The sequence below is a fragment of the Pedobacter sp. NJ-S-72 genome (assembly GCF_053890575.1).
On sequence record NZ_CM132681.1, the window covers coordinates 5746340 to 5800173 of the forward strand.

Annotated in this window: 75 protein-coding genes and 4 pseudogenes (1 of these 79 cut by a window edge); 49 read left to right on the plus strand and 30 right to left on the minus strand. The window is 37.4% G+C overall.

Features of this window, described 5'->3' with window-relative positions; translation table 11 throughout:
* Positions 1-64: 64 nt before the first annotated feature.
* From ACWYN3_RS37775 to ACWYN3_RS37785, 3 genes are all read left to right on the plus strand, one after another.
* Positions 65-385 carry an SRPBCC domain-containing protein gene (locus ACWYN3_RS37775; RefSeq protein WP_456218785.1) on the plus strand — a complete coding sequence of 107 codons (321 nt, stop codon included), beginning with the start codon at positions 65-67 and terminating at the stop codon, positions 383-385.
* Positions 386-512: 127 nt separating this feature from the next.
* Positions 513-884 carry a DoxX family protein gene (locus ACWYN3_RS37780; protein WP_456218753.1) on the plus strand — a complete coding sequence of 124 codons (372 nt, stop codon included), beginning with the start codon at positions 513-515 and terminating at the stop codon, positions 882-884.
* 11 nt (positions 885-895) lie between these two features.
* The gene (locus tag ACWYN3_RS37785; RefSeq protein WP_456218786.1) at positions 896-1300 is read left to right on the plus strand and encodes a glyoxalase; all 405 of its coding nucleotides are present in this window, start codon (positions 896-898) and stop codon (positions 1298-1300) included.
* Between the two features lie 219 nt (positions 1301-1519).
* On the opposite strand, the gene ACWYN3_RS37790 is transcribed toward ACWYN3_RS37785, so the two are convergent.
* The gene (locus ACWYN3_RS37790) at positions 1520-2407 is read right to left on the minus strand and encodes a heparin lyase I family protein (RefSeq protein ID WP_456218787.1); all 888 of its coding nucleotides are present in this window, start codon (positions 2405-2407) and stop codon (positions 1520-1522) included.
* Between the two features lie 709 nt (positions 2408-3116).
* On the minus strand, positions 3117-3353 hold the full coding sequence (locus ACWYN3_RS37795; protein WP_456218788.1) for a hypothetical protein: 237 nt from the start codon (positions 3351-3353) through the stop codon (positions 3117-3119).
* Between the two features lie 902 nt (positions 3354-4255).
* Here ACWYN3_RS37795 and ACWYN3_RS37800 point away from each other — a divergent pair.
* Together ACWYN3_RS37800 and ACWYN3_RS37805 are read left to right on the plus strand one after the other, a co-directional pair.
* Entirely contained in the window at positions 4256-4399 is a 144-nt protein-coding gene (locus tag ACWYN3_RS37800) for a hypothetical protein (RefSeq protein ID WP_456218789.1), read from the plus strand.
* Between the two features lie 19 nt (positions 4400-4418).
* The gene (locus tag ACWYN3_RS37805; protein ID WP_456218790.1) at positions 4419-4715 is read left to right on the plus strand and encodes a hypothetical protein; all 297 of its coding nucleotides are present in this window, start codon (positions 4419-4421) and stop codon (positions 4713-4715) included.
* A gap of 153 nt (positions 4716-4868) precedes the next feature.
* Here the strand turns inward: ACWYN3_RS37805 and ACWYN3_RS37810 are convergent, their stop codons facing one another.
* A complete protein-coding gene (locus tag ACWYN3_RS37810; RefSeq protein WP_456218791.1) occupies positions 4869-5333 on the minus strand; it encodes a hypothetical protein in 465 nt (154 codons plus the stop codon).
* Positions 5334-5404: 71 nt separating this feature from the next.
* Positions 5405-6436, minus strand: coding sequence for a lyase family protein (locus tag ACWYN3_RS37815; RefSeq protein WP_456218792.1), 1032 nt, complete (start codon positions 6434-6436; stop codon positions 5405-5407).
* Between the two features lie 138 nt (positions 6437-6574).
* Here ACWYN3_RS37815 and ACWYN3_RS37820 point away from each other — a divergent pair.
* A pseudogene (locus tag ACWYN3_RS37820) lies at positions 6575-8210 on the plus strand (ABC-F family ATP-binding cassette domain-containing protein).
* 240 nt (positions 8211-8450) lie between these two features.
* On the opposite strand, the gene ACWYN3_RS37825 reads toward ACWYN3_RS37820, so the two are convergent.
* Positions 8451-8801 (minus strand): hypothetical protein, encoded by a 351-nt coding sequence (locus tag ACWYN3_RS37825; RefSeq protein WP_456218793.1) that lies wholly within the window; start codon positions 8799-8801, stop codon positions 8451-8453.
* A 223-nt stretch (positions 8802-9024) separates the two neighbouring features.
* Positions 9025-9159, minus strand: a complete 135-nt coding sequence (locus tag ACWYN3_RS37830; protein ID WP_456218794.1) for a hypothetical protein — start codon at positions 9157-9159, stop codon at positions 9025-9027.
* Between the two features lie 161 nt (positions 9160-9320).
* On the opposite strand from ACWYN3_RS37830, the gene ACWYN3_RS37835 reads away from it, so the two are divergent.
* Positions 9321-10250, plus strand: coding sequence for an erythromycin esterase family protein (locus ACWYN3_RS37835; RefSeq protein ID WP_456218795.1), 930 nt, complete (start codon positions 9321-9323; stop codon positions 10248-10250).
* A 15-nt stretch (positions 10251-10265) separates the two neighbouring features.
* Here ACWYN3_RS37835 and ACWYN3_RS37840 read toward each other — a convergent pair whose 3' ends face one another.
* Positions 10266-11180, minus strand: coding sequence for a helix-turn-helix domain-containing protein (locus ACWYN3_RS37840; RefSeq protein WP_456218796.1), 915 nt, complete (start codon positions 11178-11180; stop codon positions 10266-10268).
* Between the two features lie 285 nt (positions 11181-11465).
* On the opposite strand from ACWYN3_RS37840, the gene ACWYN3_RS37845 reads away from it, so the two are divergent.
* A complete protein-coding gene (locus ACWYN3_RS37845; RefSeq protein ID WP_456218797.1) occupies positions 11466-11984 on the plus strand; it encodes an SRPBCC family protein in 519 nt (172 codons plus the stop codon).
* A 119-nt stretch (positions 11985-12103) separates the two neighbouring features.
* On the opposite strand, the gene ACWYN3_RS37850 is transcribed toward ACWYN3_RS37845, so the two are convergent.
* Positions 12104-12343, minus strand: a complete 240-nt coding sequence (locus ACWYN3_RS37850; RefSeq protein WP_456218798.1) for a hypothetical protein — start codon at positions 12341-12343, stop codon at positions 12104-12106.
* Between the two features lie 103 nt (positions 12344-12446).
* On the opposite strand from ACWYN3_RS37850, the gene ACWYN3_RS37855 reads away from it, so the two are divergent.
* The 5 genes from ACWYN3_RS37855 to ACWYN3_RS37875 all read left to right on the plus strand — a co-directional run bounded on the left by ACWYN3_RS37855 (position 12447) and on the right by ACWYN3_RS37875 (position 14082).
* Entirely contained in the window at positions 12447-12569 is a 123-nt protein-coding gene (locus tag ACWYN3_RS37855) for a winged helix-turn-helix transcriptional regulator (protein WP_456218799.1), read from the plus strand.
* A 160-nt stretch (positions 12570-12729) separates the two neighbouring features.
* Complete coding sequence (locus ACWYN3_RS37860; RefSeq protein WP_456218800.1) at positions 12730-12906, plus strand: DUF808 family protein; 177 nt, start codon at positions 12730-12732, stop codon at positions 12904-12906.
* Between the two features lie 37 nt (positions 12907-12943).
* Positions 12944-13573, plus strand: a complete 630-nt coding sequence (locus ACWYN3_RS37865) for a DUF808 family protein (RefSeq protein WP_456218801.1) — start codon at positions 12944-12946, stop codon at positions 13571-13573.
* A 70-nt stretch (positions 13574-13643) separates the two neighbouring features.
* The gene (locus ACWYN3_RS37870; RefSeq protein WP_456223348.1) at positions 13644-13940 is read left to right on the plus strand and encodes a hypothetical protein; all 297 of its coding nucleotides are present in this window, start codon (positions 13644-13646) and stop codon (positions 13938-13940) included.
* The gene (locus ACWYN3_RS37875) at positions 13870-14082 is read left to right on the plus strand and encodes a DinB family protein (protein WP_456218802.1); all 213 of its coding nucleotides are present in this window, start codon (positions 13870-13872) and stop codon (positions 14080-14082) included. The genes ACWYN3_RS37870 and ACWYN3_RS37875 overlap by 71 nt, the downstream gene beginning before the upstream one ends.
* A gap of 19 nt (positions 14083-14101) precedes the next feature.
* Here the strand turns inward: ACWYN3_RS37875 and ACWYN3_RS37880 are convergent.
* A pseudogene (locus ACWYN3_RS37880) lies at positions 14102-14296 on the minus strand (helix-turn-helix domain-containing protein); the annotation flags it as partial.
* 142 nt (positions 14297-14438) lie between these two features.
* Here ACWYN3_RS37880 and ACWYN3_RS37885 point away from each other — a divergent pair.
* Both ACWYN3_RS37885 and ACWYN3_RS37890 read left to right on the plus strand, forming a co-directional pair.
* On the plus strand, positions 14439-14681 hold the full coding sequence (locus tag ACWYN3_RS37885) for a hypothetical protein (RefSeq protein WP_456218803.1): 243 nt from the start codon (positions 14439-14441) through the stop codon (positions 14679-14681).
* Between the two features lie 65 nt (positions 14682-14746).
* A complete protein-coding gene (locus ACWYN3_RS37890) occupies positions 14747-15328 on the plus strand; it encodes a YdeI/OmpD-associated family protein (RefSeq protein WP_456218804.1) in 582 nt (193 codons plus the stop codon).
* On the opposite strand, the gene ACWYN3_RS37895 is transcribed toward ACWYN3_RS37890, so the two are convergent.
* From ACWYN3_RS37895 to ACWYN3_RS37905, 3 genes are read right to left on the minus strand one after another with little or no spacing between them, the layout of a single operon-like run.
* Positions 15298-15951, minus strand: coding sequence for a hypothetical protein (locus tag ACWYN3_RS37895; RefSeq protein WP_456218805.1), 654 nt, complete (start codon positions 15949-15951; stop codon positions 15298-15300). The genes ACWYN3_RS37890 and ACWYN3_RS37895 overlap by 31 nt on opposite strands.
* Positions 15952-16008: 57 nt before the next feature.
* Entirely contained in the window at positions 16009-16416 is a 408-nt protein-coding gene (locus ACWYN3_RS37900; RefSeq protein WP_456218806.1) for an NAD(P)H-dependent oxidoreductase, read from the minus strand.
* A complete protein-coding gene (locus tag ACWYN3_RS37905) occupies positions 16397-16543 on the minus strand; it encodes an NAD(P)H-dependent oxidoreductase (RefSeq protein WP_456218807.1) in 147 nt (48 codons plus the stop codon). The genes ACWYN3_RS37900 and ACWYN3_RS37905 overlap by 20 nt, the downstream gene beginning before the upstream one ends.
* Positions 16544-16764: 221 nt before the next feature.
* On the opposite strand from ACWYN3_RS37905, the pseudogene ACWYN3_RS37910 reads away from it, so the two are divergent.
* A pseudogene (locus ACWYN3_RS37910) lies at positions 16765-17069 on the plus strand (winged helix-turn-helix transcriptional regulator).
* Positions 17070-17102: 33 nt separating this feature from the next.
* Complete coding sequence (locus tag ACWYN3_RS37915) at positions 17103-17480, plus strand: (R)-mandelonitrile lyase (RefSeq protein WP_456218808.1); 378 nt, start codon at positions 17103-17105, stop codon at positions 17478-17480.
* A 65-nt stretch (positions 17481-17545) separates the two neighbouring features.
* On the opposite strand, the gene ACWYN3_RS37920 is transcribed toward ACWYN3_RS37915, so the two are convergent.
* From ACWYN3_RS37920 to ACWYN3_RS37935, 4 genes are all read right to left on the minus strand, one after another.
* Positions 17546-17824: a M12 family metallopeptidase gene (locus ACWYN3_RS37920; RefSeq protein ID WP_456218809.1), complete on the minus strand. Its 279-nt coding sequence runs from the start codon at positions 17822-17824 to the stop codon at positions 17546-17548.
* The gene (locus ACWYN3_RS37925; protein WP_456218810.1) at positions 17754-18041 is read right to left on the minus strand and encodes a M12 family metallopeptidase; all 288 of its coding nucleotides are present in this window, start codon (positions 18039-18041) and stop codon (positions 17754-17756) included. The genes ACWYN3_RS37920 and ACWYN3_RS37925 overlap by 71 nt, the downstream gene beginning before the upstream one ends.
* Positions 18042-18514: 473 nt before the next feature.
* Positions 18515-18691 (minus strand): DUF4974 domain-containing protein, encoded by a 177-nt coding sequence (locus tag ACWYN3_RS37930; RefSeq protein ID WP_456223291.1) that lies wholly within the window; start codon positions 18689-18691, stop codon positions 18515-18517.
* 19 nt (positions 18692-18710) lie between these two features.
* Complete coding sequence (locus ACWYN3_RS37935) at positions 18711-18941, minus strand: hypothetical protein (protein ID WP_456218811.1); 231 nt, start codon at positions 18939-18941, stop codon at positions 18711-18713.
* A 345-nt stretch (positions 18942-19286) separates the two neighbouring features.
* Here ACWYN3_RS37935 and ACWYN3_RS37940 point away from each other — a divergent pair, with 345 nt between their 5' ends.
* Complete coding sequence (locus ACWYN3_RS37940) at positions 19287-19439, plus strand: hypothetical protein (RefSeq protein ID WP_456218812.1); 153 nt, start codon at positions 19287-19289, stop codon at positions 19437-19439.
* A gap of 95 nt (positions 19440-19534) precedes the next feature.
* Here the strand turns inward: ACWYN3_RS37940 and ACWYN3_RS37945 are convergent, their stop codons facing one another.
* On the minus strand, positions 19535-19897 hold the full coding sequence (locus ACWYN3_RS37945) for a nuclear transport factor 2 family protein (RefSeq protein WP_456218813.1): 363 nt from the start codon (positions 19895-19897) through the stop codon (positions 19535-19537).
* A 400-nt stretch (positions 19898-20297) separates the two neighbouring features.
* On the opposite strand from ACWYN3_RS37945, the gene ACWYN3_RS37950 reads away from it, so the two are divergent.
* The 13 genes from ACWYN3_RS37950 (at position 20298) to ACWYN3_RS38010 (ending at position 30309) form a co-directional block, all read left to right on the plus strand.
* Positions 20298-20465 (plus strand): class I lanthipeptide, encoded by a 168-nt coding sequence (locus ACWYN3_RS37950; protein WP_456218814.1) that lies wholly within the window; start codon positions 20298-20300, stop codon positions 20463-20465.
* 172 nt (positions 20466-20637) lie between these two features.
* Positions 20638-21822, plus strand: coding sequence for a lanthionine synthetase LanC family protein (locus tag ACWYN3_RS37955; protein ID WP_456218815.1), 1185 nt, complete (start codon positions 20638-20640; stop codon positions 21820-21822).
* A gap of 67 nt (positions 21823-21889) precedes the next feature.
* Positions 21890-22240 (plus strand): lantibiotic dehydratase, encoded by a 351-nt coding sequence (locus ACWYN3_RS37960; RefSeq protein WP_456218816.1) that lies wholly within the window; start codon positions 21890-21892, stop codon positions 22238-22240.
* Between the two features lie 16 nt (positions 22241-22256).
* The gene (locus tag ACWYN3_RS37965) at positions 22257-24929 is read left to right on the plus strand and encodes a lantibiotic dehydratase (protein ID WP_456218817.1); all 2673 of its coding nucleotides are present in this window, start codon (positions 22257-22259) and stop codon (positions 24927-24929) included.
* A gap of 22 nt (positions 24930-24951) precedes the next feature.
* The gene (locus ACWYN3_RS37970; protein WP_456218818.1) at positions 24952-25434 is read left to right on the plus strand and encodes a cysteine peptidase family C39 domain-containing protein; all 483 of its coding nucleotides are present in this window, start codon (positions 24952-24954) and stop codon (positions 25432-25434) included.
* Positions 25435-25457: 23 nt separating this feature from the next.
* Positions 25458-25739 (plus strand): ABC transporter transmembrane domain-containing protein, encoded by a 282-nt coding sequence (locus ACWYN3_RS37975; RefSeq protein WP_456218819.1) that lies wholly within the window; start codon positions 25458-25460, stop codon positions 25737-25739.
* 4 nt (positions 25740-25743) lie between these two features.
* Positions 25744-25956, plus strand: coding sequence for a hypothetical protein (locus tag ACWYN3_RS37980; protein WP_456218820.1), 213 nt, complete (start codon positions 25744-25746; stop codon positions 25954-25956).
* Positions 25957-26011: 55 nt separating this feature from the next.
* Positions 26012-26947 (plus strand): peptidase domain-containing ABC transporter, encoded by a 936-nt coding sequence (locus ACWYN3_RS37985; protein WP_456218821.1) that lies wholly within the window; start codon positions 26012-26014, stop codon positions 26945-26947.
* Between the two features lie 207 nt (positions 26948-27154).
* Positions 27155-27667: a hypothetical protein gene (locus ACWYN3_RS37990; RefSeq protein WP_456218822.1), complete on the plus strand. Its 513-nt coding sequence runs from the start codon at positions 27155-27157 to the stop codon at positions 27665-27667.
* Positions 27668-27955: 288 nt separating this feature from the next.
* Complete coding sequence (locus ACWYN3_RS37995) at positions 27956-29023, plus strand: PAS domain-containing protein (protein WP_456218823.1); 1068 nt, start codon at positions 27956-27958, stop codon at positions 29021-29023.
* 74 nt (positions 29024-29097) lie between these two features.
* Positions 29098-29634 carry a sensor histidine kinase gene (locus ACWYN3_RS38000; RefSeq protein WP_456218824.1) on the plus strand — a complete coding sequence of 179 codons (537 nt, stop codon included), beginning with the start codon at positions 29098-29100 and terminating at the stop codon, positions 29632-29634.
* Positions 29635-29644: 10 nt separating this feature from the next.
* Complete coding sequence (locus tag ACWYN3_RS38005; protein ID WP_456223292.1) at positions 29645-29983, plus strand: ATP-binding protein; 339 nt, start codon at positions 29645-29647, stop codon at positions 29981-29983.
* Positions 29947-30309 (plus strand): response regulator, encoded by a 363-nt coding sequence (locus ACWYN3_RS38010; RefSeq protein ID WP_456218825.1) that lies wholly within the window; start codon positions 29947-29949, stop codon positions 30307-30309. Before ACWYN3_RS38005 ends, ACWYN3_RS38010 begins: the two co-directional genes overlap by 37 nt.
* A gap of 15 nt (positions 30310-30324) precedes the next feature.
* Here the strand turns inward: ACWYN3_RS38010 and ACWYN3_RS38015 are convergent, their stop codons facing one another.
* The 8 genes and pseudogenes from ACWYN3_RS38015 to ACWYN3_RS38050 form a co-directional block, all read right to left on the minus strand.
* Positions 30325-31140, minus strand: coding sequence for a tyrosine-protein phosphatase (locus ACWYN3_RS38015; protein ID WP_456218826.1), 816 nt, complete (start codon positions 31138-31140; stop codon positions 30325-30327).
* 61 nt (positions 31141-31201) lie between these two features.
* Positions 31202-32821, minus strand: a complete 1620-nt coding sequence (locus tag ACWYN3_RS38020) for a SusD/RagB family nutrient-binding outer membrane lipoprotein (protein ID WP_456218827.1) — start codon at positions 32819-32821, stop codon at positions 31202-31204.
* Positions 32822-32839: 18 nt separating this feature from the next.
* Entirely contained in the window at positions 32840-34504 is a 1665-nt protein-coding gene (locus ACWYN3_RS38025) for a hypothetical protein (protein ID WP_456218828.1), read from the minus strand.
* Between the two features lie 11 nt (positions 34505-34515).
* Entirely contained in the window at positions 34516-35880 is a 1365-nt protein-coding gene (locus ACWYN3_RS38030) for a TonB-dependent receptor plug domain-containing protein (RefSeq protein ID WP_456218829.1), read from the minus strand.
* 38 nt (positions 35881-35918) lie between these two features.
* Positions 35919-36164 (minus strand): carboxypeptidase-like regulatory domain-containing protein, encoded by a 246-nt coding sequence (locus ACWYN3_RS38035; protein ID WP_456218830.1) that lies wholly within the window; start codon positions 36162-36164, stop codon positions 35919-35921.
* Between the two features lie 310 nt (positions 36165-36474).
* Positions 36475-36732: a hypothetical protein gene (locus ACWYN3_RS38040; RefSeq protein ID WP_456218831.1), complete on the minus strand. Its 258-nt coding sequence runs from the start codon at positions 36730-36732 to the stop codon at positions 36475-36477.
* A 4-nt stretch (positions 36733-36736) separates the two neighbouring features.
* On the minus strand, positions 36737-36850 hold the full coding sequence (locus ACWYN3_RS38045) for a ParA family protein (protein WP_456218832.1): 114 nt from the start codon (positions 36848-36850) through the stop codon (positions 36737-36739).
* A 130-nt stretch (positions 36851-36980) separates the two neighbouring features.
* Positions 36981-37436, minus strand: a pseudogene (locus ACWYN3_RS38050) (ParA family protein); the annotation flags it as partial.
* A 246-nt stretch (positions 37437-37682) separates the two neighbouring features.
* Between ACWYN3_RS38050 and ACWYN3_RS38055 the strand changes: the two are divergent.
* Both ACWYN3_RS38055 and ACWYN3_RS38060 read left to right on the plus strand, forming a co-directional pair.
* Positions 37683-37952: a hypothetical protein gene (locus ACWYN3_RS38055; protein WP_456218833.1), complete on the plus strand. Its 270-nt coding sequence runs from the start codon at positions 37683-37685 to the stop codon at positions 37950-37952.
* A gap of 52 nt (positions 37953-38004) precedes the next feature.
* On the plus strand, positions 38005-38334 hold the full coding sequence (locus tag ACWYN3_RS38060) for a hypothetical protein (RefSeq protein WP_456218834.1): 330 nt from the start codon (positions 38005-38007) through the stop codon (positions 38332-38334).
* A 35-nt stretch (positions 38335-38369) separates the two neighbouring features.
* On the opposite strand, the gene ACWYN3_RS38065 is transcribed toward ACWYN3_RS38060, so the two are convergent.
* Positions 38370-39272 (minus strand): DMT family transporter, encoded by a 903-nt coding sequence (locus tag ACWYN3_RS38065; protein WP_456218835.1) that lies wholly within the window; start codon positions 39270-39272, stop codon positions 38370-38372.
* Positions 39273-39462: 190 nt separating this feature from the next.
* On the opposite strand from ACWYN3_RS38065, the gene ACWYN3_RS38070 reads away from it, so the two are divergent.
* The 5 genes from ACWYN3_RS38070 (at position 39463) to ACWYN3_RS38090 (ending at position 42463) form a co-directional block, all read left to right on the plus strand.
* Positions 39463-39999, plus strand: a complete 537-nt coding sequence (locus ACWYN3_RS38070) for a TetR/AcrR family transcriptional regulator (RefSeq protein WP_456218836.1) — start codon at positions 39463-39465, stop codon at positions 39997-39999.
* 116 nt (positions 40000-40115) lie between these two features.
* Positions 40116-40478: a hypothetical protein gene (locus ACWYN3_RS38075; protein ID WP_456218837.1), complete on the plus strand. Its 363-nt coding sequence runs from the start codon at positions 40116-40118 to the stop codon at positions 40476-40478.
* Positions 40479-40575: 97 nt separating this feature from the next.
* Positions 40576-41616: an LLM class flavin-dependent oxidoreductase gene (locus ACWYN3_RS38080; protein ID WP_456218838.1), complete on the plus strand. Its 1041-nt coding sequence runs from the start codon at positions 40576-40578 to the stop codon at positions 41614-41616.
* 18 nt (positions 41617-41634) lie between these two features.
* The gene (locus tag ACWYN3_RS38085) at positions 41635-42222 is read left to right on the plus strand and encodes an alpha/beta hydrolase (protein ID WP_456218839.1); all 588 of its coding nucleotides are present in this window, start codon (positions 41635-41637) and stop codon (positions 42220-42222) included.
* Positions 42209-42463 carry an alpha/beta hydrolase gene (locus tag ACWYN3_RS38090; RefSeq protein ID WP_456218840.1) on the plus strand — a complete coding sequence of 85 codons (255 nt, stop codon included), beginning with the start codon at positions 42209-42211 and terminating at the stop codon, positions 42461-42463. Before ACWYN3_RS38085 ends, ACWYN3_RS38090 begins: the two co-directional genes overlap by 14 nt.
* A 39-nt stretch (positions 42464-42502) precedes the next feature.
* Here the strand turns inward: ACWYN3_RS38090 and ACWYN3_RS38095 are convergent, their stop codons facing one another.
* Entirely contained in the window at positions 42503-42967 is a 465-nt protein-coding gene (locus ACWYN3_RS38095) for a hypothetical protein (RefSeq protein WP_456218841.1), read from the minus strand.
* Entirely contained in the window at positions 42945-43175 is a 231-nt protein-coding gene (locus tag ACWYN3_RS38100; RefSeq protein ID WP_456218842.1) for a hypothetical protein, read from the minus strand. The genes ACWYN3_RS38095 and ACWYN3_RS38100 overlap by 23 nt, the downstream gene beginning before the upstream one ends.
* 220 nt (positions 43176-43395) lie before the next feature.
* Here ACWYN3_RS38100 and ACWYN3_RS38105 point away from each other — a divergent pair, with 220 nt between their 5' ends.
* From ACWYN3_RS38105 to ACWYN3_RS38125, 5 genes are all read left to right on the plus strand, one after another.
* Positions 43396-44832, plus strand: a complete 1437-nt coding sequence (locus tag ACWYN3_RS38105) for an amino acid permease (protein WP_456218843.1) — start codon at positions 43396-43398, stop codon at positions 44830-44832.
* Positions 44833-44974: 142 nt separating this feature from the next.
* Entirely contained in the window at positions 44975-45577 is a 603-nt protein-coding gene (locus ACWYN3_RS38110) for a TetR/AcrR family transcriptional regulator (RefSeq protein ID WP_456218844.1), read from the plus strand.
* A gap of 34 nt (positions 45578-45611) precedes the next feature.
* Complete coding sequence (locus ACWYN3_RS38115) at positions 45612-47162, plus strand: DHA2 family efflux MFS transporter permease subunit (protein WP_456218845.1); 1551 nt, start codon at positions 45612-45614, stop codon at positions 47160-47162.
* A 25-nt stretch (positions 47163-47187) separates the two neighbouring features.
* The gene (locus ACWYN3_RS38120; protein WP_456218846.1) at positions 47188-47508 is read left to right on the plus strand and encodes an SDR family NAD(P)-dependent oxidoreductase; all 321 of its coding nucleotides are present in this window, start codon (positions 47188-47190) and stop codon (positions 47506-47508) included.
* A 1-nt stretch (position 47509) separates the two neighbouring features.
* Complete coding sequence (locus ACWYN3_RS38125; protein ID WP_456218847.1) at positions 47510-47935, plus strand: SDR family NAD(P)-dependent oxidoreductase; 426 nt, start codon at positions 47510-47512, stop codon at positions 47933-47935.
* Between the two features lie 80 nt (positions 47936-48015).
* Here the strand turns inward: ACWYN3_RS38125 and ACWYN3_RS38130 are convergent, their stop codons facing one another.
* Both ACWYN3_RS38130 and ACWYN3_RS38135 read right to left on the minus strand, forming a co-directional pair.
* Complete coding sequence (locus tag ACWYN3_RS38130) at positions 48016-48435, minus strand: DUF6268 family outer membrane beta-barrel protein (RefSeq protein ID WP_456218848.1); 420 nt, start codon at positions 48433-48435, stop codon at positions 48016-48018.
* Complete coding sequence (locus ACWYN3_RS38135; protein WP_456223293.1) at positions 48371-48952, minus strand: DUF6268 family outer membrane beta-barrel protein; 582 nt, start codon at positions 48950-48952, stop codon at positions 48371-48373. The genes ACWYN3_RS38130 and ACWYN3_RS38135 overlap by 65 nt, the downstream gene beginning before the upstream one ends.
* 315 nt (positions 48953-49267) lie before the next feature.
* On the opposite strand from ACWYN3_RS38135, the gene ACWYN3_RS38140 reads away from it, so the two are divergent.
* The 6 genes from ACWYN3_RS38140 to ACWYN3_RS38165 all read left to right on the plus strand — a co-directional run.
* Positions 49268-50071 (plus strand): carboxypeptidase-like regulatory domain-containing protein, encoded by an 804-nt coding sequence (locus tag ACWYN3_RS38140; RefSeq protein ID WP_456218849.1) that lies wholly within the window; start codon positions 49268-49270, stop codon positions 50069-50071.
* A 26-nt stretch (positions 50072-50097) separates the two neighbouring features.
* The gene (locus ACWYN3_RS38145; protein WP_456223294.1) at positions 50098-51501 is read left to right on the plus strand and encodes a TonB-dependent receptor plug domain-containing protein; all 1404 of its coding nucleotides are present in this window, start codon (positions 50098-50100) and stop codon (positions 51499-51501) included.
* Between the two features lie 38 nt (positions 51502-51539).
* Positions 51540-52514: a TonB-dependent receptor domain-containing protein gene (locus ACWYN3_RS38150; RefSeq protein ID WP_456223295.1), complete on the plus strand. Its 975-nt coding sequence runs from the start codon at positions 51540-51542 to the stop codon at positions 52512-52514.
* Between the two features lie 125 nt (positions 52515-52639).
* Positions 52640-53095, plus strand: a complete 456-nt coding sequence (locus ACWYN3_RS38155; RefSeq protein WP_456218850.1) for a hypothetical protein — start codon at positions 52640-52642, stop codon at positions 53093-53095.
* The gene (locus ACWYN3_RS38160) at positions 53013-53495 is read left to right on the plus strand and encodes a RagB/SusD family nutrient uptake outer membrane protein (protein WP_456218851.1); all 483 of its coding nucleotides are present in this window, start codon (positions 53013-53015) and stop codon (positions 53493-53495) included. Before ACWYN3_RS38155 ends, ACWYN3_RS38160 begins: the two co-directional genes overlap by 83 nt.
* A 17-nt stretch (positions 53496-53512) precedes the next feature.
* Positions 53513-53834 carry the 5' portion of a RagB/SusD family nutrient uptake outer membrane protein gene (locus ACWYN3_RS38165; RefSeq protein ID WP_456218852.1) on the plus strand. The gene runs 146 nt beyond the window's last position, so the window shows 322 of its 468 coding nt (coding positions 1-322); it begins with the start codon at positions 53513-53515; the stop codon falls past the right edge of the window.

The following is a 53834-nucleotide window of genomic DNA, read 5'->3' on the forward strand; positions in this document are numbered from 1 at the left end:
ATAGGTCTGATCTTATGCGCCAATGTATCTTTGAATAGTAAAATTTAACAAACAAAAAATAATTATGGCACAGGCAATAAGAATTACGGTTGGAGCAACAGCAAATGTTCTCGTAGCAAAAGTTTGGAAAGCGTGGAATACTCCAGATGACATTATCCAATGGAATACTCCAGACTCAGGCTGGCATACTCCGAGCAGTGAAAACAATCTAACTGTAGGAGGTAAATTTAAGTATAGAATGGAAGCCAAAGACGGTAGCTTCGGTTTTGACTTTGAGGGTATTTATGACGAAGTTGAATTACATAAGGAAATTGCGTATACTCTGGGTGACGAAAGAAAGGTCATTACTCTGTTTGCGGAACAAGATGGAAAAACCACTATATAACAACCACATTTGATGCTGAAACAGAAAATGACCCTGAATTTCAGAAGCAAGGATGGCAAGCTATCCTGAACAACTTTGTGAAATATGTTGAATCAATGAATTAATCCAGCACTAATTATTTAATATTATGAAAAGGAATAAAATAATTTTTTGGCTGGCAACTGGTATCATAGTACTTTGGGAGGGCATAATGCCACTGGCTACTATGCTATTTGCCCCAGAGTATGTGAATGCAGGCACGAAGCCTCTGGGCTATCCAGATTACTTTGCCCATACACTTATCATCTGTAAAGTACTCGGCATTTTTGCTATTTCTTATTCTAAAACACCAGCTAAAATAAGAGAATGGGCCTATGCAGGTCTTACATTTAATTTAATCTTTGCTTTCATCAGTCATGCCTGTGTAGATAAAAATATTTGGTTTATGCTACTGCCACTCATAGTACTTGGTATACTTGCTGTTTCTTATGTGTATAGAGATAAAATTTCTGCCGCTTAATTTATGAAACCATGATTGAGTATAACCACGATAAATTTAGAAGTGTGGTCTTCATAACATTTTCAGGGAATTGTAAAAAAGCACTCAGTTTCTATCAAAGCTGTTTTGGAGGACTATTGCAAATTGAAACTTTTGAAAAAGAACTATCTGGTTACATTGAAAAGCCTGTTGTTAGCGGATCATTGGTTTCTGATAGGATAATTATTCATGGTTCGGACCTGGTACATAACGAAGGACGAAAATTAGGGAATTATATTTCTATTTTTTTTTTTTACTGTAAAAACACCAATGAAAGGAAAGAGCTAATCAAAAAAATGGAATCGGATAAAAGAAGTTTTTCAGTAAATAATGATGATGACCAAAAACTAATTGAATTAACTGATGATTTCGATGTGAGGTGGATACTAAGCGTTTAGCAGGTGATAATATTAAATCAGGTAAAAAATGGTTCGAGAAGCGCCCGGTTGGGCCTACCGCTAAAAAGCCACTTTTCTGAAAGAGAAGCGGCTTTTTTCGTTTTTAAATTGGACTTCCAGTTTTACTGAGTAACTGTTTGCTGAAAATTTTATCTGATTAAAGATGATCTTTATTGTTGAGGCAATAAGATAGGTGCTTTGGTATTCCTATAGGCAAAGCTATTGGCAAGTAGCACTTCCTTCAGCAATGCAAAAATTAGCAAAGCGAACGTCTTCATCTCTCAATTGGGAAGGGTTATTCAGACTGCGGTAAATTCCCCATTTTGGCCGGCAAAAAGTTGTACCTGATCTCCACAAATCTATATTGGAGTTGCTATAGGACATTAAACTTGTACCATCACTTACTTTATTGATTGCGATGTTATAAGTTCCGGAAGAACCAAATTTAATGGTTTCTACAACTTCTACCCAATTGCCTTTGAAAAGTGACAGGTTAACAATCTTAACTTTAGTACTTGTACCTGAAGAGTTGACGTGAATAAGCTCCATTTTGTCCGTATTATTAGCTCCAGCGTGGGTAATGGTAATTAGAGGAGCGCCAGCATCATCACCATCACCGGCTTTGATCTGGTGAAGATGGGTAAAGCTGGAAGAAGCCTTAAAACCGGCGTCTATCTTAAATTTCCAGCGATACGTAACGGTTTCACCATTAGAGGCTTTAAGGTTCGCCGGAGACGAGCCATAAGTTTTAATTTCCGTACGCTGACGATCGGTGGCTTGACATCTGTCATCGTCTAATGCAACATGTGCGGAAAATACAAATACATTGGTGTTGAGTACGGAATCAAAAACCTCACTAATATGGTTCTGGGCATGTCCGCAATCAGGTACTTCATAGGCTGTTCCGCCCAGTACACTATTGATTAAACTGTAGGTATTTCCCGGGCCATCGGCGTTTAAAGTCACACCAGCTGCTGCGATGGAAATATCAGATTTGGTTTTAGTGGTTAACTGCGGGGATGCCGGATTTTCGGAATTTTGAATACCTTTTTCACAAGAACTAAAAATAAGTCCTGTCAGCAATAAACTTAAACATTTAACTTTCATAGGGGATGAATTTAAAATTATGGTTTACAAATGGTTAATTTGTGAATCGGCCAATCACACAATGTAAATTTTATGATTTAATTTTAAATTATCAATAATTTTATGAAATTTATTTAATCAATTATATAAGTATTTTATTAAGCTTAAATGGCATTTATTCATATTTAAGTGCATCGACAAGATTCGCCTTTGCCGTTTCAAAGCTTTGCAAACTTACTTGAGTATTACGATAATTAATGAAAGGAAAGCAGCAGGATTTTTCAAACTCATTAACGCAGATTACAAAGTTTCCAACAATAAATTTTCCTTTCTCGATGGAGGTTCTTCCAATATTTCCTGACACCTTCACGGAGCCTGTTAGTGTAATGCAAGCGCTTATTCTAATTTTTTCTGGCTTTGTAGTTTCAAAACTATCGTGATAAATAGTGACCAATTTTGTGTTGGGATACTTTAACAATCCCAATGGAGTTGCCCATTTAACTAATGTTTTGTTTCAACATCCCATTTCATTCTATTTTGTGAAAGGATAGCTTAAATAAACTTCTTTGATGTCACTTCAATTAGGAATTATCTATGAGGCAAAGATGCTGATGTAGATTTTATTAAGTTAAGTTATTGTATATTAAGTAGTTAGTGTAAGGTATCACCCGTTGGGATTCCAAATGGGTGATACCTTATACCATAATAAACCTCTATTTACTTCCCATAATCAAAAGAAACGGTAAGATTGCTGTTTAGTGGCTTTCCATTCTGGCTTGTTGTACTGCTGGTTAGAAATCTGCTTCAATGGTAGTTTCATATTATTATATTGATAACTGCTTTTAGTAACCGTAACAATTGAGTCAGTCTTCGAACCGGTGTTAATATAAGTTACCTGTCTTTTGCTGACCACATTATGTTCACTAAATTCCTCTTCCTGAATATCATCTACTAGGTAAGGAAGCAATTTATGGGTATAGAAAGAAGGATACCCCTCATAACCCGAAACCTCTGTTTTCCATTGAATCTTGCCAGCGAAACTAGATGTTACTTGCTTTATATTTTTATCATCACCATAACTGAGTACAACACTGGATTGCTCTGGCTTGTTTCAGGGTTCTTTAATGGTACTGGAAATAAGAATTAATCTGTTACGGTCATCGTAAGTATAGCTGGTTGAGCCTAACTGGGCTCCATTTGAAGAGGAAGTATTAATCCTCCGGCTGATTTTCCTTTACCATCCCGTTCAAATGTGCCAATGCTAGCCAATGCAGGTTTTTCGGTCATTTAATCTTGTTCATAAGAGTGTACCTGTGTTTAGCTTTCCTTCAGGATTGTAGACACAGGAGTCTCTTGACAACAAATCTCCCTCGTCAATGAATGCACTGATCACTAATGGATTTTTACGAGCGTCATAGGTGATTTTAGTGAGTTCCCCGGTTACCCCAGTAATTTTCGTCAGTTGACTTCAGATGGCATCTACAGAAGGACTCTGATCCTCTGATCACCTGTGGTACCACAAGGACCGCCAGGGATTAACTGTCTTTTTAAAATTGTGAATATATAAAAATCCGAACACTTATGTGGATGGATCTGGTCGTGGATGAATTTGTTTGTACTTCTCTTAATACAGTTTTGGGCAATATGTGCATGGTTTATCTGACAACGTAAAAATGCAATTTTCAATAAATTCAAAGATAGGTATGGTAAACATTATGGGGGAAATGGGTTTGATTCACCAGTTTGTATTCAGCTTGGTGCCATTGGACGGAACCTTCAAATTCAAGTTCGTCAGGAAAACTTTATTCATAGTGAATTGTATTATTAATATTGGTTTGTAAATTATACTGAATATTTAGATTCACAAAAATGGAACTCTTAATTGAAGAACTTAAAAAACTATTGAGTGGCGGCGGCGCCCATGTGGGATTAAAAGATGCCACTGCAGATATTCCTTTTGCGCTGCTTGGTGAAAAACCCCATGCTTTACCTTATTATTTGGCAGCTTGTTGAACACATTAGAATTGCTCAATTGGATATGCTGGAATTTAGCAAAGACGGCAACTATAAATCGCCCAATTGGCCCGATGAATATTGGCCAAAAGAAGTTGCTCCAACAGACAAAAATAGTTGGGAGAAGACTTTGAGGCAGATCGATGATGATTTAAAGGCATTTGTTGAACTGATTCAGACACGGGATTTATATGAACCCATTGCACACGGAAGTGGACAAAACATTTTGCGGGAAGCACTTCAAATTGCAGACCATACAGCCTATCATATTGCTGAAATTATAGTCATCCGGCGTTTACTTGGTATATGGAATTAGATTCTTTGGCCCAGGCCTGAAAAGCCGGTTCTAGCCTGAAGAGTTTTGGAATCTTTAACTTTTTGATACATAGTTAATAAAGATGCAGATCCTTTTTCCTTACTGGCAATACTTCTTTACTAATTCCATCAGTTCTTGATTTTTTTTTTCTTCTTAAATGTATCTTTGCTTTTTTTCCAGCCAGTAGGTTTTAGTAGCGACGTCTTTTTGACCTGTGGAGATCATCCCGATCACTGATGACCTCGCTGGCATGCCTGGTCCGGTTTTGTGCGCTACGCTTTGAACAGGATCAAGTGCTGCCTGTAACTGCTCCTGAGAAATGGTTAGCTCATAACCTAATCGTTCTTTCGCTGCGGTCTGGACCATTTTAATTGTAATCTGATCGGCAGTTTTCTTTTCCGTTATTGCAGTATTCACAACTGATGCAATAACTTCATGTGCATCTCTAAAGTCAAGGTCAGTACTCTTAACCAATAAATCTGCCAGATCAGTCATTGTGGAGAAGTTTTCCCTGGCGTATCTGAGCATGGTTTCTTTATTGACATGTAAGGTACTAACTACACCTGTCATTGTATGTGTAGCAGCTAAAAGAGCATCCAGTGCCTTTGGTTCCAGCATAACCCTCACACCACTATGTTGATATTCGATGCTATTTAGTGACGTCAACACAGACACGAGTTGTCCTATAGTTATTGAAGATGCCTTACGTGTTCTTTCAAGGGCATCAGGATTTTTTTTTTTTTCTGAGGCATCATACTGCTTATGCCGGCATAGGAGTTATCTAATTCTGCCGAACTGTATTCGTCTGTACTCCAGAGTTGTATCTCTGATGCCAGACGGCTAAGCTCACTCATGAAGATGGCATTGTCAGAAGCGAATTCAGTGATATGATCCCAGCCAGCAGCTCCTTCTATAGTGTTGACGACTAGCTGGTTAAAACCCAGTAAGTCAGCAACTCTATATCTGTTCAAATTCCAGCTGGTGCCTCCGCTAGCTCCGGCCCCTAATGGAGATTGATCAATGCGTTCATAAAGCTGAAGATACCGGTCTAAACTTTTTGCCAGACTTTCATCAATAGCTGTTAAATAATGAGCAAGAGTACCCGGTTGTGCCTCTTTTCTATGGGTGTAAATCACCATAACAGTTTCCACATGATCAAGTGCTTTAGTCTGGATTGCTGCGCGCAGGCGTATAACAGCCCCGATCACCTCGAGTAGCTGATCCCGTAGAAACATGCGATTAATGGTGTTGTCCAGATCATTGCGACTGCGGCCGATATGCATTTTTCCACCAACACTGCCAACTTCTTTGATTAGCTGTGCTTCATATGGAAGATATACTTGCAGGGACGGATTTTCAATGGCCAGTTTATCTACTTTGAGCAAACCATTAAATATAGCTTTAGCTTCTTTATTGTTGATGATGTTTTGTTCGGTCAGCATGATTACATATGCTTTATGCAATAAGGTCTGATAAGGGAATGTCACACTGATGAGATTTTTTGCACTGACTTCGTAATCATAAAGCTCCTGGAATTCGGGTGCTTTTGAACCTGAAGTACGGCCAGTCCGGCTGGCATCCTGCGGCGCTTTATCTGAGGTATTGTTTGAGTTTTCCTTCGCTAAGTCTTTTCCAGTAAATAATTGCGCTTTCAATTTTGAAGGTAAAAACACAGTTATTATTGCTGCTATGGTGAACAGATAGTGAATTTTAAATTTCATAATGATCGCAAAGTAAGAAAAAACATTATGTTAATGAAATTAAGTTGCATTTGAAAGATTGTAAATCTGTAACATCAAATACCGATGTATTTTTACCAAAATCCACTATCTTTACCACTCAATTTAACACCCCATTTCGTGATTAATGTAAATAATATCTCCGTTTCATTTGGCGGAACTATCCTGTTTAGTGATGTAACCTTTTCGATTAACGAAAAATGATAAAATAGCCCTGATGGGTAAAAATGGTGCCGGCAAGTCTACCATCTTAAAAATAATTGCAGATGCTACAAAACCCACTTCGGGTAATGTAACCGGGCCAAAGGACGCTGTAATTGCTTATTTACCACAGCATTTGCTTACGCAAGACAATGTTACCGTTTTTGAAGAGACCTTAAAAGCTTTTCAAGAGGTACATCAAATGCAAAAGGAACTGGACGAGCTGAATGAGCAACTCACTATTAGAACCGATTACGAAAGTGACGATTACATGAAGTTAATTGAGCGTGTATCGGAGTTGAGTGAGAAGTTTTATTCGGTAGAAGAAGTCAATTACGATGCCGAGGTAGAAAAAGTGTTAAAAGGCTTAGGTTTTGAACGTAAGGACTTTACTCGTCAAACTTCTGAATTTTCGGGCGGATGGCGCATGCGGATTGAGCTAGCCAAGATTTTATTAAAGAAGCCCGATCTGATTTTACTGGATGAGCCAACCAACCACATGGATATTGAAAGTATCCAATGGTTGGAAGATTTTTTAATCAACTCAGCAAAGGCCGTGATGGTAATCTCGCACGACCGTACTTTTATTGATAACGTCACCAATCGTACAATAGAGGTTACCATGGGTCGGATATATGATTACAAGGCCAAATACAGTCATTACCTGCAGTTGCGTGCTGACCGCCGTGTCCACCAATTAAAAGCTTACGAAGAACAACAGCGCTTTATTGCCGATAACCAGGGGAATTTATAGATCGCTTTAGAGGTACTTACTCAAAAACTCTGCAAGTGCAATCACGGGTAAAAATGCTCGAAAAACTCGAAGTTATTGAAATCGATGAAGTGGATACTTCTGCATTGCGCCTGAAGTTTCCGCCATCTCCACGTTCGGGTCAATACCCGGTAATTGTAGAAGAGCTGACCAAAAAGTATGGCGATCATGTGGTATTCGAAAAAGCATCGATGGTGATTGAGCGGGGAGAAAAAGTAGCTTTCGTGGGTAAAAATGGTGAAGGTAAATCGACCATGATTAAATCTATTATGAACGAAATTGATTTTGAGGGCAGTTTAAAAGTTGGCCACAATGCGAAGATTGGCTACTTTGCTCAAAATCAGGCGGCATTGCTGGATGAGAATTTAACGGTATTTGAAACCATTGATCAGATTCCATTAAGCAATGGGGCCGTAAAAATCAAAGACCTTTTAGGTGCCTTTATGTTTAGTGGCGACGATACCACTAAAGGTTAAGGTACTTTCCGGCGGAGAGAAAACGCGTTTAGCGATGATTAAACTGTTGCTGGAACCGGTAAATGTATTGATTCTTGATGAGCCGAGCAATCACTTAGATATGAAGACCAAAGACATCATTAAAGGGGCCTTGCAAGAGTTTGATGGCACCTTGATTTTGGTATCACACGATCGGGATTTCTTAGACGGACTGGCTCATAAAGTATTTGAATTTGGTAATAAACGTGTCAGAGAGCATTTTGAAGATATTAAGGGATTCCTGGCCTACAAGAAAATGAGCAATTTGAAAGAGATTGAGAACATGTAAAACTTATTTCTATGCATTTGGTTGTGGGAGTATTAAATCCAGAATCAAATTGGGGCAAAATTTATTCAGCTTTTTGTTAGAAGGACAAAAAAGTATTCAATACGCTGAAACACAGTTAAAGATAAGTCCCAATCAGTTTTGTGATCAATTTAATTGATTCTCTTAACCTTATGCTTGAATCGGGCAGCCTTTCTATCCTGAAAGAATCCAATGGGTTTGCAACTCAAGCTCAAAATTGACTTAAGAGAGCAATTCTTTGAAAATATAATTTCCGTTTCGAAGCTGTGAATACGCTTCTTCGAAACGGAAATTATGTTCGTTCATATCCTTATCGTAAGGAAATACCTCAGCTATCAAAGGAGACTGTGGTAATTCTTCTGCCTTTGAGAAATTAGACTGTATTTTGGTAGGTTTATAACCGTTTCCGCAAGTCATAGTATCAAAAGTATAACACTTACCATTCACAGTTCCTTCTATCTCAAATAAATACATGAGGCCATTGAGTAAATTCGTTGCTTTCAAATCTCCCTTAACCAGCAATCTACCTCCTGGCTCTCCATAGTAACCGAGCACAGTATCTTTTACAATCACATTTCCTTCCACAATGATGTCAAGCCAACCAGATAATATTAAATTATTGGCGATAAGATTACCAGTAATATATACAAATTGCGGTAACGACTCAATATCTTTACCTGCATCAAAATTTCCGTTTACGGTCAGGTTAACGTTTGCAACTATATTTCTTGTTTCTGTTTGTTCATCTGGAGCCAGTTCTGAAAAATTAATTATCAGGTCACCATCAATAACCTTATCACTCTTCCCAGGTTTCTATAGAGCCGGATTGTAAGCGAAAGCCTTTCAGTTGTGGATTTATTTTCCCTTCACCTATATCTGAGATTTTTATAAGTTGTATTTCAGTAGATGTTTGACGAACAAGGTGTTTCATTGTTTTTTATGTTAAAGATCAAAAATATTTTCGGGTCACTGAACAAGGCCGGAATAAAAAATCCGCTTTCAATTATGGATTATTCCAAACTATTGCATCATGCTGGCTGATAACCTAAAAAACCAAATAGATTATGAGAAAAAAAAATACTACTAATCAGTATGATAACGATTTTCAATGTATTTAAAGGATATACGCAAGATAAAACCATATCCTGGATCAATGAAAATGCTCATCCATTAGCTGTTGATACCGTAGTATCAGTTAAGGATTTATCATTTTTATCATCGGAGCTTCAGGGAAATACAGTCGTTGGCCTCGGAGAAGCATCCCATGGCACAAGAGAATTTTACAATCAGAAAAAACGAATCATTGAATACCTAATTACGAATCTAAAATACAAGCACCTCAGTTTCGAATTACCTGGTACTTTCGTTGAACCGATCAATCATTATGTATTAGATGGGAAGGGCGATTTAAAGGAACTAGTGAGAAAACTGTATCTATATGGAACTGAAGAGGTCTGCCAGGTTTTTCAACTGATAAGGTCTTATAATGAACAACAGTCCTTTGAAAATAAAGTTTCATTATCTGGACTCGATAGAGAAGAATACGCTGGTAATCCGCTTACCAGGGATAAATTCATGGCCGAAAATATAATTGCAGAGTACAAAAAATCGAAAAATAAAACTATCATCTGGTCACATAATGTACATCTTGCAAAAGATTCAGCCGCGAGACATTATGAGGGGCTGGGCTTCTACATCGGAAAAGAATTTGGTGAAAGTTTTTATGTATTGGGCTTTGATACCTTCAAAGGAGCAGTCAATGTCATTGATGGTCAGGAGTTCATCAGACATGGTTTTGTTGGAGAACAGGGGTCTTTTTCAGATATTTTCGCTCATGTAAAATTTACAGACTTTTTCATCTCTTTTCGTAAAACCCCGAATCCATTTTCAGGAATCAAAAATAACATAACAAATATTTATTCAAACTGGACAGAAAAAAGAGTACTTCCGGTAAGCCTCGGGAATGATTTTGATGCCATTATATTTATTCGAGAATCAAATCCATCTGTTAAACTGAAATAAGGATATCATATTTTTTTATTTGCTTGTAGAATACTTTTTTGGCTTTATACCAATATGTGCTTCAAATAATCTTGAAAAATGGCTAAGATTTGAGAAACCTAAACGATAACCTGCTTCCGACACTGACAAGTTTTCTTCTCTGATCAGATAGGCTGCCTTTTTCATTCTGAAACTTTGGTAATAGTTGTAAATACTGTTTCCAAATACCTGTTTAAAAAGGCGCTTTAATTTAGATTCACTCATACCTGAAAGTTCAGGAAGTTTAGGAGGAGTGTCAATGTCTGAAAGGAGCTGATCCTTGATCTCATAGATCCTTTTAACATCAGCAACATTCAACCTTTGCAAGGTAGTGTCCTGTCTTTTCAGTAACTCCAGGAACAATAAGTAAATAAGTTCTTCGGCTTTTATTTTGTAATATAAATCCTGTAGTTCTTTTGGAGGATTTGCAGTGACAATACCAGTCCCGATTTCTTGTATTTGTGGCGAAATTGTTTCTTCAAATAAAAATGGCTGATTGCCGGAAGTTATCATTTGCAAAAGTGTATCTCCCATTTTTGGTTTCAGCAATTCCTTTAAATAATCTGTACTTACAGTAATCACTATTGAATTGATTTTTTTGTTGGCAGGAAGATATTCAATATTAAATCCAGTAGTGGCTACCTGTACGGACGGTAACCATTTTCTGTTTGATGATGATTGCAACAACAAGTTTTTTATATCTTCTTTTGATTGATAAATATTGTGAAAAGCAATCATTACAAATTTACTTTCTTCTGTACCCATTCCTCTGTTCAGTACCCAGTCATTTTTCAACTCATATTGCCGCACGATTAGTCGTAATCCAGAATTGATAAAAAAGCCTTTAATATAACCAGTGCCCATGTCTGAAGGCACGTAGGTCATACCATTTTCCAGATTATCTCCAATCAACTTTGCTGGGTCTTTTTAAATCTCATTTTTCTCTTCAGAATCTGGTCTCATAGTTTTGGCCGGATAGAACTATTATTTGATCAAATCAAGCTATTTTGTTTTTTATCGGTCGCGTAAATTTGTGTTATTAATTATTTATAGCTGGATTTTTAAGATATTTTCAGAGTCATATTTTTTGCAAATCTAATTTTCAACCATATATTGATTTCCTGTTTTCGGAATCTTACAATTTTATGCTGATATGCGGGGGTACTTTTACATCATTAAATTAATCTAAAAAAAATAATGATGAAACGTTTTATCAAAATAACCGCCCTGACGATTGTCGGACTGACTTTAATAATAACCATACTGGAAATGAGCAGTTCTTATAAAGTTACCAGAACTATCCATGAAGATGCCCCGGTAATTACGAGGTTACAAGTAGTCGTTGATGCTCCGGTAGAAACGGTCTGGAAAGTTTTTGCTGATGTCAATAACTGGTCTCAATGGCAAAAAGAAATTTCAGAGAGTAAAATTGAGGGCCCTTTCCAGGTAGGAACCTCTTTTAATTGGAAGACACACGGACTCACCATTCGTTCAACTTTCCATACTGTGGATGTCAATAATGAAGTGGGGTGGTCTGGTCCGGCATTAGGAGCTTTTGCAATCCATAACTGGCACTTTATCAGACAAGGAAACCATACCGTTGTAAAAGTTGAGGAAAGTATAAGGCTGGTTGGTCTGGTTGCTGAAAAACCGCTTTCAGACAGTAAACAGGGGCTCTCTCAATTATTGGTTAATGGCTTTAAAAACAGCTTCTGAAAAGAAAAATATCCTTCCTGATCCTGATTCATTTTAATGATTCCAGCATTTGAGCGAGTTCGGCAGGCATAGTTATCATAGCATCATGCCCTGTTTTTAACTCCAGGTACTTCCAATCCTTACTGACCTTTGTTTCGTCTGCAAATGGCTTGATGGCCCGGAGTTCTGGATTTATACAGGCAATGTAAGTGAGCGGTAGTTGGTTGCCATATGGATGTTTTTAGTACTAAAGATTGCGTAAAAGTTCTATAAGGTTGATTTGTTAAACGTTCATTTACCCATTTAATATCATGTGCGTTGGTTACACCAAAGAACTCAGCCGAAAGAAACGGAAGGCTTAATCCTTTGTCAAATTGCATGGCGGACTTTTTATCTGCCCGGTTTAGCCTTCTTAAAAATTCTTTTCCTTCCTTGTCAGATCAAATGTTGGGCAAGATACTTTCATAATTTATTGCAAGCCAGTTGATTGATAAAACTATTTTAGAAGAAAAGGCCCCCATGAAGATTATATATACCCCAACCTTAAAGGGGATGGAGTTATTGCAGATAATTGATGACCTGCATAAGTGGGGGTTAAAGTGGTAATGATTCAAGGGAGATAAAAAACGATATGTTTTAACAATGTATTACAATAAAAAGATGGAATATTGAAAAAATATACCTTTTTTTTATTGTAACCCAAAATCGTATTCATATTTTACGCGAGTATTAAAGGTTTAACATGGCGTCAGGTTTTTTTGCAATTTTGGATGATATAGCGGCCTTAATGGATGATGTTGCAGTGACAGCTAAAGTCGCTACAAGTAAAACTGCTGGTATTTTGGGTGACGATTTAGCTGTCAATGCAGAAAAGGCTACTGGTTTTCTGTCTTCACGTGAATTACCTGTGCTTTGGTCAATTACTAAAAGGCTCATTAATTAATAAGCTTATTATCGTTCCCATCGCGCTACTATTAAATTTGTTTTTTCCTATTGCTATTAAATTTATCCTGGTTTTAGGAGGATTTTACTTAGCTTATGAAGGAGTTGAAAAAATAATCGAATACTTTTTTCATCGCTCAAAGGCAGGTCATGAAGTGGTGGCAGAGATTAAAAAGGATGATAGTGATGCAGAGAAAGTGAAAATTAAATCTGCTGTAATGACCGATTTTATTTTATCTGTAGAGATTGTGATTATCGCACTGGGAACTGTTTTGGAACAAAGTTTACCTATACAGATTCTAACTGTTTCAATTGTTGCTATTCTGGCTACAATTGGTGTTTATGGCATAGTTGCAATTATTGTAAGAATGGATGATACGGGGTACAAATTGATTAATCGTTTTGATGATAAAAGTTTCTTTGCAAGTATAGGACACTTACTTGTTAAATCTTTGCCCCTTATTATCAGAGTTCTAAGTGTGGTTGGAACAATTGCTTTGATCCTGGTTTCAGGTGGTATTTTTGTTCATAACATTGAATATTTGCACCATTTATTTCCAAATATATCATCAATAATTAAAGAGTTTACGATTGGATTGATTGCTGGATTAATTGTGGTCGCAATTACCATGGGTGGTAAAAAGGTAGTTTCATTATTTAAGAGATAACCAGCGGGGAAAATAAGAAGCACTAATAAGGCTGTTACGAAAATCTTAGATTTAAAAATAAAAAAGAGTTATGTTTAAACAATTCTGCAAATACAACAATTGGGCAAATTCACTTTTGCTAGGTGCGTTAAAGGCAAATTCCAGCACGCTTCCCGAATCAAGTATTACTTTGTTCAGTCATATCGTGAATGCCCAAAAGATCTGGACATGCAGAATCAATAACATTGTACCTGAAGTAGCAGTATGGCAAGTACATGATCTTGAAACCTGCACTGTACTTCTTGAGGAAAGTGCAGATGCACTCTCAAAAATGGTATCCAGAAACAACAGACTCCCGTGTTATAAAATATGTAATCTCAAATGGTGACCATTATGAAACGTCCGTTTATGATATTTTGCTGCACGTTTTTAATCATGGCACCTACCATCGGGCACAGATAGCTAAAGAAATGAAGCTGCACAATATTACGCCAGTTAATACAGATTACATCCAGTTTGTCAGGCTGTAATATTCTTTGAGACTGGTTATTAAATGATGGAATTTCTGAACTCTAAAGGTGAAAGCCTGGTTTTTGTCTTGAATAATTTACTGAATGACTGCGGACGTTCAAAGCCCAGTGTATAAGCAATTTCACTGACTGATAAATCTCTTGTAGACAACTTTTCCTTTGCTTTTTCAATCAGCTTTTCGTGTAGGTGCTGCTGGTTACTTTGACCAGTTAGGTAATCTTCTTTATTTTCTTTGCTAAGGACGTATTCCATAGAAAATCAGGATAGATATATAGTAAACCAATAGTAGTTAGCCGTGAAGCCGTGAGGAGATGTGTGTGTCACCCACTGCCTGAATTGTAAAATTGTCAATGTCTTGAATAAGGGTGCTTTAATTAGCTTTTCATTTGAGCAGTTTGATGCCTTTTTAAATGCGACGAAAGATCTTGAATTCGAGAACTACATTGAGCAAAATCCTGATGGGATGGACGTGGTGATTTTAGCTTCACCTTTTCCTGAGATCAGCCTCGTTTTTACACGCGTAGAATGGGATGAGTTCTTTGGTGCACTTAATCATGCTGCTTACATGAGGCAAATATATCAAATGGTGCACGATTAGTCATTTTGACTCCTGACATAGGGTTGTCATCCTATAGATTTAGATTTGTTTGCAAATTTAAGATAATGATTAAAAAAGATATAGAAACTTTTTGTCCGTCAAGTCAGCAGGTCTGGAGACAATGGTTAATGGAACACCATGATTTAAAACAAGATGTTTGGCTTGTTTATTATAAAAAGAAAGCTAATGTTCAGACAGTAACTTACAGCGATGCTGTTGATGAAGCACTTTGTTTTGGCTGGATAGATAGTACAAGAAAATCTATTGATGACGACACCTTTATGCAGTTTTTCTGCAGACGCAAAGTAAATAGTGTTTGGTCAAAGGTTAACAAGGGAAAGGTGCAGCAATTAATTGATAGCGGGCTGATGACTAAGAAAGGTTTCGAAAGTATTAAAACTGCAAAACAAAATGGTTCATGGATAATCTTGGATGAGGTAGAGGAATTAAAAATACCAGAAGACTTAGTTAACGAATTCAAAAACAAACCTGGTTCAGAAAAGTACTTTTTAAGTATGAGCAGGTCAGTTAGAAAAAGTATTTTACAATGGCTTGTTCTTGCTAAACGATCAGAAACCAGGCAAAAAAGAATTACAGAAATTGCAGAACTTGCTTCTCAGGAACTGAGACCTAAACAGTTTAGGTGAAAGAAAGACAGCTTAAGAAGCCCTTCTGAGGCTCCTTGAAAAAGTAAAAGAGAATAAAATAAACATTTCAGATAGGAATTTTTCTCTTTCAACTCCTTTGCTACTCCTTTAATAAAAAGGTAATTGACAGTTCCTCCAATTACACCACCTATTACTGGTACCAGACGCTGACTAGTTTTGGAACCTAAACCCATAAGGATTTTCTCTGCAACTTCCTCCATGAGGTTCTTACTCAGGGCAAGTTTGGTGTCCGCTTTGACTGATGAAGCCACAATTTTAAAGAAATCATCAAAACTAATTTTATATCTGCCGGTATTGTAGTAAGAAATGGCCAGTGTTACCCGGAATTGCTGAGCGATGATGTTAATCACATCAAGAGGAGTGCCAATCAGCATGGTTCCAATACCTCCTACGCCAGTGATTAAGCCAGAGCCTGCTGCCAGTAATGCACATTGATTGATAAATCTTTCGATTCCCATAGTATCCACACCCTTTTTGATGTTTAATTGATCAATCTGGTTAAAAACCTGTTTAAAACCACCTTCAGCAAGATGCTTAAAACCACCCGGGACATCTTTTTTTACTTTCCTAAAATTAACCTGCTTTAACGATGGTAATTTCATTTTTCTTGATTTGATACCCGTGTATACACTACTTTCATGCCAGAGTATCCTGATTTTTCATAAACCGTCTATAAAGGAGATATAATTCAGTGCACTTTTTTCTATTCTTTCAGGAGTAGCCTGATGCTCCGCCCCATAAAAAGCAAAGCACGATTTATAATCAGCTTTAACATAATCAAACGTTATTTCAAACGGAGATGTTAATTGCTGAAGTGTATATTTATATCTTCCTGATACGCGATAATCTTCTTCATTTATACCTACGGTAATACTTAAGGCAATCTTTTTGCCCTTCAATTTATAAGAACCGCCTGATCCATATGCCCATCCATGAGTTAATACCACATCGAGCCATTTCTTGAAAAGCGGCGGACAATTAAACCAATAAAAAGGAAATTGAAATATAATCTTATCGTGAGATTCTACCCATAATAACTGCTCTTGCTCAAATATCGATCTTTTCATCTGGATATAAACTGTGCAGATCACGCACGCTATACTTTTTGGGATATTTTTTTAATTCTTCAATCCATCGTTTATTGATTACTGAGTTTTCCGGATCCGGATGAATAATAATTACCAGGGTTTTCATGTTATAATTTTTAGAGGATATGATATCTTAATTTGTTGGAACAAATATAAATTTTATTAAAAGGCTGGTCAATAAGTGGCTAATTAATCATTTGGTGACCAATTAATCACCATGCATTAAACTATCTGTTTGTGTATTTTTACGGTTCTGAAAATAGAATTAAGCTTAATATGTATCAACGAAAAATTCCAATTGACTATGAGTGTGGTCTTAGTATAGCAATGGAAGTGATAGGTTCTAAATGGAAGTTTTGTATACTTGATGAAATTTCGAAAGGAATAAAACGTCCCAGAGATCTGGTCAACTCGATCAATGGGATCACCAAACGGGTTTTGCAAAAACAACTCAGTGAATTGAATTACATGGGGTTTTAGGGAAAACAATCTATGCAGAAGTTCCACTGAGGGTGGAATACTTCCTTACCGAATCTGGACAATCACTTTTACCATTAATTTCAGCTGTCGATAAATGGGGATTGAGTTTTTCATCACAATTGAAAACTATATTGGAAAGAGAAGACTACTAAACTTTTTGAATATAATTGTTAAAGAAGAAACTTATGGAAATTAAACGAAGTGGCTCACAGCCTTCAGGTAAAGGACCTGCAGAATATTTCACGGGATCAGTAAGAATTGATCCGCTTATTAATCCACCAGAACCTTCCCGTGTGGCGATGGCACTTGTTACTTTTGAACCAGGTGCCCGCACTGCATGGCATACGCATCCCTTTGGTCAGACACTGATTGTGACCGCAGGCTCTGGCTGGGTACAACGTGAAGGTGATAAAAGAGAAGAAATTTATCAGGGTGATGTGATATACTTTCTTCCGGGAGAAAAGCACTGGCACGGAGCTAGGTACTACTACAGCTATGAGCCATATTGCTATCCAGGAGAAGTTAGACGGTTCACCGGTCGATTGGATGGAACAGGTGACTGATGAGCAGTACAATGGATTTAATAAAGAAAGAATCCTGTAATCATGTGATCACAGGATTCGATAAATTATGGATAGAGGATATTTACCCCTGCAATATCTTTTGCCGAAAGCCCATTTCTTTGCTTGGTGAAAGTTGTGCCATCCAGCTTTGTAATTGTAAGGTCTCCGTTTTTTGAAAATTCATAGGAATCGTACATCATAATTGACCCGAAGTCAAAACTTCCTTCTTTAATTTCAAAATTATACTCATTTCCATTTGTTATATTATCTTCATTAATAATAACGTATTGATTGATCCCGGTCTGTTCTGGTTTGCTCATGACAAGGTCCAATTGCGTGGCCAATTTCGTGAATCGTTTTGCCTAAGGAGCAATTACCTAATGTAACATACTGGCGTCCGCCTGACATACTAACATTGGAAGAACAGCCATCTCCGGATCTGAAACGGACATAGTTTTTTTCTTTTTTCCGTTTAACAAAATAAAGATTTGTATTGTCTTCCCAATGCTTTATAGCACCGCTTACCCAATCTTGCTTGGTGGCTGACAGATTATCATCCAAATCATAATAAACGGTGTCTTCAGGCCATGATTTATTAAAATCACCGGTTCTGATTCCGGTTGATTCATACTCCTGTTTCAGATAGTCTACTTACTGATCAGTTAAGATCATGTCACCACCCATAATATGGGAGCCATCTTTTTTTTACCAGATGAATTGTTTTGTTACCTTTTCCAATGGTAATAAGCTCGCCCTTTGTATTGGGTAAAGCTTCTTCAATGTTACAGTGGCAATCCTGTGGTTCGGAAGCTTTTGTCTCTGAATTGTTTTGTTTCTTACATGCACTCAGGCTTAGCAGAAGTGCAGTCGTCATAAGAATCGATGTTTTGTTCTTAGTGTTTGTTTTAGGTAATAGGATTTCATGAATTTATCATGGATAATAAAATGATTAATCATCCAATATAAACAAGACAGTTAACTGCTGCTAAACAGGTAAATGCATGAGAAATATTTTACTGGAAACAAAAAAGGAGCTATGATGTGACTAATATTTTTTTTCCTTCTACACGGAAATGTACATGATTGAAGTTCAGGATTTCGAGTAATTTTTTAAGGTTCATATTACGATAAATTTCTCCTGAAAATGATCTTTCCGGTGGCATTCCCTGGTACACAATTTCTACATTGTACCATCTTCCAACCGCCCGCATCACAGTCTGGATATCGGCATCATTTAAAAATTAAAAGTCCATTTTTCCAGGCGGCTGCTTCATTTTTATCTACTATACCGACTGTCAGCTTTCCTTGCTCAAGCTTACTCTGCTGACCAGGTTTTAGTCTTACAGAATCATTGGTCATAGTTTTTTGATTAAACACATTCACGATTACAGATCCTTCAAGAAGTGTTGTCTGGACGTTTGGTTTATCTGTATAGGAATTTATATTAAAATGAGTGCCCATAACCCTGACTTCCTATCTTTTACTTCTTAGAAATTGCCTGGCTTTTTATAGGCGTGGCTTTGCAAAATATTTTTGTATCTATTGTAAATTTCATTGTAAGCGTTCGTCTCCAGTGTTTAACCGAATAACAAGTTTCTGATCCGTAAGTTTAGTATCGCTTTTGATGCCAACCTTCAGCAAAATAGACTTAGATTTATAACTCATTATGGTACATAGATCTATATTGTAATAAACTTAATATTCTAAGTTAGAATTTCTGATTTGATTTTGTACTCTTAAAAAGAAAAAGGATTTTATAAAAAAAATTAGGTACATGGAGTATCTATTGTAAATGATAAATTTTATATGAAAATTAAATTAAAGTTAAAAAAAGAAGTAATTGCAAAATTATCTGATGGTCAGGAAAAGAAAGATTATTTTGGTGCAAGGCCTGAAGTTGGACGTCCTACACAACCTACTATTCAGACTATAATTGATTGTATGTCCCACAGATGCTAATTGATGTTCAGTAAGTATTTGTGATTATGCTGTCTTCGGTATTTATTGGAGACAGCTTGATTTGACCTTGAAATTATAGAGGGATATCGGCGTAACTAACCGTGGTAAACTCTTGAGGCATTTATCTTTCCGTTACTAATTTCAAGTACTTCGGCTATCAGCATATCCGGTTCTCCTTCTACTGTTCTTATATACTCCATAAAAATACGCTGTTCATTGGCGGTGAATGAAGTGGGTTGATAACGCAGGGTAGGTAAACGGTCAAATGAATCTTTCCACCATTGGCGGAGAGCTGCTTTACCCCGTATTAGTCCTTCTGTATCGGGTTGTCTTATTTTTAATTTCGGACTGAAATGTATAGCCTGATCATCGTACAATGCCAAAAGTCCTTCAAGGTTTTGTGTATTGAAGGCATCAAACCATTGTTGTGCGATGTACTCGAAAGCAGGACTTTTCATAGTATCAGTATCAGATTTAGGTGGCAAATTAAGTAAAATATGTTTAGACATAGTGTAACCCCTCCTAAAAATCGAACTGTAAAAGATGCGAAAATTCGTAACTTTGATTGAACCAAAGAAGAAAAGCGCGCAAGCGTTTACCAGAGAGGGTAAAAACTCCTTTGGCACAGCCAGCCGCTCCCGGAGAAATGTGGTCTGTAGATTTCATGAGTGATATATTTTGTCCCATTTGGGCTAAATATGATCTATTCTCTCTGAAAGGGCAATTATCAATCTTCTTTAAGAATAAATAATACAGATATTTTTGTAACAAAAAAATGACATCTTTTGATATTCGAAAAAAAAAAACAATATTTTAGATAAACAGAATTATTTTTTTTTAACCTAAAATCATTTTAAAATGAAAAAAATTAAATTAGATTCAGAAAAACTGCGCTTGAAAAAAGAAAAAGTTGCTTCATTGACCACGGAGCAAATGGGTAAAGCTTATGGTGGAATACCAGTTACTACACTGAGCAGAAGAACCTGTTGCGATTTTACAGAAGTGATTTGCCCGGAAGAAAAATAGCCGGTATCATTTTGTAAATTGACGTCTAAAAGTACGTTAATGAAGAATAGTCAGCTTATAAACTGGCTATTCTTCTTCAGATGCAATTTTTTTGTTTATAGCTGTTCGAATAAGAAACTAGTTTGGCTTTTTTATAATATAGGTGCAGTGTCCGGCTTCAATTAGTTTAAGAATGAAAGAAAGAATTCAAATTACAATAGATAAAATATATTCGTCCCTGAAAATTCGTGATTACTCTCAACTAGCTCTCTTTGATGGAGAATCAGGATGCTGTATCTTCGATCAGTTTTATATCGAATATTCTGGAAACAAACCTGACAATGTTATCCGTTTCGAAAACAGCTTTCAGCGGCTTTCTGAAAATTCAATTGGCAGTAATACTCCCTTTTTTTGTTCAGGTAAGGCAGGGATTAATTGGTTTTTCTCTTATTTAAATACAAAAGATATCCTGGATGACGATGACCTTGAGCTGTTATGTGAAGACAACTCTGAATTATTTGATCAGGCCGTCCACAATTTGAAAGAGGGGAATTATGATTTCCTTCATGGAGCTATTGGAATAGCTTATTATTTTTTATATGATAAAACGAACAAGTTCACCGCATTTCAGGAAAACTTCTTTCAATTGCTTTATAAGTTCGCTTATTCCTCAGAAAATGAGCTATTTATTGCACACTATGACCTGGTCAACAAAATACCTGTATTGAACAGAGTTAATTTTGGGATGGCACATGGTTTACCTGGTATATTGAAATTTTGTTTACAATGTTACAAGAGGAATATCTGTGCTGCGGAGGCAAAAAAGCTTGCGCTTGATATTGCTGCTTTTTTAAAGTCAAATGTCAAGAAAAACACCAAAATATCTATGTTCCCAAACATTCTGACGCTTGATGAGCAGTCGACCGGGTATAGTCGTGTAGGTTGGTGTTATGGAGATTTAAGTATAGGTTTTATACTTTATCAGGCTGGAATGGCTTTTAATGATCTGGAACTGAAAGAATTCGCGACTGAGATACTGATACATACTTCTAAAAGAAGGACCGAGGAAGAAACACTGGTTAGAGATGCAGGTATCTGCCATGGAAGTGCTGGTATTGCTCATATTTATAATAAAATGTGGCACTACACACAAAATAGTATTTTCAAAGAAACCTGTGATTTCTGGATACAGAAAACATTAGATTTTTCCATACATCAGGATGCGTTTGCAGGCTATAAAGCGTATGCCCCAACTGAAAGCGGGAAGCATATGAATTCTTTTGGCTTGTTAAATGGTGTAAGTGGTATTGGATTGGTGCTGATCAGTTACCTGACTGGAGATTTTAGCTGGGACTACTGTTTGATGCTTAATGATTAAATATATATGATTAAGAGCTATTCCTATGTTTTATTACGTGCTCCATTACAGAGCCTGAATTTAGCAAATGACTTTTCAGCAGACACAAACGTTATTTCAGGAAGGCATATATTTGTCCTCCCCGGAATTCTGGAAGGAGCTTCAGAAAAAGCTTGATCTTTCAGAAAAAGAACGGGAGAAACTGGACCTTGCGTTTGCAAAATACTGGTTGCGCAGCTGTAGCCGTTGTACTCCATACGGGACTTTGGCAGGCGTTAAATTAACAGCAATCAAAGAAAAAAAAAAAACTAATATTTTATTAGCTCCTGCTGATCAGTATATCCGCAGAATCAGGCTTGATATGAACTACCTGACAGGGATTATCGCTTATTTAACAAAAGTTCCCGAAATTGTAAAACAGCTTCTTTTTTTTTACTAATAACAGTTTATATGAATTGCCGGGTAGTTTTAGATATGCAGCATATTCTTTAAAAAATAATCAGCGTGATTATGAGCTGACATCCATAGAGAAAACCAGCTATATCGCAGAAATTTTGAATATTGCAAGTCAAGGGGCTACGTTTGAAAGTCTGGTGCAGATTCTTGTGGAAGCCGAAAATATAAGCATTGAAGATGCAGCAGAATTTATTACGGAAATGTATGATTCACAATTGATCTTATCGGATTTAGAACCTTGTGTTACAGGGGAGGAGCCGTTGGATCAATTAATTGATAAGCTGGAACTGCTCGAACATACTGATCAGTTACTTTTAAAGTTCAGAGAGATTCAGCAGCTGATCAAAAATCCAGCGGCAGGAGTTGATTATTATCAGGAAATAGAGGCCAGATTAAAAGCACTTGATTTTCCGATACAAATCCCCAATAATATATTGCAGACGGATCTTTTTTTTGCGACAAAAGAGGATGTGATCGACAAACAAATTATTGATTGTATCGCTAAGCAGGCAGATGACTTATATGCATTAAGCAATTTAAGTAGTAACAGGGACCTGAATAGTTTCAGAGATAAATTTTTAGCAAAATATGAACTGGAAGAAATTCCTTTATCGATAGCACTGGATGCTGAATTGGGCGTTGGTTATGCTGGAAGTGATCAGTCCTCTACAGGTAATAACAGCCTGGTAGATGATCTCATTCTTAACGAACCTGCTGCCGGACAGCAAGTGAAATTCGGCTATATACAACAGTTTGCTCTGACTAAACACAACGATTATCTTCAGAATAAGAAGGAATATATTGAAATTACTGAAAAAGAGCTGAAATCATTTAAATCTTTAACAGATAGCTATCGTTTTTCCAACAGCTTACATTTGATGGGTAGCCTACTAAAATCAGGAGGTATGTTAGATGCTGAAAATTTTATGTTTGAAGTTTCTAGTTTTGGGGGCACTTCCTCTGGTAATCTCTTGTCAAGGTTTACACATGGCGATGTTCAACTCAGAGATTTTACTCAGGAATTATTGAAAGAAGAAGAAAAGGAGTTCTCCGATCACATTTACGCAGAAATTATACATTTACCACAAGCAAGAATTGGAAATGTTTTACTTCGCCCATTATTGCGTAATTACGAAATACCTTATATCGGACGGTCTGGCATAGAACCAGAAAATCAAATCCCTGCAGAGGATATTATGGTGAGTGTTCAAAACAACAAAGTAGTCTTAAGAAGTCAAAAACATAATAAATACATTATACCTAAACTGACTTCTGCCCATAATTTCTCCTTTGGGAGTCTGCCTGTTTATAAATTTTTATGTGATTTGCAGACACAGGGATTGGCACAGCCTGATGCATGGGACTGGGGAGTATTGGCTTCCTTAAACTATCTGCCAAGAGTAGTTTATAAAAACTTAGTCATCAGAAAAGCAAGATGGGTGCTTAAAAAAGATGAATTAAAGGCTGTTCCTACAGAAAAAAAGGAATATTTATCGTACTGCCATAAATTAAGAGAACAATTAAATATCCCCCAAAAAGTCACTTATATAGAAAGCGACAACAAGCTTTTAATAGATTTGGAACACCCTTTTGGTGCTGAATTACTGATTCATTATTTAAAACGGTATGCCAGTATCCAGCTTGAAGAGTTCTTATTTACCAATGAAAACTGCATTGTACATGATCCAGATGGTAATCCTCATACTAACGAATTAATTATTCCATTAAAACGGGTATCAGCCGGATCGAACTATAGTCTGGAAAAGACGAAAATCGAAGCCCCTGTTAAAAGGAAATTTTCACCATTCAGCGAATGGTTATACTTCAAAATTTATTGCGGACCTACTGTTGGTGAAAAACTGCTTAAAAATGAAATTTTAGAATTTGTTGAAGAAGGAATCAGACAAAAACTATTTGAGAAATTTCATTTCATCAGGTATTTTGATGAATCCTCCCATATCAGGATAAGATTTTATAATCCGGATATAGAGAAGCAGCTGATTGTTCAACAGAAATTCATGGAGATTCTGGAACCTCTTTTAACTAATAATCAGGTCAGTAAAGTCATGCTTGATACTTATTCAAGAGAGTTAGAACGGTACGGGGACAATTTGATAGCAGAAGCTGAGTCCGTGTTCTTTAATGATAGTTTAGCAGTAATGAGGTTTGTTAAGCTACTGGACAATCCTGAACTCGAAGAATATAGATTCTTATTTGCGCTTAGGGGTATTGATCTGTTGTTAACAGACTTTGATTACACAATTGAAGCTAAGAGAGCGCTGTTAAAGACTATTCAATCTGGTTATTTTATAGAGTTTGGTGGCAACCCGGAATTACAGAAGCAATTGAATGAGAAGTATCGTCAAAAACAGAAAAGTATCTTTTTGCATATGAATCCTGAATTTGACGAATTAAATGAGATTGAAGAAGCCGTTGCTATTTTTAAAGAACGTTCTGAGATGAACATTGTCATTAAAGATATTATCTTGTTTAAATCAGGAGATGTTAAAACAGCTGATGACTTCATACAAAGTATTATTCATATGTATCTGAATCGTTTATTTGTAAATAATCAGCGGAAACATGAATTAGTTATTTATCATTTCCTGGAAAAATATTATGGTTCACAAATGGCCATTTCAAATCATCAGTTTAAAGCAGCTATAACCTAATTATAAAATTACAACGCAATTAATGAGTTTTCCATTTTATAAACAATTCGATCTGATGGACTGTGGTCCTACTTGTCTGCGTATGGTCGCCAGGTATTATGGGCGTAGCTTTAAAGTGCAGACGTTAAGACAGTATTGCGAAATTAATAGAGAAGGCGTGTCATTATTGGGCATTTACAATGCTGCAAAAAAGATCGGTTTTGAGTCTGATGCTATTAAAACCAGTGTCAAAGGATTAGAAGAATCTGAATTGCCCATAATCCTGCACTGGAGACAAAATCACTTTGTTGTTCTTTATAAAATAAAGAACAACAAATTCTATATCTCAGATCCCGGAACAGGGCACATCAAACTTAATTTAGAAGATTTTTCCCGCAACTGGGTTGAAAATGAAGAATCTGGTGAAGGTTTGGCCTTGCTTTTATCCCCGACATCACAATTTTACGAGCATGATAATGAGATTGGAAGTGAAGTCCGGTGTCATTTTTGTTCAAGTATTTCATAGCTTATCGTAAACTAGTAATCCAGTTGTTATTTGGTTTGGCTGCGGGGAGTTTATTACAATTAATTGCACCATTTTTAACGCAATCCATTGTTGATATTGGAATTAATACCCGTAATCTTAACTTTATCTATATCATACTTATCGCACAGGGAGCATTGATTATTGGACGCATAAGTGTAGACTTTATCCGGTCATGGATATTATTACATATCAGTATCCGTATTAATATTTCTATTCTAACAGATTTCATTATCAAACTCATGAAGTTGCCGATGAGTTTTTTCGATAAAAAAATGGTGATATGATATCATGCAGCGCATGAATGATCAGAAAAAGATTGAAACTTTTTTAACCGGAACTGCACTAGCCACTTTATTCTCTATTTTCAACCTGTTAATCTTCTCCATAGTTATAGCTTATTATAACCTTACTATTTTCTTTGTCTTTCTGATCAGCAGTACTTTATATATGGGTTGGATCGATCGTATTGTTTCTCAAACGACGCAAAGTCCTGAATTATAAAAGTTTTGAGATTTCAGCAAAGAACCAGAGCAACGTAGTGCAATTGATTGCAGGTATGCAGGAAATAAAACTGAATAATTGTGAGCAGCAGAAACGTTGGGAATGGGAAGATATTCAAGCCAGTTTGTTTAACGTCAACGTGAAAAACCTGGCGCTGAGTCAGTATCAGCAGGGTGGATCAACCTTAATTAATGAAGGGAAAAACTTGCTGATTGCATTTTTAAGTGCTAAAGCAGTTATTGATGGAGACATGACTTTAGGGGCTATGGTAGCTGTACAGTATATTATTGGACAATTAAACAGCCCTATAGAGCAAATGCTGGGTTTCATACAAGGCTTTCAGGATGCCACGATTAGTCTGGAACGTTTAAATGAAATCTATCAGATGGATGATGAAGAACAGCCTGATCAGGAATGGAATCATATCCTTCCTGTCCGTAAAGATATTCGTATTAATCAATTATCATCATTTCGTTATCCTGGTACAGGAAACCTGCCTGTACTCAGGGATATTAATCTGCATATTTCACAAGGTAAAACGACCGCTATTGTAGGAATGAGCGGCAGTGGGAAAACAACTATCCTTAAACTATTATTAAGGTTTTACAACCCTGATGAAGGTGATATCAAAATTGGTACAGAATCCTTGAGCAGCATTAGTTATAAAACCTGGCGTGACGAATGTGGCGTGGTCATGCAGGATGGCTTTATATTTTCTGATTCTATTGAACATAATATTGCCGTAGGAGAAAGCCCTTCCAATCCTGAAAAATTACAGCATGCTATTAAAATAGCAAATATACAGGACTTCATTGACGGGTTGCCTCTGGGTTTAAATACAAAGATTGGCGCAGAAGGAAATGGGATCAGTCAGGGGCAGCTCCAAAGAATGTTAATAGCCCGCGCTGTCTACAAAAACCCCGAATATATCTTTTTTGATGAGGCGACCAATTCCCTTGATGCCAATAAACGAATGGGTGATTATGAATAATCTCAAAGAATTTTTCACAGGTCGTACAGTAGTTATTGTTGCACACACAGATTAAGTACAGTCAGGGATGCTGATAACATCATTGTTCTGGATAAAGGGAGAATCATTGAGCAGGGGACACATCAAGAGCTGACACAATTAAAAGGTGCGTATTATTTGTTAGTTAAAAATCAATTGGAATTAGGAACATAATCATTATTTTAATATATGTCATCCATAAAAAAAGTAACTCAGCAGGAGGTTGTTCACAGCCCTGCAATACAGCAGATTATAACCAGTGTCCCATCCTGGTTACTTCGCTGGGGTATATTTATATTTTTTGTGCTGTTATTTTTGATTATCGGACTGTCAGCATTTATAAGATATCCGGATATCGTTAAGACTACACTTAAGATTGATTCCACGCCGGGTAAAGTATTCTATGGAGAGCTGCTTATCCCGCAAAATAAGCTTGCTAAAGTTAAAGAGGGGCAGGATGTCTTAATTAAATTAAAAAGATATCCATTTGAAACGTATGGTATGATCGCAGGAAGAATTAAGTTTATAGACCCAATTCCTCAGCAGGACAGTATTTTTACTTCCAGGGTGGATTTTAATTTATCTTCTTTACCTGGACAGATCCGGTTAAAAAAAGGCATGATGGCCGATGCAGAGATTATCATTCAGGACGTTAGTGTGATGCAGCGTTTTAGCCGGAGTATTTTTAAAGCAGGTAAATAACCCGATCTCATCTTTACACGCCGAATTGTCTTAGATGATGGTCAAGATGTTAACTCTTGCTAAAATTTCCGAAGCTATATCGGAGTTGAATAAATTTTTCATGTTTTCTGTATAAGGTGAGATGACAGATCAAATATATAGCACATTCGGAAAAAAAAAATGGGACTTATGAGACATTTAACGGGGTTGAACAGGTATCAACCAGAAACTGCTATTAAAAAAAGCTAAGATTTTGGCTTGTAAATTGTTAGGACAATACCTACCTGATCATTAAATGTAACCGGGAAAATGGATGATATAAAAGGAATTAGTGGGACGAATACTAATGACGAAGCACCGGCTAAAGAAAAACTTCTAGAAGAAATTTCTATCCTTCAATCTGTTCTGGAAAGTACAAGTGCGAGTATTTTCGCTTTCGATAAAAACTTTAATTATATAGCCTTTAATAAATCACATCAGCAAACCGTAAAGATGGGCACGGGTGTAGACCTTAAAATAGGTGATAATTACCTTGAACTTGCCCGGATGAACGGCGGTATAGATGGAGAAAAGACCGAAGATATATTCCGAAAAGTGATGACTGGTGAGACGGTTGAGCTGATAGAAGAATTTGGTGATCCAAAGCTGCACAGAGCATCTTTTAGTATGATCTGTAACCCGATGTATGACCATGAAGGTAAAGTTACAGGGATGACCGTATTCTGTCAGGATGTTTCCGAAAGAGTACAGTTGCAAAAAGAGTTTGAAGAGAAAAGCCGTCTTTTAAATGGAGTACTTGAGAATTTACCAGTTGTTATTTATGAAATTGATCCGGCAGGTACATTTACAAGATCTATTGGTTCGGGGTTAACAGCTTTGGGTTTGAAAGATAATGAACTCATTGGTGAGAATGCCTTAGATTCTTTTCCTGAGACTGCCGACAATTTACGCAAAGGATTATCTGGGCTATCTGGTCAGTTTGTTAGCCGGCTCGATATAAATGGGAGGGAGTTAGTTTATCAAAATACTCTTTTTCCCAGCTCAGACCAGGATGGGAGTATTATTGGTTTCGCATTAGATATCACCCTGCAAAACCAGGCTGAGGAAGAGTTAAGAAAAGCCCGTAAAGAATTAGAAAGAATAGTAGATTTATTAGATACCAGCCAGCAGATCAGTAAATCTGGCGGATGGGAATATGATGTAAGTACTGGCTCTGTTTACAGAACCAGATATCTGAAACAGTTATCTGGAGTTTATGAAGAGATAACGACTATAGAAAAGGCATCATCTCTTTTTATAAACAGAGTGATGGAGAAGCGATCAAAGAAGGAATCAGGAATGCCATTGAATTTCAGCAGTCTTATAGTCTGGAGTTAAGAACAGCAAACGGTGAGAAATGGTTAAGAAGTATTGGGATTCCTGTAGTTAAAAATGGCGAAACTGTCAAGGTTATGGGTGCGGTTGTAGATATTTCAGATCGTAAACTGGCTGAAGCAGAATTGTTAAAGGCGAAAGAAATAGCCGAAGAAGCAGCTTTGGCCAAACAGCAGTTTCTTTCCAATATGAGCCATGAAATCAGGACGCCGATGAATGCTGTAATTGGCATGACTCATTTGCTTTTGCAGGAGAATCCCAAGCCTGAGCAGCTTGAAAATCTAAACATCCTGAAGTTCTCAAGTGATAATTTACTTAGTCTGATCAATGATATACTTGATTACAGTAAAATTGAATTGGGGAAAATTGTTTTTGAAGATATAGATTTCAATTTAATAGAGCTGGTTAACAGTATTAAGCTTACTCATAATTTGCAGGCAGAGGGAAGAGGTCTTCTCTTTAAGGTGAAAATTGATTCAGACCTGCCTTCTGTTTTGGTAGGAGATCCGGTTCGGTTAACGCAGATTTTAAATAATCTGGTGAGCAATGCCCTTAAGTTTACAAATGAAGGGTCAGTAATCGTAGACCTCTCTATGAAAAAATATAGTAGATGATAAAGTAGAGATCAATTTCACAGTTACTGATACAGGAATTGGTATTGATCCGGATTTAAAAGACTACATTTTTGAAAGCTTTACACAGGCAAGTCCAGACACCTCCAGAAAATTTGGAGGAACAGGACTTGGTCTTGCCATTACAAAGAGGCTGATTGAGTTAAAGGGAAGCAAAATTTATCTGGAAAGTGTTCCCGGCAAAGGATCAAGTTTCTCTTTCGATTTACAATTCAAAAAAAAAAACTTAAAAAAAACAGGTGTAGGTTATGTAGCTCCGACATTAATTTTTGCCAGTCTGCAGGGTTCAGGGTATTGCTGGTTGAAGACAACGAGATCAATACAATTGTAGCCAGTAAGTTTATGAAAAAATGGGATCTGGAAATAGATTATGCAGTTGATGGAATTGAAGCTTTGGAAAAAGTGAAAGAGGTTAAGTATGATCTAATACTTATGGATCTTCAAATGCCCAAAATGGATGGTTATACAGCAAGCAGGGCCATCAGGAACCTGGCTGGAAAAAGATTTAAAGAAGTGCCTATTATTGCATTGACAGCTTCCGTTTTGGCAGAGATAAACAGGAAAGTTTTGAAGTCTGGTATGAATGATTTCGTTTCCAAACCCTATAATCCAGCTGAACTGTATTCAAAAATTGCTCAATACCTCCTGTGGAGATAATGAGCAATCTTTACATTATTTAGTATATTTTTCACGTAAGCTTGTAATGTCAGAATTACTTAGTCCCATTTCTGTTTCCAGGAAAGAATCCATACTCCCGTATTTAGAAAGGATGGCTTGGTAGGTAGTAGCCATCAGGTATTCTTTTTTTACACTTGCCAGGTCCTTCGCTACCTGTTCCTTAATGCCCATTTTGACCATTCCTTTTACCATCTTTTCATTTTCTTCCTTACGGAATTCATTACTCAGTAAATAATCATCCAGGATGGTTTCTTCTGGCACACCTAAGGTATAAAGTAGTAAAGCAGCACCAATTCCAGTTCTGTCTTTACCTGCTGTACAATGGAAAAGTAATGCAGAAGAATCAGACTGTTTTAAAAGCGCCTGGAAAAATGGCTGATACTTTGCCTTTAAGTGACTTGTCTGACTATAAAAAGATTCCATTAAAGAATCGGCCGAATTGAGTTTTCCTAACTGAGTCATCCAGTTACCCAGATTTTCACTTCCTGCCGGCAATTGAAGATATTCCGCTCCCTTAGGCAAACGATCTTTGGCTTTAGCGACCTCGTCATTACCCCTGAAATCGACGATAAAATTGATGTGATTCTGATCTAAAAGTAAAAGATCAGCATCCGTTAACTTGCTGATTTCTCCTGAACGATAAATTCTGCCCCATTTTACATGAGTGCCCTGTTTGGTCGTGTATCCACCAAGATCCCTGAAATTGGTTGCACCTTTCACAGCAACAGCTCTTGTGCTGTCGGTTACCGATGCATTGGCTGCCTGAATACTAAAAGCCAGACCCAAAAATAAAATGATGTTTTTTCTCATTGTTAGCTGTTTTAATTTATATCAGGTATAATGGAAATGCTCCATTATACCTTTTAATTATTTATTTTGTTAACCACGTATCTTTAGTAACATCGTCACTTCCTGCATATTGTGATTGAATTGATGCCTGATAGTTTGCACTATTATAGGTGATTTCATTTTGAGGATACATCCATCTGCGGGAAAGTTTGTTATTAGGAGTGCCAATACCAACCCCTCCTTCTGCAAGAGCTGGATAGCCAGTTCTAAGCCAGTTGTAAAAAGGCTCATAGCCTGAGTTATTAAACATCGAAACGTACTTTTGAGTCAGGATTTGTTTTAAACCATCTGAGCTGTTTCCTTTATAAACCACATTTTGATTGGCTAAGAATCTAGAGATGTCAATCACGGTTGTGGCAATCGTTCCTCCCAGTCTGTCACCTACAGAGAAGACCTGTCCGTTAGTTAAGCCATAAACACTAAGCGAAGCATTGATCCCTTTGTCGTACCAGCTTTTTGCATCGCCACCTAACCATCCACGATTGATAGCTTCTGCAATGTTAAAACACATTTCAGAATAACCTATAAGTATATAAGGTTCTGCTGTAGAACCATCCTGTGAAGAGAAATAGCGTTTGAAGTTAATATAAGAATAAGCTCCTTTATCAGCCGAAGTATTACCCAAAGCATCTGTTCCTGCGAAAAGAACTGCCTGATCAGTATTGGTACTTGCACCTACATAAGCACTGAAATCACCAACGTTTTTACCCGCTGTTTTGTACTGGGCTGGAGCTGGTGTTGCAAATACAAAAGTTCGCGGATCTTCGCTTGAAGTCGTGATATCTAAAATAGTTTTAGATATGTTGGCCGCGTAACTGTACGATTTACTGGTAAAAGCAGGATAAGGATTATAAGAAGTATTATACTTATAAAGCATATTATCATTGATAGCCTCCATTACAGGGTATTTTGCGGCATTACTGATAATTGCAGCAAACTGTGCTTTTACATTTAAATCGCCATTATCATCAGCCCGTTTGCTTAAACTGATCAGTACTCTCAATTTATAGGTATTGATAACTTTTTGCCATTGTAAATAGGTTAGACCAAAGACATCACCCTGTGTATCAAAAACTACATTTTTATTAGCTGGGGTGATAGACAAAAGATTCGCCATAATCGTATTCGCATCTTCTAACAAGGCTAAAGAATTTTTGTAGACTTCCTTCTGTGAATCAAATTTAGGAGTTAAGATATTGGTGTTCACCGCTTCTGACATTGGAATGTCTCCAACGCGCTGACTAAGCCAGCCAGATCGAGCATAGGCTTTAAAGAATTTAGATAGTGCAAAATAAGCATTGGTCGTATTTCCCAATTTGGCCGCTTGTTCTTCTAACTTGACCGCGTAGCGGAATGTTTCATATTGCTGATCAGAATTACTCCAGTTATAGAAGTTACTCCCCCAGTAATATGAGTAATTGCTCACGTAGTATTGATTTGTCCTGTGTGCCTGGGCAAATGGTTGTTCTTCCGCTTTAATTAAATTTGAAGTTATCCGGTTTAATACCAATGAGGGAGGTACTAACGTCCCATCTCCTGCTGCGTTAGGGTTGTTTAGTAAATCGCCTTTCTGACAGCTGGTTATCGCTATAGCTAAAAATGTAAGAAGGCTTAAAGTGTATATTTTTTTAGTGAATTTCATGATCTGCTATTTTTTAAATTAAAGACTTAGGGTTATGTTGAAACCGATTGTACGTGTCGAACTGCTTTGCAAACCAACGTTCCCTTTACCACCGTTTGCGGATCTGTCAGTAGCATTAAAAAAACCTGAAGCATAACTATCCATATCCATATCTTTTCTTTTAGCAAAGTATAATAGGTTTCTGCCAACTAAAGCTATTGTTGCCGCTTTCAGGAATGACTTTTTAAGTAATTTTTCTGGTAAAGTATAACTTAAACTCGCTTCTCTTAATTTTGCGAATGAACGGTCTACCATAAAATATTCCGTGTTACCATAAAGACCGTTTGAACCTGTAATATAACTTTGTGTAGTTACGGCTTTTGAATTAGTAGCGAAGGTTAATTCATTTAAATTAGTAATCTGGCCTTTGTCAAATTTCGGTGTACCCGAAGTAATGACTACCCCTGGTCCCACATAAGACGGAGCCGCAGTACCTGTGCTTTTTAAGGAATTCCACTCTGCAAGTCTTGAATCACCAAAAGGACCCGATGCAGTTTCTATACCAGTACCGCCGTTCATAGTTTGCGCATAAGTGAAATCAAATATTTTACCACCTATACGTCCGTCCCATTGGAAATTTAAGCCCCAGCCTTTATAAGAAAAGCGATTGCTGATACCCACTGAATAATCAGGGTTAAGATTACCTAAAAATCCATTTTGATTATCCCCGCTAGGTGCCTGATAGATTAATCCGGCAGAGGTATGTACAACGTTACCATTGCCATCTCTAACCAGTGTACGGCCATAATAAGCATCCAGTCTTTCACCAACTGCATAACCATGACCGTTTAGGTTTAAGACTTTTTCATCTCCGTATATTGCCTTTAATGTTTCTTTATAAGTACTCCAGTTAGCGTTGATATCCCAATTAAATCCTCCCGGGTTTTTAATCACCGCTGCATTTAAAGAGATTTCGAAACCTTGGTTCAAAGTTGTGATACCATTGATATTGTGTTGTTTATAGCCTGTTGAAGGAGCAACATCTAAAGCATAGATCTGCGGGCCATTTATAGTACGAAAATAAGTAACATCAATACCTAACCTGTTTTTAAGGAATTTTAAGTCAACACCTCCTTCATATGATAAACGGTTATATGGTTTTAAGGTTGTGTTCGCAATTACATCAGAATAGTTTGCTGCTGGTAAACCATTATAATAGCTATTAATAGAGTATGAATTCTGGTTGGCATAAGTAGGGCCGTCATAAGCAGTATAAAGCTCAGAACCATAGTTCAGTAAGCCTGCATTTAACGTTTTACCAGTTACACCCATATAAGCAGAACCTATAGTTGGAGCTGTTAAACCACCTTTTACGTCAGCCACTGACCCTCTTAGTTTAAGGAAAGAGATAAACTCGGGAAGTTTTGCATAGTCTGTCAGTACTGTGCTGATCGATGCTGAAGGATAAAAGAACGTATTGTTTCCTTTTGGTAAAGTAGAAAGATTATCTACGCGACCAGTGGTGTTAATATTGAAGAAGTTTTTGTAACCAATATCAGCAGAGTAATAACCACTATAAACCTGCATTGCAGATCCCCAGGTATAATTTAATGAGGCCGCCAGTGTATTTGATAAGCTATATAGTTTAGGAATAGCAAGACCTTTTGTCGTTGCCCAGTTTGAAGTGTATTTAAACGATCTCATACTTGCGCCCCCTAATGCAGAGAAGTTCCAGTCACTTTTTTTTTATTATAAGATAATAATACATCTGTGTTGTTTTCAATTACATTCCTGTTGTCTTCACGGTAATCCCCATACCAGCCGAACTTGTACCATGCGATATAATCGTTCAGGTTTGTAGATGGCGGAACCTTTTCTGTACGGGCCTGGTTCCATGTGGTGATTTGAGAACGGGCGCTTAATGTCAGGTCATCATTGAACTTATATGTTGCTTTTAAAAAGCCATAAACATCTGTTTTATGATGAGAACGCAGCCATTCTTTGGCCATGAACCAGGCACTGTTTAAGCGTCCGTACTCTGCTGAATACTGTGTTAAATCCTGGATACCCTGCGGGCCTTTATAAATGTCTTCCAGATCTCTGATGTCATAATCAGATGAACCATAGACTTTAAACATATAAGTATAACTGTTTGGACCATAGTTTACATCCGGAATATTCGGAGTGTATTGTACACTCAGGTTGAGGTTTCCCTCAATCTTTAATTTATTATTAACGTTGTATCCTAAGTTAAGATTAAGATTATCGCCGTTAAGTTTTGTATTGGGGAATATACCTTTTTGATAAAGATGAGAATAAGATAAACGCATATCATATTTCTCACCGGATGCAGACACAGAAACGTTATTGGTAGATGTTAATCCGGTTTGAGTAAAGTTCTCAAAGTTCTTTTTCCCTCTGGCCAGCCACGGCGTTGTACCACGAACCTGGGTAGCGGGGTCCCATGAACTGTCATATTGCTGAATCTGCTGACCTTCAAAGCGAGGCCCCCATTCTGGCAGACGTTGTCCATTATCATAAAGTACATTGCCATAAGCATACTTAAAGCCCGTACCACGACCGTATTCATACTGACTTTCAGGTAAAGCAATAAAACCAGTATCAAACATATTGGTGCTATTGAAATCAATTGACCAGCCTTTAGCATCTTTTGTCCCATGTTTTGTCGTGATGACTATTGCACCGTTAATACCTCTTGATCCATATAATGCTGCGGCATTCGGGCCTTTGAGGATCGTGTAAGATTCTATGTCATCTGGGCTGATGTTCCAGGTATCGGAATTAATCGGTACACCATCCACCACATATAATAAGTCTTTGCTTCCACGCAATACGATTTCCGGACGTCCAAGCATCTCAGTACTCGCTCCTATAGATAAACCGGCAACTTTACCTGCCAAAGCATTTAATGGATTTGCAGAGCGGACTTTGTTTACATCATCTCCCTTTAGTTCTGTAACTGAATAGCCTATTTTACGAACATCCTTTTTAATACCCAAAGCAGTTACAACTACTTCTGCCAATGCATTTGCATCATTTTTCAGATCGATATTCAGCATGGTCTGACTTCCCAGTACGATTTGCTGTGAAACAAACCCTATAGAAGATATAATATAACCGTCTGACCTTTTTCCGCTGAAATAACAAAAGTACCATCCGATTGAGTTGAGGTTCCGGTTCTGGAGCCTTTGATCACAACACTAACGCCTGGCACTATCGCCTGGCTTTCATCTTTAACGATTCCTTTAAACTGAATTCGCTGGGCAAATGTGTCCATACTGATTGTAATAAGTACAATAGCAATACACATTTTTAATACTGTAAGTAAGTTTTTTTTTTTCATGAGCATTTCTTTAATGATTAATTTTGCTAAATTATTGTAGCAAGATTATTACAAGGCTCAGAGAAGAATATCTTACAATAAAATTATTGTTAATAATACCGTCAAATGCGTATTTAAATATTTCTTTCTGTTAAGAAATTGAAAGGGATCTTTTAAGCAGGAAGGTGAAAAATAAGATCTGGTGTTCTGAAATGAAAATCCGGAAAATGTAAAAACCCCATTCCTTTGATAAAGATTGGGGTTTTTATAGGATGAAATGATAGTGTTTTATATGTTAATATATAAAACAAGCATTTTTAAAATACTGATTTTATAACTCATATTCCTTTTCTACCAGAGATAGGATCAACTCTCTAACTGTAACACCTCTTTGTGCGCCGAGTATTTTTAATGCCTTTAATGAGCTCTTTTTAAGTCTTAAAGGGTAAGTGACGATTTCCTCTTCAGGCTGAATATCCTGTTTCCCGTCCTTTGGACTATTTTCTCTTGATGGAGAATTGAATAGGGCAGATACACCTCCTAAGTTTTTATTATTGTCTTCTATATCACCTAAGTTTTTCTTTGCCATGACCTTATATTTTATTTAAAATTTCATCTGTCAGATTTGCATAATCTGTTGCAGCATTCGATGCAGGGGCATATTCGAAAATATCTATCCCTTTTAACTGAGCTTCTACCAATGCCACATTTATTCTGATAGAAGTATCAAATAACTTATCATTGAAGTATTTTTTGATACTCTCGGTAATTTGTTCAGTAATAATTCTTCTTGGATTTATCTTCGTGATAAATACTCCCCCAATAGTCAGGTTCTCATTATAATGTTTTCCTCACATCCGAAATAATGGATACCAGGCGATCTATTCCTCTGTAGGCAAAATATTCAGCCTCTAATGGAATCATTACTGTATCAGCAGCTACCAGCGCATTGACAGTCAGCATCCCTAAAGCAGGAGCACAGTCAATCAATACATAATCGTATTTACCTTCCACAGCTTTCAATAATCTTTTAAGAATAGTTTCTCTTCCAAGTCTTGAAACCAGTTCAATTTCTGCTCCTAATAAATCTAATGAAGAAGGTATGATATCTAAATATTCCGAAATCGATTCAATAGGAAGTGGAGAATCGTCTTTTATGCTATCATAAATAGACACTTTAACGTCTCTTAAGCCTAAGCCTTCAGTTAAGTTTGACTGCGGATCGATATCAATCAGCAATGTTTTTTTCTTTGCACGCGCTAAACCAGCGCCAATATTCAGGGTGGAGGTTGTTTTTCCTGTACCACACCTTTATGGTTTATAATTGCTATAATCTTCATTTCAATGTGTCTTTATACAAAGGCGCAATGATACTAAGATGTGTTGATATCTTAGTGTCAATCTATCTGTTTTTTCTTTAAGAAGAAGACTTACAGGAGGTTTAATTCCAGAACCCTTTTTGAAAAAACGGGTTATCTGCAGAAATTCTAAATTAATTTTTAAGTTGCAAAAAAATCAACAGCTGTATAAATTCAAATTATGACAAAGATTATTTGCCCTTATGACTGGGTTTGTGGAAAAGAATTTACAACAGAAGATCTAAGTGCGTCCGATCAGGAATTTGTTGCCAGTGCAACAGCTAAGAAAATGACGTTTATGTTTATCGAGTGTCCTGAGTGTCAGGTGACGTTCTCTTACAATATCCTGAGTGGTGAAAGCAGAGCTTCTCATTTGATCAATCCTCATCAAATCATATCTGTACATAAAACCCTAAAAGAATTCAATTCAATTTTAAAGAAAGATAATTGAAATTCCATCAAAGTACCTCGATTATTTAAACAGTGAAAAGTTCAAAGCTGAATTGGAGATCATTAAAGATGAAAATGGGTTTAAAATCTTTAGTTCTGAGGAACTTCGTGAAGTTGTAAATATTGGTGGTAAGAAATTTGTCGCTGCGAGACAGTTAAAAGGGTATGCATTGTCTTTAAGTGATATAATTGAAGATTACGGAAAAGACAGCAACTTTTTTACACTGGATAACCTTTCTGATAGTATAACTATTGGTGAGGAAAATAACAGGCTGTTATTCATTGATAGCAGGGATCATAACACTTTATGGATCTTTTATGCTGATGGCGGAGATGGTATCGGAAAAACAGATCTGACGCTTGATGAGCTGATAAGCTTATAAAAACTGAGAAGGATCTTTTCATCATCAATCCTAAGCTAAGACGACCTTTGCAGTTTCAATTTCCGATAAATATAATCTGATAGAATAATCATTAAAACGGCAATCAGGATCATTAAAATCCCAAGTATAAGATTCAAGGTAATTGCCTCTTTAAATGCAAAGATACCTACCGCTACAGCAACTACCGGTTCCAATGCCCCTAAAATAGCCGTAACTGTAGAACCTACATATTGTACTGCAAATATCATTGCAACACATGAGATAGCAGTAGCTGGTAACGCCAGTAATACCAGGTCTACAACAGCTTTGGTATTTGGTAATGGCTGCAATCCAACAGTAGCTTGTGCTTTTATGAGGAAAAAAACAGCAGTAAACCCCATCACATAAAAAGTCAGCTTATACCCGGACATCAATTGTATTCTTGATTTGTTAACTGCTACAATATAAATGGCATAACATAGTGCTGCGAATAAAATAGCAACAAGTCCTATTAGGTTGACTGTCATTCCATTCTCTCCCTTGTATAGGAGCGAGACCCCAAAAATGGCAAGCAGAATGGCTGCCATAGTGATCATGTTTACCTTTTCCTTAAAAAAGACGGTCATTAAAATAGCCACAAATACAGGATATACAAATAAAATGGTGGAAGCTGTGCTTACGCTTAAATAGTCATAACTTAAGAATAAGTATTGGGCTGATAAGCCATATAAAGTGCCCAATAAAGCCAGTGGTATTATTTCCTTTTTCGCAATTTTAAAGGATTCTTTTTTGAAAAGCATAAACATTGCGATCAGAAAAGATGCGCAGCCAAAGCGATAGCATAAAAGTGAATCATGGGCAAATCCCTGATGCATTAAAGGTAAGGCAAAGAGTGGTATGAGACCAAAAGTTGCAGATGAAATACATCCCCAAAAATAGCCTTTGACTTTAGTGTTCATTTAAATGGGTAATTAGAATTTATTAGTGTCAGAAATGACAACGGAAGATATTAATTTCGGCTGTATATTAATAGCAGCTGAGGTTTCAGGATTAAATATGATATTTTTTTGACTATCCTTTGTTCATTCTAAAAAGATAACCAAAACTAATTGGAACATTCGTTCTAATTATATACTTTTTTTGCTCCCAATGGCACGTAATAAAGAATTCGATCCTACAGAAAAATTAAAGAAAGCCCGCGATCTGTTTTGGGAAAAGGGCTATCACGCTACCTCCATGCAAGACCTGGTGAGCCAGATGAAAGTGAATCGCGGAAGCATGTATGATACTTACGGAGATAAACATAAATTATTTGTAGAGAGCCTTCAAAGCTATGCTCTGGAAACATATAGCGAATATAAAAAGGCTGCAATGGGACAGAAGTCACCACTTAAAGCAATAGAACAGATTGTGAAAAAAGCTATAGAAAGATCTTTTGAGCAGGGGAAGGTGTGTATGGTTGTTAAATCTTCTTTTGAAATGGCCCAGCTTGATACATTAGTCAAAGACTTATTAATCCAGTTAACCAATGCGTTAATCGCTATTTTCGAAGATTTGATTTTAAAAGCACAAAAGGCAGGTGAAGTATCTGAAAAGAAGAATGCCAGACAAACCGCACAGTTTATTGCAGGTTCATTGCAGGGTTATGGCAAATGCAATCCTTATACAATGATAGAATTATGGTAGAACAAATGGCGAAAAATATAATTGAGAGTCTGAAGTAATATTTTTTTTGGTTATTAATAGAACGATCGTTCTGTTAATAAGTCTGTATAATGATTAAAAAAAACTAATTCATAAAGATGAAGATTGAAAATACAAAAGAAGCAGATGTCGCTTCTGAAAATGAAACTGATCAAATGATACTGACTTATATCTTAAAGCATCAGCAGGATAAAAATCTGGATTCTATTTCCAGTGTTCTGGATAAGAACAAATTTTGGGAGATTTTTCCGGGTAAGAATGTGGAGCTCTTAAGCTGGAAGGTACTCATTGGACTTGGGCATGTAATCACTTTGAGATTTCTTCCAGGACAACTCAGGGCAGTGAATCTGGCTATAGAAAAAGGAGCCTGGGGAGCGTTTCATACCGAAGCATACAGCACTTATGATTATGTGGATATCTGGAGAGACAAAATAAAAGCAGTAGATTTTTTTTTTTTTTAATCTATAACAGAACGATCGTTCAATTAATTGACTGATCGTTCAGACAAAATAATAAATAGTTCAAATCAATAAAAGAAAAAAAATAAAGAAGACATATATGGAATTAGGGATTAGTATGTTTGGCGATTTACACATCGACCCGGCAACCGGTAAAATACAATCTGTACAAAAGCGATTGAAAGAATTGATGGAAGAAATTAAGCTTGCAGATGAAGTGGGATTGGATATTTTTGGAGTAGGCGAGCATCATCGGCCGGAATATGCCATACCGAGCCCTGAAATTGTATTGGCCGCTGCTGCAACAATTACAAAAAATATAAAGCTGAGCAGTTCCGTTACTGTGCTCAGCTCATCTGACCCAGTCAAACTTTATCAGAACTTCGCTATGGTAGATTTACTTTCAGGAGGCAGGGCCGAACTGATGGCAGGTAGAGGTAGCTTTACCGAATCATTCCCGTTGTTCGGTTACGATTTACAAGACTATAGTGCTTTATATGAAGAGAAACTGGATCTTTTATTAAGAATAAACCAGGAAAAGACTATTAGCTGGCAGGGGCGGTTTCGTGCATCTTTAGCAAATCAGCAGGTATTACCCAGGGCTGTAAATGACAAACTTGCGATCTGGATTGCTGCCGGTGGGACACCTGAATCAGTATTTCGTGCTGGGCGTCTGGGCCTACCATTGATTTTTGCTATTGTAGCAGGTACACCCTTGCAAAGGTTCAAACCACTTTATGAACTGTATAAAAGTACTTATCAGCAGTTTGGACATGATATGTCAGCATTTAAAGTGGGTATGTTTTCGCATTCCTTGTTTGGTGATAATGCTAAAGAGATCAGCGATTATTATTACCCGCATTATGCACAACAAATGGATAGAATAGGGCTAAGCAGAGGTTGGTCTCTTTTTCAAAGGGAACAGTATGACTTTGGCAGATCCAGAGAAGGAGCTATGTTTGTGGGTGATGCAGAACAGACTGTTGACAAAATTTTGTATGCACAGGAATTGTACGGAATTACCCGTTTTATAGCGCATCTGGATGTCGGAGCACCTTCTCATAGCCATTTGATGAAATCAATCGAAATATTCGGAACGAAGATCGCACCCAAAATCCGGGAAGCATCCGGCAAAAAATAATAAAAGAAGAAATTGATCATGAGAGATAAAAAAACTATAAATCTTTGGAATGGTAATCCACCATCCAAAAGTGGACTGTCAGGTAACGAAGTCATAAATCAGAAAGAGGTTTTAGAAGCCACGAATGTTACAGAAGCACAATTGATTATTTACAGCCCTGAACCTACCATAAATACAGGAATGGCGACCATTATCTGTCCGGGAGGTGCTTATGCAGGATTGGCAATTACCATGCAAGGTTACGATTTTGCCGAATGGCTGGCGTCGGTTGGGATCACGGGTATAGTACTCAAATACAGAATGCCAAATGGAAATAAAGAAATACCCCTGGATGATGTTCAGGAAGCTATCCGTTATGTTCGCAGCAATGCTTCAGCATTAGGCATAAATGAGCATAAAATCGGAGTAACAGGTTTTTCTGCGGGTGGTCACCTTGCTGCTTTAGCGTCAACTTTATTTTCAGAAGAAGGTGTAAGTACACGCCCTGATTTTTCAATCTTGTTTTATCCTGTAATTTCAATGGGAGCAGCTACGCAAAAAAAACACCTTTCAAAACTTGTTGGGAGAGAATCCACGCTCATCAGCTATAGAAATGTACTCCTGTGAAAAACAAGTTCGTTCAAATACCCCACCAGCTTTAATCTTAGCGAGTGACGATGATAGTGTTGTTTCTCCAATTAATAGTACAATGTATTATCAGGCATTGAAACAATATCATATCCCTGCATCATTGTATATTTTTCCGCAAGGCGACCATGCATGGGGAGTGAAGGGATACAATATGTTTGGGCATAAATTCCAGTATACAGAGCAGGCAAAAGATTTAATTTTAAAATGGATAATGTGAACCACGGCTAATCCTGTTGGGAAACAGGTCTGAATAAACTTAATGTCTGCCAGGTTCCAGTTTCCCATTTTTAAAAGTCAGATCTAAAGAATAAGGGGAATTATATTCACTATTTATCTTTTTCCATTTTGGGGCAGTTTTTAAAACTCTGAGAACTTCCTGACGGACCTGGCTGGAAAGGTGGTTGCTAACCGCTAGTTCAGTTAGTGAACCATCTTTTTTTAATTTAAAGGACACAATTAATCTGCCATTTGCTGAGGCGGGAACAATACAGTTTTTAATCAGGTAATTGTGTAAGGATACTAAATCCGGATTAACTACCATTGGAATTACAATTCCCATGGTTGCTATTGGGCGATCAGGTTCAATTGTTTTCGGAGCTACCTTACCCTGTAAGGTAGTCTGTGCATCTGCTTCCTGTGCAGCAGTACCAAAACCAATAAATAACAGCGCTGCTACAGCCCATCTTTTCCAATGAGATTCATTGGTTTGCGAGGCAATCAATCGTCAATTGATCATTTGTAAACCGGCCACACACGTTATTATTATTCTCTTGCATGATTTGCATAAAATATGCCGCCTTTTTATCAGTCAGATCATACACTTTCTTTTGACAAGTCCCGCAAAACCGGGCATCACCATCAGGTTTCATTCTATCCCAATTCTCATTACAGGAAAAACTAAGACTGGCATTGTTGATTTTCTCTTCCATAATTGTATTGCTTGCTCTGTAGATGCAGAAATTTTAGAATTTCCATACGATACCATATTTTTTTTTAATATTAAAATAGGTTTTAAGGTATTATTTTAAATTATTTGTTCATTTAATAGCTCAAATGGATATAAGTTTACATTTTTGTTGGAATTTAGAATCTTTGTAGGTCTCATACCTATTTAGCGCTCATTGTACCATCAGATTAATACCATAAAAATTGAAACAACTAAACGAAAAACCTGACGAAAACAAGCTTAAAAGAGGCTTGCAAAACAGGCATATCCAATTGATTGCGCTAGGCGGTGCCATAGGTACTGGCTTATTTCTGGGTATAGGTCCTGCGGCTGTACTGGCTGGCCCATCTGTAATTTTGGGTTATGCATTGGCTGGTATCATTGCATTTTTTATTATGCGCCAATTAGGTGAAATGGTCGTAGAAGAACCTGTATCAGGTAGTTTTAGTCATTTTGCTTATAAATACTGGGGTTCATTTGCTGGTTTTGCCTCGGGCTGGAATTACTGGGTACTTTATATCCTGGTCAGCATGTCCGAATTAACGGCAATTGGGATATATGTACACTTCTGGTGGCCTTCGGTTCCATTATGGTCGTCAAGTCTTTTCTTTTTTCTGACTATCAATGCCCTGAACCTGACCTCCGTTAAAGTTTATGGTGAAGTGGAGTTCTGGTTTTCTATTGTTAAAGTAGCAGCGATCATAGCAATGATCTTTTTTGGAGTTTATTTACTGGTAAGCGGATCAGGCGGTGAACAGGCTAGCATAGAAAATCTTTGGAATGACGGCGGATTCTTTGCAAAAGGATTGTTAAGTTCAGATGGAAAAGGTGGGTTTCAAGGTTTATTCTCTGCTATAGCGTTAATTATGTTCTCTTTTGGCGGACTGGAATTAATCGGAATAACTGCTGCCGAAGCTGAAAATCCTGAAAAAACTATCCCTAAAGCAACCAATCAGGTGATTTATCGTATTCTGATTTTCTATGTAGGTGCTTTGGTCATTCTTTTTGCGCTGTCACCGTGGAAGAACATTACCACAGACAGCAGCCCCTTTGTAATGGTTTTTGAAAGCCTGAAAGGGTTTCAATTCAGCCTTTTTGGTAAGATTATTTATTTTACCAGCATCATTGCAAATGTGCTTAATATTATTGTTTTAACAGCTGCTTTATCAGTTTATAACAGTTGTGTTTATAGCAACAGCCGAATGCTTTTTGGGTTAGCAGAACAGGGAAATGCCCCTGCTTTCTTATCAAAACTGAACAAAAACCACGTGCCCTTAAAAGCAATTTTAGTATCAGGTCTTTTTGTAGCTATAAGTATTGTGATCAATAAACTGATGCCCGAAAAAGCATTAGGAATTCTGATGTCACTGGTTGTATCATCATTGATGATTAACTGGCTGATGATTAGTATTACCCACTTGAAATTTAGAAAGAGCAAGAAGGCTGAACAAGTGAAAACCAAATTCCCTTCTTTTATCTATCCGCTGTCTAACTACATTTGTCTGGTCTTTCTGATCGGGATTTTAGTCATCATGTGGATTACCGGAATGAAGTTGCCTGTGGAGCTGATCCCAGGATGGCTTATACTTTTATATCTCTGCTATCTACTTGTCAAAAAGAATAAACAAAAGCAAGTATAAACTAATGTACAATCATAAAGCAAAGGGAGCTGAAGTAAAATTCGGCTCCCTTTTTTAATGTCAGAAAAGATCAATTGACACGCGGAAGTAATATAAGCTCTAACGTTTGTTTTTATAATACCAATCGGTATATATTTGACCTATGGATAAGTCGTACTCAAAAGCTGAACGGACCCGGAAGTTTATTATTGAAAGTACCGCAGAGGTATTTAATAAAAAAGGATATGCTGGTACATCTCTAACTGACATGACCAAAGCGACAGGATTGACCAAAGGCAGTATTTATGGCAATTTTGGGAATAAGGAAGAAGTTGCGCTCGCAGTTTTTGATTATAACTATTCAAGAGTTTCCCGTTTAATCACCGAAAAAATTAATCTGGCAACAACGTTTTATGATAAGCTCATGTGTTTTGTCGGCGTTTACCGGGGCATTCTTAAAGATACAATAAACCGTGGCGGTTGTCCGGTATTAAATACCGCAACGGAGGCAGACGATACAAATGGCTTGTTAAGAGAGAAAGCCGCAGGAGCAGTAAGAGAATGGGAGGAGTGCCTGACCAGCTTAATCAAACAAGGGATAAAGGCGGGTGAATTTAAAGAGGATGTGAATCTTCGTAAAACCTCTTTATCAATTGTTGCACTAATAGAAGGCGGGATAATGATTTCCAAAGTTACAGATGACGTCACTTGTATGGATAATATCTTATGTACAGCAGAGATGCTTATCAACCAGCTTAAAAAGTGATTTTTTTATCCTAAAATATACCGATTAGTATAATATGAGCCCTGTAAAACGTCAAATACTCTTAATCACTGTCATTGCAGCTGCAATTATGGAATTGATTGATACCTCAATTGTGAATGTCGCACTCAATTATATGAGCGGAAATTTAGGTGCAACTCTGGAAGATATTTCGTGGGTAATTACCTCTTACGCTATCGCAAACGTTATTATTATTCCTATGACCAGCTTTTTGGTAAATAATCTTGGCCGCAGGAATTACTATATCGGTTCTATTATCCTTTTCACCGTCTGTTCTTTTTTATGTGGTAATGCGACCGGGATCTGGGAGCTTGTAGCCTTTAGGTTTATGCAGGGACTTGGAGGTGGTGCATTACTCTCTGTATCCGCTGTAGTTGTCTATGAACTGTTCCCAAAAGAAAAACAGGCAACCGCCAGCGCATTATTCGGTATTGGTATTTTCATTGGCCCAACCATAGGCCCGACACTGGGAGGCTATATCACAGAAAACTTTTCATGGCCCTGGATTTTTTACATTAACATCCCTATTGGGATTGCAGCAGCGATCTCTTGTTTCTTCCTTTTATATGAATCCCCTGTCAGAGAAAAAATCAAAAAGATCGACTGGATGGGAATATTTCTTTTGATCGCCGGGATCGGATCACTGCAAACAGTATTAGAAAGAGGAGAGACCGACGACTGGTTCTCAGCCGGATATATTATTGTCCTCAGCATAATTGCTGCTATTTCTTTAATCGGATTTATTATATGGGAACTTCGTATTGAAAATCCTATTGTTAATCTTAAGATATTAAAATACAGGTCTTTAAGTATTGCTGCCGTACTGACTTTTATTACCGGGATGGGCATGTACACCTCAATCTACCTGACACCAGTAGTTGCGCAACGGTTATTGGGATTTACTCCAACCCAATCTGGTTTATTGCTTTTACCCGGCTCGATAGTAGCTGTGCTAGCCTTGATCATTACGGGCAAGTTATTGCAAAAAGGGGTTTCACCGGCTTTAATTATCCTGTTTGGCTTTCTCTGTTTTATTTACTTTAACTGGTCAATGTCCACGATTACTCTCCAAACACCAGCTATCGACATTACCTTAAACCTAACTTTCAGAGCTATAGGAATGGCATTGTTAACTGTTCCGCTGGGTACACTCGCAGTATCCTCTCTTCAGGCAAAAGATATGCCCCAGGGTACAGCGCTGAATAACATGATGCGGCAGCTAGGTGGCTCATTCGGAATTTCTATTATTAATACCTATGTAGCCAGGCGTGTTGCCTCACACAGAATGGATCTGATCACTCACATCAAAGTAGAAAATCCGGTTGCTGTAGAACGGATTGACACTTATACAAGACTTTTTCAGCAGAAGGGTTTCGGTCTGCTTGACGCCAAAAAAAAAGCAATGCAGCTCATTGAACTGGTAGTCGTTAGACAGTCCTTCTTTTCCAGTTATCTTGATGCCTTTTTATTAACGGGGATGTTTTTCGCCATCGCATTGCCTCTTTTGATTTTTGTCGCCAGGCGCGATAAAGCAAAACCAATAATTATACCTTCCTCCGATCATTAATATGAAAAAAAAAACAAAGATAAATATGAACTTAACAAATAATACAATCCTGATCTCTGGCGGAACTGCTGGTATTGGATTTGAAATCGCTAAACTATTAACAGAAAAGGGTAATCACGTGATCATTACTGGTCGTGATCAGAAACGTCTTGATACAGCAGTAGCTAAATTGGATAACGTTACTGGTATCTTATTCGATACCACAAAAGAAGTAGAGGTTGACCGTTTGGTGAGCAGGATCAATGCTGACTTTCCTGCGTTAAACGTAGTTATTAATAATGCAGGCCGTGCTTATATTCCTATACATAGCCGGAGGACAAAAATCATGGAAAAAAGCAGGGGATGAAATGGAAACAAACTATATTTCATTAATCCGTCTGACAGAGAAATTGCTTCCTCAGCTGCTTAAACAAAAATCTGCTGCGCTGGTTAATGTGAGCTCTATAGTTGCGATTACGCCTGGTCTTAATGCACCGACCTATAGTGCAAGTAAGGCAGCTGTTCATTCCTATACCGAAGTATTGCGTCTTGCTTTAAAAAACACCAGTGTTAAAGTATTTGAGTTAATGCCGCCGTTAGTCAATACAGAATTTTCTAAAGAAATAGGTGGAGCAGAAAATGGTATTCCACCGCTGCAGGTAGCAACAGAATTTGCTGACGCTTTTGAAAATGATACCTTTGAAATTCATGTAGGTGTAACGGCACAGATATTTGAATTAGCCCGGACTTCCCCTACAGCAGCGTTAAATGCATTAAACAGCATAGAAGCTTAATAAAATTGTGATCTGAAATGTAAATACAAAATCCATTTCCAGTTTAAGGAAATGGATTTTGTATTTCAAAAAATATCAGTTTATTTTTTTGCGGTTTGCAGTTTAAACCTGATGCCTGCATTTACAAACAGGTTGCCTCCTAATTTATTGATCTGCCCCTCTTCAAACGAGTTTTTTATACCACCTTCTTTAAGATCGAAATTCCTCAGGAACATATAACCGCCCCCCAGTATAAGGTCAAAGTGTTTACTCCTCCATTTGCCTTCCAATCCAAGAGGAAGTTCCATATAATTCAGATAACGTCTTTTAGGCTCGACTTTATTCTCTGTATCATAGCTAAGATTTCTGAATCTTAAAGCTAATTTGACCTCCATTTTCTTCGTTACATCATAAGCGGTACTTACTTCAGTAGGAATATCTATATTGAATTTGAATTTACCTTCTGTTTCCAGATGGATCATAAAACCTGGTAAAATTATCGGAGAGTTCAATGCGTTCATTACAAAACCGCCAAACCCATATGAAAATCCGGGACGGGGGAGTCTTAATAAAAAGGACTCCTCCATTGATGTACAGATCATGGTAATCTATATGTTTTAAATCCGAGTTGATACCTACGGATAGTATATTGACCATACCCCAGTTATTTCGCATAGAACGGTAATAACTAACACCTACCTGAGAACTGAGCAATTTCTCAGGCATCAAGTCTTTCTCACCCGATTTACCACTCATTTGAGTATAACTTCCATTGATCATACCCGTCCATCGGTTTACCTTTTTCGTAGCCGGATCAAATTTATCTGAGATCAGAAAACTGTAACCCAGGTCAACTCTTTTTTGGGTTTTTTCTGCATTTTCGACGTTACCATCTTTCTGTTTGTACTTACTGCCGGGAAGGTAGATTGCGTTAACTTCAATGGTGTTTACCGGTGTGAACTGAGCAAAAACACTTTTGCCAGTTAGCACGAGAAAAATAATAAGTAATTTCTTTATCGGCTGAGCTTTCTTTAACATAAATTTCAAGATTGAAATTAATAAATTAAGTGTGCTGAACATTCTGTTAGTTCGGGTTTATGACAACATGATTATGTTCTACCCTGACGTAGAATTGAATTTTATTTTTCAGATAGTCCAGAATGGGTTGTAGTATGACGCTTAAAAAGGTGTTGCTTCCTTGTACAAGCTGTGGAGAATGTCTACAATTAGAAACAGTCTTAATAATTTAAATCGCTTAAAACGAGTGTTTTAATCTTATTTTAATCTGTGGAGCGAAAATTGCTATTGTGCTTCTTTAATAACTTGCTCATTACTTAAAGATTAGTGTATCAGATGAAAAGAAACCCTTTACCGTATTTCGTATTTTTACTCGCACTGGTGTTCAGCACCAGTTTCGCTCATGGTGCAGCCCATGGGAAAAACATGTCCAGTTTCAGGGCAGTTTTATTTCAGATAGATACGATCCCTAAAGATTCAATAAAAAAAGACTCCATTAAAAAGGCTTCTGAAAAGCCTGTTGTGGTTCCAGCTGTTCCAATAATAGTTAAAGTTGTGCCGGATACTGCTGTTAAAAAAGCAGTGCAGGATACAACGATCAAAAAAACTGTTCAGGATACTGCTGGTAAAAAAACTATTCAGGACACTTCGGTTAAAAAAACTGTTCAGGATACTGCTATTAAAAAGGCAGTTCAGGACACAGCCGGTGCAAAAACAGTGCAGGACTCTGTCAGTGGTAAAGTCTCTGACGCGGGCGGGCCATTGATTGGAGTAGTCATTACCGTCAAAGGCGGTAAAGATAAAACCCTTACAGATACCAAAGGTAACTTTAGAATTGCCGCAGGGGATAATGCAATTCTCTTATTCGCCTATATGGGTTATAAGACAAAACAAGAACCTGTAAACAAGCGAAAGACCATCAACGTGGTTATGCAAACAGAGTCAAAAGTACTAAGTGAAGTTCAGGTTGTTGCTACAGGATATGGAACTGTGAACAGGGCAAAATTAACCAGTTCGGTTTCAAGTATCCAGGCTGATCAGCTAAAGAATGATGTACTTCCTACCATAACCCAGGCTATCCAGGGTAAAGCAGGAGGGGTACAGGTTACTCAGAAATCCGGTTCTCGGGTGGTGGCTTAAATATTCGTATCAGAGGTACAACCTCAATCAATGCTGGCTCAGATCCATTGTATGTGGTAGATGGTATCCCGGTAAACAGTACAACAAATTTTACAGGCGGAAGTGACTTTAACTTCGGTGGAGGTACACAGGGAATCAATATCCTTGCTTCAATTAATCCATCCGATGTACAGTCTGTTGAGATTTTAAAAGATGCGGCATCTTCTTCAATTTATGGAGCAAGAGCAGCTAATGGCGTTGTACTGATTACGACTAAAAAGGGGCAGCCGGGATTAAGTACCTTCAGTTTTAATGCATATGAAGGATTCTCTCAGGTTCCAAACGAGAGAAAATATAAAATGATGAATACTGGAGAATACCAGGATTACATGAAAGATTATTATAGTTTCCTTAAAGACGCTAACGGTAATCCTACACCAGTTCCGGCTGGGGTTCTGGCAAATCCGGGTACAAATACCGATTGGCAGGATCAGATCTTCAGAACCGCGCCAACAAGAAATTATGAGCTATCAGCACGTGGTGGATCAGAGAAGACACAATACTATACTTCCATTGGTTATATGCGCCAGGCAGGTGTGATTCAGAACTCTGATTTCAGCCGCTTAAGTGCAAGATTGAATCTTGATCATCAGCACAGCGATAAATTGAAATTCTCTACCCGTGTAAATCTGACAAGGGCATTGAATGACCGTATCCAGGAAGAAAACTCTAAAGAAGGCTCTACTAAAAACGGTATTTTTGCACCTCCTAATCTTCCTGTCTATAATCCTGATGGAAGTTATGCTTATGACCAGGTCAATACCAATCGTGAAAATCCTATTGCTATGCTGCTTCTGCCGGTTAACAAATCGGAAACATTCAGAGTATTAGCCAGTGCTTCAGCAGAGTATAAAATTCTTCCTGATCTGACCCTGAAAACCAGTTTTGGTGCAGATTTGAGTTTTATTGATGAAACTTTCTTTATGCCACCAAATGGTATCCGTTCATTCGCCGCACAAGGTGGAATTGGCGCACAAAGAAGTACAAGAGATCAGTTATGGGTTAATGAAACAACATTGAGTTATCAGAAGTCTTTTGGTGAACATCATATAGATGCACTTGCAGGTGCTTCTGTACAGCAATCACGTATTCAGTTTGTGGATGCAAGACGTTCTAATTTCCCTTCCAACGATATTGAATATATTTCTGCCGGTGGTACAGTTACAGGTGCAAATGCCTTCCCTGAAGAATGGAGCATTGCATCTGCATTTTCGAGAGTAAATTATGATTACAAAGGAAAATACCTTTTAACTGCAAACTTTAGAGTAGATGGATCTTCCCGTTTCGGTGTAAACAGCCGTTATGGTACATTCCCTTCATTTGGTGCAGCTTGGCGTGTTTCTGATGAAGACTTCTTGAAAAAAAAAGTAATAAAATCATCAGTAATCTGAAAATCAGAACGAGCTGGGGGATTACAGGAAACCAGAATATTCCTAATTATGCCAGTTACTCTTTATACAGCGGGAGTAACAATTATCTTGGAAATCCTGGTTATTTACCTAACGTTTTGGGAGATAAGAACCTGAAATGGGAAACTACACAACAGCTGAATTTTGGACTGGATCTTGGATTGCTGAACAACCGGATCTCTTTACTGGCCGATTATTATATTAAAAACACTTCAGATCTGCTTGTGGGGATTTCTATTCCTTCAAGTTCTGGTTTCCAAACCCGTTTTACTAACGTAGGCAAGATTCAGAATAAAGGATTTGAATTTGAATTGTCTACTCAGAACCTGGTAGGTGCATTTAAATGGAATACCTCTTTCAACATGTCCTTTAACAGGAACAAAGTAGTGTCATTACCAGGCGGGGAGCTTTATGGTGGTGCCGGAAGTCTGAATATCGCCAGAGAAGGTTTACCTCTTGGTTCGTTCTACGGATGGAAAATGGCTGGTGTAAACGCTCAAACCGGAATGATTGATTATATCAAGCAGGATGGTACACTTGGTGCACCAACTGATCCGAAAGATCGTGGGATTATTGGTAATCCAAACCCTGATTTTTATGGTGGTATCACGAATACTTTCCAGTATAAAAACTTTGACCTGAGTATTATGGGGCAGTTTTCTTATGGAAATGATATTTTCAATTACAATCTGGCTTCGGGATTGGATGGAAGTAATAAAACAAGTAACGGTTTTGTAGACTGGAACAGACGCTGGAGAAATCCAGGTGATATTACTGATGTACCACGTCCAACCCCAGGAAACTTTGACAACACTGCAATCTCTGATCGTTTTGTAGAAAATGGTTCTTTCTTCAGGTTGAGAAATATCACGTTTGGTTATACCTTAAGCGATAAAGTATCTGAGAAGTTGAAAATTAAAAGCTTACGTATTTATACCACAGTACAGAATGCTTTCGTATTCACACAAAATACAAAGGATATGATCCGGAGGTAAGCTCTAACCAGGGTGGTGCTAATCAGGGACTGATTTATGGTTACGATTATGGTAGCTACCCACAACCGAGGATCATTACTGCAGGTATCAATTTAACTTTCTAAGAACAATTCTATAATCCGAACATGAAGACGATTTCAAAATATATTTTAACAGCAGCAGTTTTATTAAGCTTTTCATCCTGTAAAAAATTCCTGGACAGACAGCCGATTGCTCAGATTACACCAGAGAATATTTTTACATCAGAACAAGGTGCTCAGTCTGCCGTGATGGGCGTGTACAGAACACAGCTTGGCGCTTTCTCTTATGGACAATCTTTAGTGATTGTTCCTGAATTCTCAGCAAGACATGTGAATCATGTGTCAAGTTACCCGGAGTATGTAGACTTTAAGACAAATACTGTACGTATTGATAATCCATGGGTACAAAACATCTGGACAGCAGCTTATGCAGCTATTAATGCTTCCAATTCCAAATGTAGTAACCAAAGTAGCAGCAATGCCGGATGGTGCAATTCCTTTAGAAAAAAGACAGCAGTTTGTGAGAGAGGGCCGGTTTATAAGAGCATTAAACTACTTTAATTTAGTCAGAGCATTTGGTGACGTTCCTTTGGTTTTAACGCCTACCGGAGAAAATGATAATCTTAAAGTACCCCGTAATACAGTAGCTGAAATTTATGCTCAGATCATCACAGATCTTAAAGAGGCAGTGAATTTGCCAAATACTTATTCGAACATTGCAGAAACTAAAGGCAGGGCAACTGGTAACGCTGCTAAAGCACTTTTGGCTAAAGTTTACCTGTATAATGGTAGTGTGACTAATAATTATGCAGAGGCAGCAAGACTGGCGCAGGAAGTTATCTCGACAAGCGGATCTTCTATGCCAGTTGACTTTGGATCTATCTGGACAACAAAAAATACTTCAGAGTCAATTTTTGAACTTCAGTTTGATGCACAGGCGACCATCCACTGGCAACTGTAAGTAATCCAAACCCATCTATGTTATTTTATGCAGAAGGAAAATCTATCGCCGATTTATATGAAACAGCAGATAAAAGGGGCAAGTTTACTGTTTATCAGAATACGACAGCAGATCTAAAGTATTATATAGGTAAATACAAGATCTTTAGTCCGGCGCTTCAAAACTTCCCTGTCATTCGTTTAGCAGAAATCTATCTGATCCATGCTGAAGCTCAGGCACGCGTAGATGGTGCGGTGAGTAGTGCTGCATACGATTCTTATAAAAAAGTGCGTGACAGAGCTGGTATCAACACTCCTGATGTTTCTGCATTCACTTCTGTTGCCGCATTTGTAACTGCGG

Coding starts and splice junctions, on each gene's coding strand:
- ACWYN3_RS37775 (WP_456218785.1), top strand. CDS start 65: ATGGCACAGGCAATAAGAATTACGGTTGGAGCAACAGCAAATGTTCTC.
- ACWYN3_RS37780 (WP_456218753.1), top strand. CDS start 513: ATGAAAAGGAATAAAATAATTTTTTGGCTGGCAACTGGTATCATAGTA.
- ACWYN3_RS37785 (WP_456218786.1), top strand. CDS start 896: ATGATTGAGTATAACCACGATAAATTTAGAAGTGTGGTCTTCATAACA.
- ACWYN3_RS37790 (WP_456218787.1), bottom strand. CDS start 2,407: ATGAAAGTTAAATGTTTAAGTTTATTGCTGACAGGACTTATTTTTAGT.
- ACWYN3_RS37800 (WP_456218789.1), top strand. CDS start 4,256: ATGGAACTCTTAATTGAAGAACTTAAAAAACTATTGAGTGGCGGCGGC.
- ACWYN3_RS37810 (WP_456218791.1), bottom strand. CDS start 5,333: ATGCTGGAACCAAAGGCACTGGATGCTCTTTTAGCTGCTACACATACA.
- ACWYN3_RS37815 (WP_456218792.1), bottom strand. CDS start 6,436: ATGAAATTTAAAATTCACTATCTGTTCACCATAGCAGCAATAATAACT.
- ACWYN3_RS37830 (WP_456218794.1), bottom strand. CDS start 9,159: ATGAAACACCTTGTTCGTCAAACATCTACTGAAATACAACTTATAAAA.
- ACWYN3_RS37835 (WP_456218795.1), top strand. CDS start 9,321: ATGATAACGATTTTCAATGTATTTAAAGGATATACGCAAGATAAAACC.
- ACWYN3_RS37845 (WP_456218797.1), top strand. CDS start 11,466: ATGATGAAACGTTTTATCAAAATAACCGCCCTGACGATTGTCGGACTG.
- ACWYN3_RS37850 (WP_456218798.1), bottom strand. CDS start 12,343: ATGCAATTTGACAAAGGATTAAGCCTTCCGTTTCTTTCGGCTGAGTTC.
- ACWYN3_RS37870 (WP_456223348.1), top strand. CDS start 13,644: ATGTTTAAACAATTCTGCAAATACAACAATTGGGCAAATTCACTTTTG.
- ACWYN3_RS37875 (WP_456218802.1), top strand. CDS start 13,870: ATGCACTCTCAAAAATGGTATCCAGAAACAACAGACTCCCGTGTTATA.
- ACWYN3_RS37890 (WP_456218804.1), top strand. CDS start 14,747: ATGATTAAAAAAGATATAGAAACTTTTTGTCCGTCAAGTCAGCAGGTC.
- ACWYN3_RS37895 (WP_456218805.1), bottom strand. CDS start 15,951: ATGAAATTACCATCGTTAAAGCAGGTTAATTTTAGGAAAGTAAAAAAA.
- ACWYN3_RS37900 (WP_456218806.1), bottom strand. CDS start 16,416: ATGAAAAGATCGATATTTGAGCAAGAGCAGTTATTATGGGTAGAATCT.
- ACWYN3_RS37905 (WP_456218807.1), bottom strand. CDS start 16,543: ATGAAAACCCTGGTAATTATTATTCATCCGGATCCGGAAAACTCAGTA.
- ACWYN3_RS37915 (WP_456218808.1), top strand. CDS start 17,103: ATGGAAATTAAACGAAGTGGCTCACAGCCTTCAGGTAAAGGACCTGCA.
- ACWYN3_RS37930 (WP_456223291.1), bottom strand. CDS start 18,691: ATGCGGGCGGTTGGAAGATGGTACAATGTAGAAATTGTGTACCAGGGA.
- ACWYN3_RS37935 (WP_456218811.1), bottom strand. CDS start 18,941: ATGGGCACTCATTTTAATATAAATTCCTATACAGATAAACCAAACGTC.
- ACWYN3_RS37940 (WP_456218812.1), top strand. CDS start 19,287: ATGAAAATTAAATTAAAGTTAAAAAAAGAAGTAATTGCAAAATTATCT.
- ACWYN3_RS37945 (WP_456218813.1), bottom strand. CDS start 19,897: ATGAAAAGTCCTGCTTTCGAGTACATCGCACAACAATGGTTTGATGCC.
- ACWYN3_RS37950 (WP_456218814.1), top strand. CDS start 20,298: ATGAAAAAAATTAAATTAGATTCAGAAAAACTGCGCTTGAAAAAAGAA.
- ACWYN3_RS37955 (WP_456218815.1), top strand. CDS start 20,638: ATGAAAGAAAGAATTCAAATTACAATAGATAAAATATATTCGTCCCTG.
- ACWYN3_RS37960 (WP_456218816.1), top strand. CDS start 21,890: ATGACTTTTCAGCAGACACAAACGTTATTTCAGGAAGGCATATATTTG.
- ACWYN3_RS37970 (WP_456218818.1), top strand. CDS start 24,952: ATGAGTTTTCCATTTTATAAACAATTCGATCTGATGGACTGTGGTCCT.
- ACWYN3_RS37980 (WP_456218820.1), top strand. CDS start 25,744: ATGCAGCGCATGAATGATCAGAAAAAGATTGAAACTTTTTTAACCGGA.
- ACWYN3_RS37985 (WP_456218821.1), top strand. CDS start 26,012: ATGCAGGAAATAAAACTGAATAATTGTGAGCAGCAGAAACGTTGGGAA.
- ACWYN3_RS37990 (WP_456218822.1), top strand. CDS start 27,155: ATGTCATCCATAAAAAAAGTAACTCAGCAGGAGGTTGTTCACAGCCCT.
- ACWYN3_RS37995 (WP_456218823.1), top strand. CDS start 27,956: ATGGATGATATAAAAGGAATTAGTGGGACGAATACTAATGACGAAGCA.
- ACWYN3_RS38000 (WP_456218824.1), top strand. CDS start 29,098: ATGGGTGCGGTTGTAGATATTTCAGATCGTAAACTGGCTGAAGCAGAA.
- ACWYN3_RS38015 (WP_456218826.1), bottom strand. CDS start 31,140: ATGAGAAAAAACATCATTTTATTTTTGGGTCTGGCTTTTAGTATTCAG.
- ACWYN3_RS38020 (WP_456218827.1), bottom strand. CDS start 32,821: ATGAAATTCACTAAAAAAATATACACTTTAAGCCTTCTTACATTTTTA.
- ACWYN3_RS38025 (WP_456218828.1), bottom strand. CDS start 34,504: ATGAGATCGTTTAAATACACTTCAAACTGGGCAACGACAAAAGGTCTT.
- ACWYN3_RS38030 (WP_456218829.1), bottom strand. CDS start 35,880: ATGCTGAATATCGATCTGAAAAATGATGCAAATGCATTGGCAGAAGTA.
- ACWYN3_RS38035 (WP_456218830.1), bottom strand. CDS start 36,164: ATGAAAAAAAAAAACTTACTTACAGTATTAAAAATGTGTATTGCTATT.
- ACWYN3_RS38040 (WP_456218831.1), bottom strand. CDS start 36,732: ATGGCAAAGAAAAACTTAGGTGATATAGAAGACAATAATAAAAACTTA.
- ACWYN3_RS38055 (WP_456218833.1), top strand. CDS start 37,683: ATGACAAAGATTATTTGCCCTTATGACTGGGTTTGTGGAAAAGAATTT.
- ACWYN3_RS38065 (WP_456218835.1), bottom strand. CDS start 39,272: ATGAACACTAAAGTCAAAGGCTATTTTTGGGGATGTATTTCATCTGCA.
- ACWYN3_RS38070 (WP_456218836.1), top strand. CDS start 39,463: ATGGCACGTAATAAAGAATTCGATCCTACAGAAAAATTAAAGAAAGCC.
- ACWYN3_RS38075 (WP_456218837.1), top strand. CDS start 40,116: ATGAAGATTGAAAATACAAAAGAAGCAGATGTCGCTTCTGAAAATGAA.
- ACWYN3_RS38080 (WP_456218838.1), top strand. CDS start 40,576: ATGGAATTAGGGATTAGTATGTTTGGCGATTTACACATCGACCCGGCA.
- ACWYN3_RS38085 (WP_456218839.1), top strand. CDS start 41,635: ATGAGAGATAAAAAAACTATAAATCTTTGGAATGGTAATCCACCATCC.
- ACWYN3_RS38090 (WP_456218840.1), top strand. CDS start 42,209: ATGTACTCCTGTGAAAAACAAGTTCGTTCAAATACCCCACCAGCTTTA.
- ACWYN3_RS38100 (WP_456218842.1), bottom strand. CDS start 43,175: ATGGAAGAGAAAATCAACAATGCCAGTCTTAGTTTTTCCTGTAATGAG.
- ACWYN3_RS38110 (WP_456218844.1), top strand. CDS start 44,975: ATGGATAAGTCGTACTCAAAAGCTGAACGGACCCGGAAGTTTATTATT.
- ACWYN3_RS38115 (WP_456218845.1), top strand. CDS start 45,612: ATGAGCCCTGTAAAACGTCAAATACTCTTAATCACTGTCATTGCAGCT.
- ACWYN3_RS38120 (WP_456218846.1), top strand. CDS start 47,188: ATGAACTTAACAAATAATACAATCCTGATCTCTGGCGGAACTGCTGGT.
- ACWYN3_RS38125 (WP_456218847.1), top strand. CDS start 47,510: ATGGAAACAAACTATATTTCATTAATCCGTCTGACAGAGAAATTGCTT.
- ACWYN3_RS38130 (WP_456218848.1), bottom strand. CDS start 48,435: ATGAACGCATTGAACTCTCCGATAATTTTACCAGGTTTTATGATCCAT.
- ACWYN3_RS38135 (WP_456223293.1), bottom strand. CDS start 48,952: ATGTTAAAGAAAGCTCAGCCGATAAAGAAATTACTTATTATTTTTCTC.
- ACWYN3_RS38140 (WP_456218849.1), top strand. CDS start 49,268: ATGAAAAGAAACCCTTTACCGTATTTCGTATTTTTACTCGCACTGGTG.
- ACWYN3_RS38155 (WP_456218850.1), top strand. CDS start 52,640: ATGAAGACGATTTCAAAATATATTTTAACAGCAGCAGTTTTATTAAGC.
- ACWYN3_RS38160 (WP_456218851.1), top strand. CDS start 53,013: ATGCCGGATGGTGCAATTCCTTTAGAAAAAAGACAGCAGTTTGTGAGA.